Below are 57,671 nucleotides of genomic sequence, written 5' to 3'. Positions count from 1 at the left end.
TACGGCTGGAATACACCGCAACAACCCTGCAACTACTTACTGTTAAGCTATGAACCCGCCGGAGCGATTACTCTGGGAACCGCCTATACCGACCAGTACCTGTGTAAATACGCGCCAGTGAATCAAGCCTGTTATGCACTGCGCCACAATGGAAAAAGCAATGAGTTTGATCCGTTTGGCGTTATCCGAGCCTTGCAGGAGTTTGCTGAGCAAGGGCTGCCGGTGCGTATGCTAGGCTTTCCGGCATTCCTGTGGTTCGCATTGGAACGGATGCAAGAAATGGGCCTGCCGCCGATACAGTTACATCCTGAGTCACTGGTATTTTTAGGGGGTGGCTGGAAAACACACGTCGATAAAGCCATTCCAAGATCGTTGTTGTACCAGCGTTTAGGTGAACAACTGGGGATCCCTGACGAACGTTGCCGGGATGGTTATGGTTCGGTTGAACATCCGGTGCCTTATGTTGAGTGTCGGCATCACCATTTTCATGTACCAACTTATGCCCGCGCCTATATTCGTGATACGGCTAATATGGCGGTTCAACCCTATGGTAAACCTGGTTTTCTGCATCTGACATCGCCTTATATCACCTCTAGCCCGGCACACAGTATCGTGGTGAGCGATTTGGCAGTGCTGCATTCAGCCGTTGAATGCGGTTGTGGGTTGGCTACTGATTGGTTTGAGTTACTGGGTCGCGCCGGTACAAGTAAAAGCCGCAGCTGCGCGATTGCGGCCTCTGAGTTGATAAAGGAGTCCTGAAATGTATTTAGTTAATGGCAAGATAATATCTGACTTGGAGCCCGCCGCAGTATTAGCCGAACTTAAAAGCAGCCTTGCGGATACGCTGGCTTGTCCCCCAAGTGTACAACAAGTATTGAACTGTGCCGGGCGCTTTGCCGACAGTCTCGATACCATCGCTTCTGAGCTTGCGCTAGATACAGCGGCAATCGCCGCTTTACGCGGTTTTTGTCGTCGTGATTTGCTGGAGGCGAAGTTACGGCACGAGTTGGGTGAACAACCATTTTCCCTGCGTCGTTTTGACTATACACAGCCCCGTTTTGAAACCTGGCAACCTCTGGGGCTGGTGGTGCATATCACACCGGCTAATGCTCCGTTGCTGCCATTTATGGCTGTGCTGGAGAGTTTGCTGGTAGGTAATGTTAACTGGCTACGCCCCAGTAGCAGCGATCATGGCCTCAACGCACAGTTATTGGCGGAATTCCTGCGCCATGACCTGAGTGGCGAGTTGGTTCCTTATGTCTCCGTATTACCTTTACCGTCTGATCAACTGTCAACGTTGCTGGAGTGCGCTGATGCTGTGTCAGCCTGGGGAAGTCATACCGCATTGACAGCCATCCGTAGTCAATTGCGACCGGGTTGCCGCTGGATCGACTGGGGACATCGTATCAGCTTTACCTATCTGGATCCGAAGTCTGCCGACCATACTGATTACGATGCGTTGGCTGATGATGTTTGCCGGTTTGATCAACAAGCTTGCTCCAGCCCACAGTGTTTGTTGGTAGACAGTACCGACGAAAACATTTTGCGGGAGGTGGCGAGTGCCGTGGCTACTGCATTAGCACGACGGGCGCCGGTATGGCCGGCTTTACAGCCCGACATACAGGAAGCGGCTGAAATCAGCAGCCAAATGGCATTTTTGCAGTTAGATCACTCTTTTGCTGGTCTGACTGGTTCAGTAAAAGAAGGGGATGGATGGCGGGTAGCTTGGGTGCAACGTCAGGAGCTGGCGCCATCACCATTGTATCGTACCCTGCAAATTCGCCCGGCGCCACGTGCGCGACTGGTGGAAATTTTGTTGCCGTGGCGCCCCTATTTGCAAAGTTGTGCTTTGATCGCCGAAACAAATGAACTGCCGATGTTGAGCCGCCAGTTGCTGGCCGCCGGTGTCAGCCGGGTCTGTCAGGCCGGAGCGATGCACGATGGTTATGAAGGCGAGCCACATGATGGTGTTTATGCATTGACCCGGCTTGCACGACGTGTCTCAGTCAGCTTGAAATCTGAACAATTGCCGGGCCATGTCACACTGGATAAATTGGCGCTCAATCCTCCAGAACTGGCCGGGGTTCCAGTGATGGATAAAGAAAAATTTCAGCAAAATGGGGTGACGTCGAAAGCACAGGTGTTTTTCCGCAGCGGCGGCAGTAGCGGTACGCCAAAACTAGCGGGTTTTAGTCACAGAGATTATCACAGTCAGATGCAGGCTGCGGCGGATGGTCTGTTTTCCGCCGGTTTAGATCCGGCCCAGGACCGGGTAATGAATCTGCTGTATGGCAGCAACTTGTATGGTGGTTTGCTGAGTTTCTTCACTATTCTGGATAAATTATCCGTGCCGCATTACCCGATGGGAGGCCCGATCAACGATGATTTTAGCCAAATCAGGCATTTTATTGTTACACAAAGGGTTAATACACTGGTAGGGATGCCAAGCACGATATATCAGCTGTTTAAACGTGAAGAAACCGCATTACGTGCCTATGGTGGTGTGCGTAAAATTTTTGCTGGTGGTGAGCATATTAGTGAAGAGCGTCGTCAGTTTCTATCCAGCTTTGGTATCCAGGTGATCCGCTCGGCAATTTATGGCTCCGTTGATGCCGGTCCATTGGGCCATGCTTGCACCTGTTGTCACGATGGGGAATTCCATCTGTTATCTGATATTCAGTGGCTGGAAATATTGGCTCTGGATAGTGATCAGCCGATCCCGCCCGGCGAGACCGGTCGGTTAGTGTTCACGCCTTTGGCCCGGGAAGGGCAAGTGATTCAACGCTACGATTTGGGCGATTTGGGCTATTGGCTACCCTGTCTTTGTGCCTGCGGGTTGCCGGCGCCGCGTTTTAAATTGGCGGGTCGTCATGGGGTGTTGATACGGGTCGGTTCTATTTTTGTGAATCCAACCGAATTGTCAGCCGGTCTGGCGTTTCCGGTGCAGTGGTTGATAGGGAATCACGATAGCGGCGGCGAATACATCCATGTGTTAGCTGATGGTGATGTTAACCAGGTACGCGGGCATCTTATGCAATATAGAATGCTGAATCAGGTTGTCAGTGGTGGAATGCTTCAACTGGAAATTATCCCTACGCCAGCCGGACAGTTTCGCCGTCACCCGCAAAGCGGCAAAACGCCGCTGGTGCTGGATAGCCGAACCTGAGACCCATAATATTACTTTTTGAGTAAATCATGACATTATCATTACACGATTTGATTGAATATGCCCGCAATCATGCTCCTTTCTTTCGGGATCTTTATTGTAATCTGCCCCGCTCTGGCTGGACGTTGACTGATCTACCATTAATCGATCCTGCTGACTATTGGCAGCAGTCGCAACCACTGGAAAACTGGCCGGTATTGACTGGTCCTATCAATGGAGGTCATGTTTTCAAAACTGGCGGCTCGACCAGCGAAGGTAGGCTGTCGGTGTTCAGTTGCAATGAATGGCGTGCTTTCGTGCGCACATTTGGTCAAGGGTTGGCACAGCAGCTACAGCCTGATGACCGCGTTGCCAATCTATTTTTTGCCGGTGATCTGTATACCAGCCTGTTATTTATTCACGGTGCTTTGTCCTGTTCACCGGTGCCGGTGGTAGAGTTTCCGTTTACCTGTTCAGTTGATGATCGGGCGTTGGCTGACGCGATTGTCAGCCTGAGGATTAACGTTCTCGCCGGGGTGCCGGCGCAACTGTTACGTTTTGCCAGTACCTTACAGCAGAGCGGCCAGACCATGCCGGGTATTGAGCGCCTGTTGTACGGTGGCGAAAGCCTGTTTCCAGAGCAGTTGACACTATTGGGTCATATATTCCCCAATGCACGTATTGGCTCAATTGGCTGTGCCAGTGTTGATGCCGGTCTCATTGGCGCGGCTTCTCCTGATTGTGGTCACGGTGAACATCGGGTTTTTGATACGGATACGATTGTTGAAATCATTGATGAGTCCAGTGGTCAGCCGATTACCGCGTCCGGACAAAACGGCATATTGGTTGTTACCAACCTGCAACGGCGTCTGACGCCGGTTATCCGTTACCCTACTGGCGACCTTGCCTGTTGGTGTGAAGAACCTGAGCGGCCACGTCGCAAGTTCGCTTTGCAGGGGCGGGCGGGCAGTGCTCACCGGGTACGGGTTGGTACGTTATCCCTTTTCCCTGACCATATTGCTCATTTACTGCGACAGCAAGAGGGCATACTGGCCTGGCAGCTATTACTGAGCCGTCAGGATGGTATAGATAAAATAACCCTCTTGTTAGCCAGCGGCTCGTCACCGATGCCGCTTGCGACAGCAGTACATCAGACGTTGCTGGCGGCGCAACCCGCGATGGCGAATTTATGTTGTCAGGGATTACTGCATGTGGAAGTCACTTACTGCGCCCTGGAAAATATGGTCACGCATCCACGCTCCGGTAAGCTGATGCGGGTGGTTGATCATCGTGGTTATAGTGCTGAAGAGAAGGCAGCATGAGCATAAATTCAGTAACACCATTGATTCGATTATTCCGGGAAGAGGATTCTACCGGTGTCAGTACTTTGTTTCGGGTTGTTTACGGCGAAGATTATGTTTACCCGGAAGTCTATTTGCCAACCATGCTTGGCCGCTATAACGCGGCAAGACACTGGTATTCTGCTGTTGCGGTACAGGATGGCAAAGTGTTGGGGCATGCGGCGCTATGGCAGGATAAGCGCTGTTCGTTAAGCGCTGAACTGGCGCTTATCGCGGTGCACCCACAGGCGCGTGGTCAGGGGATTGCTACCGCACTGGGGAAATACTTGTGTGATCAGGCCAGGGAAATGGGGTTAAGCATACTCACTATTAAGCAGGTATCGTCACATAATCACAGCCAGCGTCTGGCTCAAAACCTGGGTTTTCACACCACAGGGTTGTTACCGGATTATGTCGCCTCGCCATTTGATCAGACACATCCGGAAAGCATCGTACTGGGTTGCTTGCCTCTGCAAAGCTGGCCCTTTCCAGAATTACACTGGCCTTCAGGTTGGCAAAATTGGCTGAACTCGGTGACTCAAGTGTTTGGTCAAGAACCTTTACAACCGGAAGAGTCGGTTGATGCCGATATCAGCATGACCAATCATGGACGCCGGCTGGAAGTGTGGGTGGAAAAGCAGACAATTGAGCGGGTAAAAGAGGTGGCGGAGTTACCCGCTCATAAACTGGTATATGTGAAACTCCCGGTAGGGGAAGGTACTCTCCAGGCTATGGAAATTTTGCAGCAAGCGGGATTTGCCTGTACGGGATTTGTGCCCGGTCATCATCATCGTTGGGAAGCTTTGCTGGTTCGGGGGCATAGCAAAAAAGAGCTGACCTTAAGCTGCCAGTTTGCCCACAACCTACACCAACAAAGTATGTATGCCTGTGCAGGCGGATAACTCTCCTGCAATGATTAGCAAAGCTCGTAGAGCCTGAATAACTTTGCCGATTAATGACAAAGTGTTGGTCTTTTGGTCAGCACTTTGAATGGATTGTGGGGTACGTAAAACCGATGTTGCCACTGATTTTAAATTCATTCGTGATGCCCACCCTTGATAAAAAATTGTATCCAATATGTTAATTAAAATGATGAATTACTAAAATCAATCAAGCTAATTTCTCCAATTTTCGGAATATTCCTATATCTTTTTAAGTAAAATTCATTGCACTATTGATCATCTATTAACCTATAAGTGGTAAGGATATGATGACCATTTTAGTTAGACCCACTCTTCGCACTGTAAACCAATGGGGAAGTCAATAGAATGGCGAAAGGCTATTATCTGCTCATTGGCGATAAAACGACCTGTGGTGGCGTTATCATCACCGGTGACCAGACCATCACATTTAACGGGCGAGCAACCGCGCGTGAAGGGGATCACGTCACCTGTGGTAAACATTCCGGTACTTACATGATTGTCGGGGGCGTAGCCAGCATGTTTAGCATGGGACGGCGATGGGCGGGCACATTAGATAGTGTCAGCACCTGCCCCTGTCAGGCCCGGCTGATCAATTCCGTAATGGACAGCTATGAAAAGCAGGATGAGACTGCTGAGCAGGTTGTCGCTCCCACAAATATGGTGGCGCAGAGTGTCTCTTCTCCGGCGAAAGCGGCGGGAAGCGTTCAGCCCGGTCCACCGCCTGTAACGCAGGCTCCCCCACCGCCGATAGCGGTGTTTACGAAATCTTGCCAGCGGGGTAAAGGCTGTACGGATGCCGGAACAGAAGCTGAACCCGCGGATAACTTCGGGCGAATGGGGATATATCAGGTGCCGTCATCTCCCGCTCCGGTAGCGGCGCAAAAGCCTGAACCGCCTCCTCAGGGCAAGAAACACCCACCTGAACCGGATAAGCCGCAGGATAAAAAATTACCGTGGTATAAACGCTGGTTTCGTGGTGGAAAAGCGAAGGCCGAAGCGGCTGCTACGGCAGTGGCGGCCACCACCCGCAGCGTGGCGGCGGATGGGGAAGCGCTGGTCATGCGTTACATTGGCGGTGGCGCTGCCAGTTCTGGGCGCTGGCTGGCGGCCCCAAATCCGTTGACGGTCGGGTTAATGGGATTGTTTTATTCACCGAAGCTGAATGAAGGCGAAGAAGACTACTTAAACCGCTATCGCCTGAGTGAGATTGCTGAACAGTTTGGCAAAGCCCCGACTCGTGTGCGTTTCCGCTGGATCAGAGATGAAAAAAGCGGCAGGATGACGGTTCAGGGGTATCACGTCAGCGCGGAAAGTGGTCTGGATAAAGTGCCGGTTCATATGATGAGGCTGAATCGGACCACGGGGAATTATGAATTTTGGGAACCGGGAGAACATCGGCCAACGATATTATGGACGCCGAACGAACAGGAATTTCAGGTTCCAGCCCATACCGGGAATGAAGAGCGGCCGTTTATTCCGTCGCAAATCACCGTATTGCCAATCCCGGAAAAAGTGGGCAGCGATATTGAATCGTTGCCGATGCCGGAAGAAAAGGATTTCCGCGATTATATTCTGATCTTCCCCATTCCCAGTATGCCGCCGGTGTATGTGTATTTGAGTAAACCGCCGGTGAAGCCGCTGGAAGTGGGGGAATATCATGATCTGGCCGGACGCAGTCGTAACGATGGGATGGATATTGATCATATTCCGTCTAAGGCGGCATTAAGAGAATATTTATCAGACAATCATCCTGAGTTGAAAAGGCATCATATAGATATAGCATTAAAAATGGGGGTCGCTATAGCAATCCCTAAACGAGTGCATCAAAAATATAGTGAAACCTATGGTGGCCGTAATTCTGTAGCTAAAAAGGTTCAAGATGCCTCTGACTTGGAAGTGGCAGTAGATAATAATTTTGATGCTCAAGCTCCAGGGCTAAAGGAAGAAGGTTATACTGATGAACAATTGAACAAGGCTCGTGAGGAATTACATCGCCTTAACAAAGAACAAGGGTGGTATAAATGATGTCTTATGTTGTGGAAATTGTTAAAAGTTTGGGACAAACAGCAGAGCAACTGATTGAAAAACACATTATTCCAGCTAATAAGTTTGAATATTTTTTTGAAGGAGACAAAGAGTTTTTTTGTAAACCAGAGCTCGGCCTAAGGTTAACTTTTCACAATGCTTCAAGACGATTGTGTTCAGTAGAATTTGTATTAATCAATATCTATGATAACAATGATTCATACAGTGGCGACATGCCTCCTCCATTTTTACACTTAATGGATAAGGTAACCGTTAGAGCACTCATTGGGGAACCTGATTCTAGTGGCGGCCCTAAAAAAGTTCCAGTAATCGGGCTTACTGGTGGATTTGATGCTTATACATGTAAATTCAGTGAACAATACCCTGATACAAATATTCATTTTTCATACTTACCTGATTTCCGGGTGGATGTATTAGCATTTGAACGAGCTGTATAACTATTTCTATGGAAAGGTCTTTAGGAACCTCTTCCATTTTCTGTCTTCATCGGATAGTGGCTAACAAACTGCTATCCGAATTCATCAGTAGGTAGTAACGAGCGAAATATCCAGATTTATAGACAGTTATAGAAAGAAAAAGAGAGATGAAATGCTTATTTTTTATAAAATCTTTCATTTTTTCAACATTCTTAGTGTAAATTTTGAACAGCCTATTGCTGACGAACCAACAGTAACTTTATGAATCTCAACATCATCAAGCTGATAACAAGAGAGCATTTTAATAATTAATTGACAGGTGAAATGTATTGCAGTATTCATTCCAATACACTTTTTCTCGCCTATACCAAATGAAAGTGGATGCCCTTCACGATCAAGCTGAAACACATAAGGGTGATTAAAAGCTTCAGCATCGAAATTCGCTAATCCGGTATAAAACAGTGCCCAGTCGCCCTCGTTAAAACAGGTATTTTTATATATCACCCTCTCTTTGAATACTCTGCCCACGGAAAGAACCGGACTAGATATACGATAGGTTTCAGTAACAATATTTCTGATATTATTTTCTGTAACAGTAATTTCGCTGGTTTTTATATAAAATAATGCAGCAACCATCAATTGCATCGTTGTTTCATGAGCGGCGATAAATGTTACCGACAGATCAGCCGCAAATTTTTCAATATTGATAAGATCTACAATTTCACTGCTAGTCGTTATTTTCCGTAAAACTTGCTGATATATGGCAATAAAAGATTCGGCAATAGAGACAAAGTCCTCTATTCCCCTAATCTGCCCATCAAAAAACATTCCTACATTCAGTGCGTGGGCAGAAAAAAATTCTGAAGCTTTCAATCCTACTAAAGAAGCAGCAAGTAAATTATTCATCCCTCTCAAATGCTTTTCAGTAATAATATTACACTCTTTTAGCGAAGATAGAAGATCGTCAGCCATTGCTCCAAAATTTATCTCCTTAAATTTTTTATGAACAAAATTCACTAAATCATTAGATTCTTCATCATTAAAAATGAGCGAATTATTAAGAAAAAAAACGAATCTAGAAATCTTACCTTTATCTGCTTCAGAAAATATTTCCAAAGGAACTCTCAACCTTTTTTTTGTTACATAATCTGAATTCAAAATGCAGGAGCAGATATCATACGAATAACAATGCCATATTTTTTTCTCATCATCGTAAAAAAAACCCTGTCCATTAGGATCACTTAATTTTGCATCATCCATTCTTTTCTTATACTCGTTTAGTAATATATTCATTATTATGCACCCATGTAAATTAACTCTTTTTTAGCGATAAATTTAACCAGCTTACTAAGCTGATCCGCCTCTGGCATCAGGTAATACATGATATTGGTATACCAATTATATTAGATTTCCTCTCATATTAACAATGTAATACAATAACGTAATATTTTCGTTACGTAATTGATATTATTTCTAGCTTAATATGACCATTTATGAGCATTATTAGAATAAGAATTGTGAATTACATCACAAAAAATTTTATTCAACCTCAGAGGTGCTAATTAAATTATCAATTAATATCAATAAGTTATCAATATATTTACTATACCGACGTATCTTGATGAGATTTATCTGCTGGTTAGCAACGCAAAAATCACTAACGCAATTTCCTGTGGCATTCAGATAAAACATAATGACGATATACTTTACATTTCGTATTTTTGCGCTACTATAAAAATATCTAATATATAATTTTCTATCCGTGTTCATAAATATAATTAAATTATAAACCACGAATTACCCAGAACGTTCATAAAATGTCGTGACGAATAGATTTTTTAAGGGAAACTTACCCAAGTTAAAATAATGAAGTATAAAAACATATTTACTTTGTATATATTTCCACTGTAACTATCGTCATGGCTATTAAATTTATAGCAGTAGAAATAGAAGTTCCAGAGAAACTATAGCTATCAGTAGCTTTATCTATTAGTTCAGGAGCCTAAGATGAAAGAAATTAAGAAAAAAGAAAAAGGTAAAATGCTTGGTGTTAATAGACATTCCTTCTTCGTTGTTAATCTAACCAATAAAATTTTAACAGGTGATGTGTTTTGGAGTAACTCTTCAAATACGAGCGCTCTAAACGTCAATGGATTATATCCAGCAACCGCTTCACTTCTTCAAGATTTCTATCCTGAAAGCGGGAAAACTGATTATTGGCGATGGACTGAAAAAGGAAGGAGATATCAATTAGATTGTTATGACAATGATATATATGTCGCCGTTGTCATTAGCGATTATGGAATTGGTGTATTACCTTCTGGAACCAGCCCAGACACATGGAAATGGTAGATTTTCCTCCATTGAATTATTTATAATTATATGGAGAATACGAGTTTTAGATTCTGTCTTAAACCATACACTGAAGCTGGTTCAATAAAAACCATGATTTTTATTGAACCAGCTTAAATATGGCAACCAAGGTCTAAAATATATAATTAACCTACGTTATCACCTTATATTTCTTTAAAAAACTGATACCTAAATCATAAAAAAACACTGTATTTTAGTCTACTATAAAATTCAATACTTTCTACGTACCATTTTAACAATACCCATAATTTCAAGACAATGCTCTTTTATCAATTACCCTAGATGACCAAATCGTGATTTATCCTGACATTCTCACTATCGGCTCTCCAGGGCTTGCTTTTCCAAAGAGTCGTTCTCGCTTCTGAACTTAAGAAAACAAAACCAACTTTCGGTAAATCTGATTAAAAAACTAAACTTTTTAAGCTTACAATTTAAATAAAAGCATAAAATTCAGATAATCATCAAAACCTACTAAAGTCATAAATATATATTTTCAACCAGATATTCAACAGAAATAACAATCATGCTTGTATTAAACAAATATCCATATTAATTGTTTAGTAATAATCGTTAATCAAGATAAATAACCCTCAGACAATCCTTCTTGCTCACCCCATTTTTTTAGCAATAATATTCGATCTTGTATATATTTTTCCGATAACACCTCTAATTTTTCTATTTTTTCTACTTGTAACTTGATAAATTTATGACTAAATTCACACCAAGAAACTAAAAAGAATTCATTATTGAAAAAAATCGACAATGGACAAGTCGTTTTCACTGTACGTACATTATTTAAATCAAAGAAGGTTATCACTATCTTTTCTTTATGATATATCGCTTTCCTAATATCAGATAATATCGAATTATTATTAGTAACTTTACTATAACCTTCCGTTTTTACAAACATTGGCGAACAGTATAGTTGAGCACGCTGTTCTTCGGGAAGTACTGCCGCGATCTTGGATATAAAACTATGAGCAGATTTAGCCAAAACAACATCATTTTGTTCAATAACCCATTTGCTACCTAAAACTAAAGCATCAATTTCATCCATTGTAAACATTAAAGGAGGCAACATAAAACCCGGTCTTAATGTATAACCTAATCCGGGTTCACCTTCTATATTTGCTCCCTGACTATTTAGCAAAGCAATATCTCGATAAAGGGTTCGCAAACTTACATTTAAATCGCCAGCCAGTAACTTACCGCTGACAGGATATCTTCTTTGTCTTAAGTATTGCAATAATACTATGAGTCTTTCGGTTCTTGACATTTCCTCACTCCTCATTTTAATAAAAAATCAAATAGGAAAATTTTATATTTAATATAGTTCTCAATTACCTGAGTTAACAAAAATAATATTTTCGCCTTTCATAATTACTCTACCCTAACAAGAGTGAATACTCGATACATTACATTGAAACATGGTAGAGGTAAGTGTTGAATCATAGAATAAATATTTAAGCAGAAGAAATATGAATTTATTATTCAGACATTCCTCTTCGTAATGTTTATAAAGATGACTTTATTTTATGACTTACAGTAAAGGGGCAGTGAAACTAAAAGACATAGCCAAAATAAGATTTATCTTCGCATCCATTGAGAAAAATCATTCAGATAAGGTAATTAGTATTTATTTAAATTTTATCTTGACATAAAATCCCTAACTTTGAAGGATAATATTATATAAAATAGACTATTTTATTTTCCATCCTTTATAATAAACAGCGAACCAAGACAGTGCTTAAGCTAAAGCGCTAACTTTTGAACTCACTTTAATACAACAGCCCAAAGGCAAAAAAATAAATCATCCTCATGTATTATATGTACGATGCGGATTTTGCACACTGTCTGTGTTCACTATACATTTATAAGAACGCTCTGCAACAATTACACTAACTAAAATAGGTGCTAAGTGTAAAATAAGTTAATTTTTCTTAGCGCTATTTAGTTTGAATTGTTCATTAACCCAATCTAAAACTTGTATCATGTACTCGTTTATTTTATTTAAACAAACATGAGCTTCTGATTCATAACATAATAATTTATGATCATCTCCCCATAAATGGTCTAACTCTCTAACTTTATCAATTAAAAATATATCATCCAATGATCCATGAACAGTAAAAACCTTTGTTTTACAAGTTAAAGACATGTCTAATTTCATTTCATCAAAAATAGATTGCATATGATTATCTTGCATAAAGGAAAACTGAAAATCTGCTTTAAGTCTTCTGGGTAATTTATCAAATTCGGCTATTTCAGGCCCACCAGATAAATTAACGATACAGCAAAATTTATCACCCATTTTTTGCGCAATACGTAAAGCAAAATAACCTCCGAAACTAATCCCTAAAAAACAGAGAAGGTTACTATTAATTCTAGCATCATTCTCTAATAATTTAAGTATAGAGGTAACATATAATTCCATATCAATAGCCAATGACGATTTTCCAAGATTTATTCCTTGCCCTGGTCCATCAAATATAGCTACCGCCATACCTTTTTCCAAGAAAAATTCCGCCAAAGATAATATTTCAATTTCAGTCATTGAATCCAATCCATTGGATAAAATAACACAAGGTAAAGGATTATTCTCTTCTTCTTTATATCCTTTAGGAAATATAAGGAAGAACGGCATATGAAATTTATCAACAACAATATACTGATGTTCAACCAGCAAATCACTATATTTTATACCGGATAAAAAACATGAGCGAATATACTCTCTGAGCTGGATCTTCCTGCTTTTATCACTGAAATACATAAATTCAGCCCAATGATAACAAGCAGCAGCACTCTTTAGAGCACGAACATAACTGACGTCATTTTTGGCAGAATTGGCGATGCTGATATAATTATCACCCACTCTTGACCAATTAATCATCCACTCATGCCAGAACTCTTCAGATGATAAGTCTAAGTTTTCCTCCTGAAAATGGCTCAATGCCTCCACCACATCTCCCCAATGAACCTGAGGCGCATATTGAGAATTTAGGAAAAATAGTCTCGGCATAAAATAACTACAAGTAGAAAAAAGTGCTGCCGAAATTCTATTTGGTTTATTCTTATTATTCATTTTATTTTCCTTTAATTTACTAAATACGATCGTCTAACCACTCTTTGCAGGCAAAAACCATTTTCTTACTATTTTCTGAAATAGCATTCTTCACTATTTCTTGCTGTCTTAATTTATCTTCTGTACCAAACTTGATTGCACATAAATTATGATCTAATTCAACATTATGATTAGAAAAAATGAACGAACCGCTTCCTCTGCTAAATATACGCCACGAACCGCTATGAGATCTTAATACTAATGGAGGTTCTGGTTGAAAATATTCAATCAATAAATTATCTCTATCACAGAATCGTATGCTACGGAAAGTCTCATTTCCATTTGGCGTTGACACCTCCATATTAAATTCTTGGTGCCTATCATCATTGTGAATTATTTTTACTGAATCACAATGAGGTAATATCTGGCTCCAATCATTGATATTTAAAAAGATATCGTAAACGTCATCAACTTGATGAGGAATATAATATCCTGTTGTAAAAGTTAATAAATCTGACTTTTTATTACTCTCCACTTTATTCTTTATACTATCCATCTCCATTTTAGTATTATCATTAATAAATGAGATAATAAAGAAATTAGCCTGATCATGATTATCAACATCATCAATAATACCGCTTACATCGTCTAATAAAGACCAATTCCTCTGTACTGTCAGAAGACAACGTTGATCATTAATAGGAATAACTTGCCATCTCCCATTCATTGCCTTTAATAACGGCATAGGTTTAGGTAGGACATAATCAATCCTATAAATAGAATCAGAATAATACCGTTTTGTTTGCCAGCTTACTGTTTTATTATTTTGTCTTGCTTTAATTTCAACAAGTTCTGAATCATCTATTCTATTTAATACTTCAGCACCTTCACAGAATGAGAAAATATCAGGCCAATAAGAGACATCTTTAACCAAAGTATATACATCCTTTGCCGATGCTTCACATATTATTGAATGAATCAGATTTCCATTTAATTTCTTTTCCGCCCTTTCATCTACTTCTACAATGCTCTTTATATTATTAAGTTCCTTAACTGAGTTAAGGTCAATTCCTTTACTAATAAATTCATGAGCTTGCTGTGTTGTTTCAACACCATCAACTAATCCTGTTATTTCCGGCTCAATATCATAATCATGCTCTAACATAAGCATACATTGTTGAGAATTGATTTCAATAACACGCCATGACGTCTCCATCTCTTTGACTAATGTCATTGGCTTAGTCAGTTTTGATCTTATGCTGAATGTTTCTACATGAAATTTACGCTCGGATACCCACTGCATGATGATGCCGTTAATTAATGCTTTAATTTCTATTTTTTCACTATCTTTATCTCTAAAGATAACCTTCACTTCCTGACAAGGCTCAAATATTTCTGGCCACTTTTCAGAATTGACAATAACCTGATATACCTTTTCTGCCTGTGTATTACAGATGATTGAATGTGATTCGTAATAATTCATTATTTATTCCTCAATTTAAATAGTTTTTTAGGATCGATTGATTTAATTAACTCTGATTTTAGTATCTTATCGTTATGGCTTCTCGGAAATGACTCACCAGTAACATAGAACCAATCAGGCCATTTTTCCTGATCTAATTTAGTATTCATAAATGATGAAAGAATATTTTCAATTTCAAGTAATGATTTCTTCGATATATCGCCACTCATGCAAGCAACAGGTTGGTTAATAGCCACACCATTTTCATGGAAAGAAAAACCAACAATAGTAGCAACATTCACATTGGGTATTCTTGATAAAATAGATTCAACTTCTTCAGGATAAATCCTATGTCCGGTAGAACTTATAAATATATTTTGCTTACGTCCCTTTAAAATTAAATAATCATCGTCATCGATATAACCCAGATCACCAGTAGCAAACCACTCATCAGGAGGAGTGACTTTCCCAGAAATAACATCGTAATACCCTTCCATTATATTTTTACCTCTTAGTATAATTTCTCCAATATTATCAAATGAGTCGGTTATGGGTTTAATAGCAACTTCCAATGTATTATCAGTCTTCCCAATACAATAAACTGGGTTGATATATCTTTTATCACGATGATCTTTCTCATCCATCCAGCAGAACGGTCCATAAGTTTCACTTAATCCGTATCCTTGAATCCATTCACAGCCTATTAATTTACGTCCTTTCTCTAGTACACTGGGCGGCATAGCCGCACCCCCATAAGCAATAACGTGTAAGCAAGTTAGATCAATATCCTGTTCTTCTACCGATTTAACAAATAATTTCATCGACTCTGGGCGTAACACAATATGCGTAATTTTATTGCGGGAAATATAAGCAGGCCATTTCTCTATGTTCCTATTTTCTGGTATAAAAATTATTGACTGATGTAATAATGCGCCGAAAGAGAAAATCACCCCGGTAGTATTATTAAATAAACCTGACATAAATATTTTAGCATCCTGAGTAAACTTTAATTTTTCTGTTATTGAGAAAATTCGCTGACATACTAAGGATTCTGAAATGCTAATTGCTTTCGGTTTGCCAGTACTCCCACTCGTGAAAAGCACAATAAAATTAGCAATGGATTGTGGTGAATAGGTAATAACTGGGATTTCTTCTATATCATTAGCGTTGATCTCATGAGCTAAAACATCAATAACATTAATGCCGTTTTCTTTTAATTTTTCGACAATATGTTTATCTTTTCTAAGATAAACAACAAAATCGTATTGAACTTCATTGGTAAAATTGATCCATTCATCGATTGTCGCTGATGATAAATTATAGGGCATTAACAAATGCAATCCCATAGCACTGGCCGCAGCTAAGAAGAAAATACCTAATTCATCATGTTCAAATATAACGATAATTTTATTATCTTTATGAATTCCTCTATTTCGTAAATCATCAATTAAATAGGAAACAGAAAGTATTACCTCTTTTCTTGTATAATGAGAGTCCTTAGTGATAATACAATCATCATTTAAATTATCACGTTCTGAATGTAATAACATAGAAATTAGTTTCATATCTGCTTCCCTTTGATCAACAGTTAATTTTTATCGCTTAAATTTTCTGAGACGAAATCAAGAACAGCTCTTCCTGTTTCCCAATTGCTAAATTGACTTTTGGTCACAGGAATACCAAACTCTTTGCCAATTTGTTTCGCTAAGTCAGCTAATTCCGTAGAATCCATATCATAAGCTTGAGCAAGATCTGCATCCATATTGAAATCATCAAAATTAATATTAACAAAAGATGATAAAATAGTTTTTATTTTTACTTCTGGATTGTTATTCATATATTTCACCTGAATATTTAAATATTTTAGAGATTAAATAGCTGAAAAACTCAACGCACACACATGACCTTTGTTACTGAGACGCTGAATGACTATTTGATTAATATTTGAAAGTTCATTTATTGTAATAGGCTGCTGTTCTCCATTATTTTCTGATAAGAATGACGAGGCCAGAACTGAATCAATCACGCCACTGACCGAAAATTGATTATTTAAATAAGGTCTCAGATTTACAAAAGATGTTTTTATATCTTTATCTGAGAATACTTTACTCGTTATTTCCTTTTCATCAGCATATATTCCATCCATCATAAATGCAGAATTCTCATTATGGCTGAATAGTTCAGCAGTATATTCCAAGGTGTCACTTCTTGTATTTTTATCAGGTGAAAAATAATCAATAAAGCCGGTTAATTCACACAATATCGAAGCGCCACGTTCTAAAGCATGTTGCATTTCTTCTATAACCAGAAATGCAGCCCCTTCCGAGAAATTTTCTGGTAATCTTTCGCCAAATATTTCAGAATTTCTCTGTGCTGATCTCTGCTCTAATAAATTTTTAACTAATGGGCTCGAAAGATGTTCTGACGCACCACATAACATAACTTCCGCTACACCATTAGAAATAGCGTCAGCCGCATAACCTATTGCTTGTATCCCTGCCACATCCGATGTAGAAAACGTTTTAGATTGTGCACTAAAACCATAAAGAAGTGATAACTGCCCCTGAAGTGCAGCAGGGAACCATGCCGTAGCAACATAAGGCCCCATTCCCTGAATTCCTTCAATATGTAGCGCCTTAACTTCGTCTTCAATATATTTCCATCCACCAAAGCAATTTCCAACATATATCCCGACGCGATTAGGATCAATCTTGTCTAAATCTAATTGACTCTCTTTTAATGCCATCTCAACGGCAACGATGCCATAAATAGAAAAATCATCAATTTTGCGCTTTAAGCGATTATTGATATATTTTTTTTCATCGGGATCGCTCAATGTCCTTATTACAGGGCTTGAAACCATATTATTTATTAAGTCTTGGCCCAATAGTTTATGAATCAAATTTGACTTGATGGATGTCACATCCTTGCCATCAGGATGTATTGCACCAACACCGGTAACAACGACTCTTCTACGCATTGTTAACTGCCCTCATAACAATAACACTGTGAATACCGGAAAAACCACTGGATAATTTTAATGCAGTGTCAATGGGATATACGAAACCTTGATTAGGAATATAATCTAAATCGCAACCAGGATCCGGGGTTTGATAATTAATTGTTGGATGAACATATTGCCTTTCTATTTCCAGACATAATGCAACAGATTCTATCGCATTAGCAGCAGCTAAAGCATGACCTGTCATTGACTTTAATGAGTTAATTGGAATATCAAATGCTTTTTCCCCCAAAATAAATTTAATTGCATTTGATTCATTAATATCATTTTGAGCCGTAGAACTTCCATGCGCACTAATATAATTTACTGCTGATGGGGCAACCTTGGCATCTTTCAATGCCATATCAATGCATCGTGCCATTGCCAATCCATCAGCGGGCAAATCCGTCATATGATAAGCATTATTGACTGATGCATACCCCACTAATTCAGCATAGATATGTGCTCCACGCTTCTTCGCATGTTCATAAGACTCTAAAACTAATATTCCACACCCTTCTGCAATAACAAATCCATCACGTTCAAGAGAAAAAGGACAGGTTGCCGATTGCTGATTTTCCAGCTCTCTTGATGATAACGCCCCTAAAGCCTCAAAAGAGCCAATAGACAGCGGACAAAGCGGAGCTTCACTTGCGCCAGCCAGCATGACATCCGCTCTTCCATAACGAATATGTTCAAAAGCAGTACCTAAAGCATCAAGCCCTGCCGCACATCCCGTTGAGATATTACTCACCGACATGGACGCACCATATTTTTTCGCCACAGAGGTTGCCGCAGAACTGAAATCAAAGCTATCGTAATCCTCTGGTTGAATTAAATCAGGGCTGATCTCTTCTTTACCTCCATGGGTAATTCTGAGCAAACACTCTTCCATTCCAGCAGCATCGGCAATAGCGGTTGCTATTGCAACACCAAAACGTTTAGTGTCAATTTCTGAAGGCATTAACTTTGCATCTTGCATTGCCATCTCGGACGCATCCAAAGCAAATTGCAGATATTTATGCTCACTTTTCAAAACAAATTCTTTGTTATTATTATCGACATCAGTATCGCAAACCTTCCCTATAGCTCCGCTTTTGAATCCGAATTTCTTTCTTCCCCATTCATATTCACTGATCCCCGATTTCCCGTTATGAATATTGTCCCAAAATTCATCAATGCCAATACCGGCTGGTGAAATAACACCTAACCCTGTCACCACCACTCTCTGTGTTTGAGATTCATTTCTGTTATTTATTATCACAATAGTTATCTCGATAAAAATAGAATACAAATTTATTGTCAGGTAAGTTTTATTCACATAAAATTTACCCATTTTCATTTAAGAAAATACCTATTTGAAAGTAGTTATCTCAAACTACTTTGATTATTTTTAAATTAATATTTGTCATATATGTATTTGATCTTTATCTCCTAACCAAAACTCTTGAGAATGAGCACCAGGCCCAACCATAACTCCATTCGATCTTTATAGGTAATAATTCAGCCTTTTTTTAATCGCTCAATTTACTCTTAAAAATCATTTAGAAAGGAGATGACAAATTTATTACAATAGAGATAATATAATTGCCCATAATAAAACACAACAAAGATAATCTATCTTTCGCTGCTTTATATAACCTTAACCATTGAAACTTATTTTATATTCACAATGTACTCAGTTTTATCAGTCAGTTATATATTATTATCAAATATTGCAACAACCCGACTCCATGAAGCATCCGCTTTCTCTAATTTTATTGGAAAACAACACACCTTAAATCCATAAGGTTTAGGAATACTGTTTAAATTACAAAGTCGTTCTATTTGCAAATAAGGATGATCCCGTCCGATAAAATGAGAAGGCCATAAGTAAGCTTTGTTCCCTGTTTTTTTATAATCGTTAATCATCTCTATAAATGGCCGATCAAAACTGAAGGCGTCTGTTCCAATAATCTTTATGCCTTGCTCTACTAACCATTGAACAGCGCTGATTTCAATCGCTCTATAGTGAGTAAAATAGGATTTTGAGCCTACTAACTTATCAGCACCAGTACTTATAAGAACAATATCATTTGCTTTTATTTTATAATTGATTTCCTTTAACTTGTTTTCTACCGCCTGTTTATCAATTAATTGATCATTTTGGCTAAAATCAAGTAATACACCATGACTATAAAACCAATCCAAAGGAATATCGGTAATTGTTGCCGGCTGCTCTTGCCCTTTATGCCACCCATAGTGATAAGGTGCATCAATATGCGTTCCGGTATGAGTTGTCAGTCGATAATGCATCAGTGATAATCCCATACCATCAGGGAAATCATTATGATCAATTATCCACTTTTTACGTTTGAAGAGTTTTATAAAAACTCGTTTCCACCATGAACTGGTATGGAAATACAAATAACTCTCACCTAATTTATTGGCACCTTCTTTATGATCGACTATTTCTCTCGTGACTTTTTCAGGCTCCCAAAAATCACTATCTATAGGAACACTTAAATCAATAATATTACTCATATTTGTTCCTTATAATTTCGGAATAGTTTCTTCTCTTAATATTCGGAGTGGAAATTATCTTCTTTTGAGACAAAGCACAAACAAATTCCTGATTATGAATTAGCAATGTACTTCCCTCCAGCTCTTGCATATTTTTCGCAGAAGCAGCGTTATTAACCAATAATTCTTCATGTAAGGTCGAAGCAAATAATTTAATATATGCTTCAAGTCTAACCCAATAATATAATGATATTAAACAATAATAACTCTTAAATCCCGGACTGATACCTAATGGTTGTTTTAACAGGATACCTTTTATATATTCCAGTTTTTCATCCTTAATAAAATACTCAATAATTTCTGAGATTTTTATCTTAGAAGGAGTGACTTCAATATCAACACCCATCTCTCTTGAACTAAGGCCAATAGCACAATAATTTCCTGAGGCACTCAGTGAAAAATGGTATTTGAAGTCTTTCCCCATAGATATATAAGGCTTTCCGTTATCATTCGTTATTATTTCATAATCAGATAGATATTGATTTAAAACATAACGCAATGCAACTCTTCTAAAAATAAACTTTTTTCTTCTATCCGCTAAACAGATCTGATTATGGCGAGTAATATCAGAATCATAAACTAACTGTCCAACAGACACTAAATCAATATCATCGATTTTTATAATCCAAAGATCAAAAAAATCAGATGATAAAGAAATATTTCCCATGATCAGTAATTACCTAATCCACCACACACATTAAGCGCCTGAGCGGTTACAGCCCCAGCGAGCGGAGATGCGAGATAAGAAACCATTTCAGCCACTTCATTAGGTTCAACATATCTCCCGATAGGAACACGTTCTTCTACTCTTCTTTTCGTTTCTTCTTTATCAGTACCCCAAATCTTGGCGTAATGTTCTCTGACACGCACGGCCATGTCACTTTCAACAAACCCAGGGCAAACTGCATTCACGGTGACGCCTGAACCATTACGCGCTAATTCAAGCCCCAAGGATTTGGTGAGACCGACAACACCATGTTTAGAGGCGGAATATGGCGTGCCATAAATAACACCTTGCTTGCCACCGGTTGACGCAATATTGATAATTCTTCCACCAGATAGCATGAGTTTTCTTGTCAGAACTTCATGTATGACAAAGTAAGTGCCATTTAAATTAACGTTTATTACATTTTGCCAAGTTTGAGGACTTATTTCAGCAGTAATTCCACCACCGGAAATACCTGCACAATTCACCAGTACAGATAACTTATTATTTTCAAGATCAAGTTGATCAAAAGCTTTGCTGACATCTTCATGATCAGAAACATCACACACTATTTTCTTTGCAAATTGATTACCATATTTATTACGTAGCTTATTAATTGCATTATCGAGACGATCAGAAGTGCGTGATAATAATATTGGCTCAAAACCATCCTCAGATAGTTTTTCTGTAATTGCGAAACCAATATCTCCTGTCGCACCGGTAATAAAGGCATATTTCATCTGAATTATTCCTATCGTTATTTGTATTATCTTTATTTACAAAAAACTACGGTTACCCTTCATAAGTATTATTCACAATTCAGTGTCAATTCCTGTCAGCATTAACAAAAAACATTCACAACTTCCGATTTGCCCCAATAATATATTAACGTTATATTTACAAAAACTCATAATATCATCATATTCCATCATGTAATTATATAAGCCCAGCATATTTTTTTAAAAAAATAGCCTGTTATAGTTATGCTTCACTATTGATTAATACTTATATGTATAGAAATATAACTATTTAATCTAAAAAACAGGCGATATAAACCAATATCCGGAATATCAATATTGGTTATAAAAAATAAGAAAATATAGGGGAGGAACTACTTAGATATGTTATTTAATCGATGATCAAATAAATGGTCAGTAATAATCACACTATTTAAGAAAGGTCGAAAATAAGGGATGAACACTACGGCCCCTTTAACTGTACATCTAAAAATTCAGCAATATCAGCATTAATTATTTGGTGAATAACGTGCCGATCAATACCTGGTGGATCCTGACACAATTTTGGCTCACTTTTGGTCCGATTAATAGAACATGGCGCAAGAAAGACAAAATGACCTGCCCCAGGAATCATTCTAAATTCAGGTGATAATGGCAGATCGCGGGTAAGCGCGATTGAATTATATTCATTATCAAGCTGATGATCTTTCTCTCCAGCATAAAGAAAAATTGGAGAATAAATATTTTTTACTGATTCAGTCGAAAAAAAGACACTTAATGGCGCCATCAAAACAAATGCACTGATTCGAGGATCAGACTGAGGCAAAATATCAGGACGATCATTTATGATCTTTCCTTCACTTTCACAAACATCGTCCTCTAATCTAGACGAGCAATATTCCTCAAGGCGTTGAAAGTCCGCTCGTGCGCCTGCAAGAAACAGCCCCGTTCCCCCACCTGCCGAGAATCCAATAAAACCAATTTGGTTACTGTTTATATAAGGTGCTAAGAATGGCTCTGTTAAAGCAGCGGTGATGGCAGCAGAGACTTGTAAAGGACGACCATAAATGGTATTGGTGGCCCCAATGCCGGATGCATCTTTATAATTATCTCCCGGGTGTGTGAGAGTCACAACAATGTAGCCTCTTTTAGCAAGATAACTGGCAAGGTCATGATGTCCCCACAAACTTCCTAAATTACCATGGGAAATAACAACAAGAGGGTATCGACCTGACGTCATTTTAGCCGAGCTAATTGCTAAAATATCGACAGGTCCAACAGAGCTTATTCCTTTTCCTTGTGCTGAACTGGGATAAAAGTAACTAACCTCCATCGGATGATGGTTCACTGGATCAAGAACGGCAAGCCGCTTAAATCCCGCATTTAAGTATTCCTCCGCACAAACGGAGATATTACATCCGCCAAAAATCAACAAAACAGACAAAGTAAGAGGTAACTTCATTTTTACTCCGGAAAAACCAAAGGTTAAGATAATAAGCACTATAACCAATCCTAGTATGGTTAATCCATGATTTTCAGCATCATCCATTTTGTGCTATTACAGAGCCTTTGATGTCTGTACCGCCGTCATCCTTCAGCCACAAATAAGCGGGGATCGCCATAATTTTACTCCTGTTTTGATTGTGTAATATCGCCTGCATCGGCGATGTTGATGAAGAACCTGCTTGATAATCAATAAATCTGGATCATAAGCAGGAAAATCAAAAATATTAAACAACACGCGGAGAAATATTTCCGTTCCAATGAATGTATATGGATACAACACGTTATCCGATATATTTAATATCTTATAATGCGATGCTATGTCATTTTCAGGTCAATATTATTATCATTAAATTCTAGAGTCAGTATTTTATTACCTCCACCTCGGTTATTGCCAGGGACCTCTAATGCATCATCATAACTGAATGCTCTATTTGAAGAATATTTAACAGCATTTTCATTCGGTGGATTCCAATAATCCTGAAATATCCAAATATCAATTTCAGATTTACATTCTCTTCCAGTATAGATATGAATTGCCTTATTGGTTTCATACTTATCACCTATCCAGGGAGCCCATAAATCACCACGCCATTCAGACATTTTATCCACAGTAAATTTTTTTCTGGCAATATACCCATGCTCAATTATAAATACACAAGGCGTTTTATTATAAATGGATTTAATATTTGTCACTCCCGCAATGATATTAACCGCTGGTCTATTCTTAGTGTCAATTAATTTCTCTTCCATTTTATTCACCTATGTCAATTAATAAGTTTAATAATAATCATGATAGGATTTCTAATAACGTCATCCTTTCGCACACTCTCACCCAGCATTGGCCCAAATTATTCTATAATAATAATTCCCTCCAGTGACATTATACTTTCAACAAAATTCCGTTTTTATTAATCACGCCAATGATCTTATATCCATGATTAGCCTTAAACTTAAATATAGCTCAAAACTGCTATTTTACCATTAAGGCTAGATCACATATTTATCGTTGTTTTCCTTTAACTGTTACTGTAAGAATTATTCATTAGACTCTTAGCATCTCTTTTCAACACTTGAGCTAATTTTCTTACATATATCGGTAATATTAGAGCACAAACCATAGACAATATGAAAATAGGCTGTACGCTTTCAGCAGTAATTGCTTTACCACTTAAAAAGATGGAAGAGAAGAAAAACACGACACCGGCGCCCAGATTGGATAACGCCATCTGAAGGGCGCCAAAACCTGCACGATTTTCAGGCGTCGAAGCATAAGAAGCCAGTACGTTGGCCGCCATAACCTGCACATAAGTCGCAAACATAAAAAGGGCAAAGAATACATATCCATTCATTTTCCCCATTAATCCCAGAAGAATATTAATAATAAATAAAGCCGCCGCCGCAATGGTAATTTTCTGCGGAGGATATTTATCACACAACTTTCCAGTTAAATAAGTCCCCAACCAGGAAGCCAGACCACCAATAAAAAATACCAGTGAAACCTGCTCTTCCGGAACATAAAACACATTTGTTAATAGCGGAACAAGTATCGGAATCAACATGAAAGGACTAAAGTTACTGACACCGCTTGCTAACCCAGCCAATGCTATTTTTTTGGTCAGTACAATTTTATTCTGGCTATTTTTTACCTTCTCTGTTCCTGGAATAAAGCAGAGGATCAAAGGCAAACTGACGATGCATAAAATAACGATCAATAAGAAAGGAATTTTCCAGGTGAAACTCGTCGCCAAATATAAACACAGCGGCATACCTAAAATACTCACGAATGAAAAAGATGAAAATGCAATCCCCAGAACCCTTCCCCGCATATTTTCCGGGGAGTTATTCAGTAGGATCCCAATCCCGACCCCCAATGTAACGCCACCAAACAGACCGGCAATCATACGCAGCAGAATAAGTTGATATGGCTCGGTGGAAAAAATTGTCAGGAAAGTAATCAAACCGAGAAGTAACGTGTTTACAATGAGAACCTTTCTTTTATTAAAGCGATCGAGAAAGAAAAAGGACGCCAGGCCAGAAAAGACTGAGGCGAGAACATAAGTACCGGCAATCACTCCCGCCATAGTCACAGGCATGTGAAAATCATCGCACATATACACAAAAAGCGGAGTCACCATCATGTACTCCAACGCATTAATAAACTGAACTAATGCAACAACCATCGCAATAATAACTATCTGATTACCTTCAATTAACTTTGACATTATAAATTCCAATTGACGTAAATTTCATCTATGTAATGAGCAATTTACCTCACGCACAGATTAAAAAAAAGCGCTGTGTATCATCATAGTGAACTCCCGGCAAAGAAACGACTACCCAATCCTATACATCAGGTACAGGAAAAATCTGTATTGAAATTGAAGGAGATAGCAAACCATGCAAACTCCGTTATGCCTATAACCCACTCGACGAAAAACCGGGAACCACCATTATCGGCGCCAGCAATGGAACCAATAACAATTACGACGATAGTGTGGTAGTGTTGAATTGGTCATTATCATAAGACAAAAATGTATTGCTGTTATATCTGAAAGCAGAAAAGTTAACAAATCACTAAAATAATGTTTAACTCAACTATTATTAAGGATACACACTAATGAATACCAGTACCTACTTCTTTCTTAATACAGAAAACATTAAATATTATGATGATCCTCAAATAAACAAAGGAGACACTCCTCAGCCTATCAGTAATGACTGGCCCAACCTGCCCATCGAGTTCCAAAAAGATATTGACGATGTGATTAACTTAAATGGCTCATTATATTTCTTCAAAGGATCGCAATATCTTAAATTCGACATTGCAAAAGCACAGATAATCGATGGACCAAAACCCATTGTAGATGGATGGCCTGGATTGAAAAGCACTGGATTTGAAAACGGTATAGATGCCGCCACAGAATTGTCAACAAATACCGTTTGTTTTTTTAAAGGTAAAGATTGCATTGATTATACAGTGAGTTCACATACAACCAATAAGAAAACCATCTCAGATCAATGGGGAACAACAGGGAAATATTCAGAATTCAGTGAAAATCTGGATGCGGTTATTTTATGGAAGAGTATTGCCGGCTCTATGATTTATCTTTTCAAAGGCAATTCTTATATCCGATATAACACGCAATCGAATGCTATTGATGGTAAACCTACCGCCATTCAAACTTATTGGCATGGAGTTATTTTCAACAAGATTCAAGCTGCGGTATCGTTTGATACCGATCTATTAGGCAGTAACAGCAGTGGAATCTGTGGCGGAATATGCGGCGCCAACAACACCGGTAAATACTGCATCCAGTTACCTCACAATATCAAGTTTGGCCTGTCTGCCTACGTTAATACCGATATCCATCAGCAAACGATAAAAGTGTATATTGACGACCAGCTGGCAGATACATTAACCGGTAAAGGCGTGAATAGTGTATTGGGCTTCAAAACCTATTCGTCAGGCACAGGCAAAGTCTGCATCGAAATTGCAGGAGATGGCAAACCATGCAAGTTGCGTTATGCCAATAATCCCCTTGATGCAAAACCAGGAACAACCATTATCGGTGCTGAAAATGGTACCGCCAATAAATATAACGATAGCGTCGTGGTGTTGATCTGGCCGCAGGCTTGAATCACCAAAAATAAAAATATATACCCAATAGATTTCAAGTTGCAGCGCGGCGGCAAGTGAACGCATCCCTAGGAGCATAGATAACGATGTGACTGGGGTAAGTGAACGCAGCCAACAAAGCAGCAACTTGAAAGATGAAGGGTATATCGTCCTGGCAAATCCAGCAATGCCAGTAGAGATGAAATTTATCCATCAATTGAAGCGGCATTATGTCGCTTTTTGTTGCTCTCCACGATAGATATATCAGCCAAAAGAGACTGCCTTTACGGCTATAGTGTACTGTGATAAACAGAAAAAATAATATTTCAACTTTTAGGTAACGTAATAACCGGAAAATAACCTGCAACCCACCAAATAGTTTCTCATTCGATAAAAATTAACTTTTTTATCTTTTCTTTCTCTATCTCCCATTGCTATGAATATTCAGTGATGCAGGAATTCGACCCTATTTCAGGCCCGCAAGGGATCACAAAAAAGGTGAGATAACCCGCTTGTTACGATAACCAAATCCTGAAATGACGCCAAGAATATATGCAAGAAATAGCAGTATCGAATGGAAAGTAATTTCAGGGAGGTATCAATTGTTCAGAGAAAAATAACATACTTGCCGAGGAAACGATGGAGAATGTACTTAAATATGGAGATACCGTGACAATATTAAACTGCTATAAGAACTGGAGCGGTGGATATCTCAGTGTATTTGGCAACGGTAATAGACCCGGAACCAAATATGCCGTTGTAACAGTAGATGCATCTTTAGCTATTTATGGCGGGGCATGGCGAATTGAGTCAGCAACAGAAAAACCGACCGGGAGTGAGATAATGAATAATGATATTATCTTACTTCACAACCTGTATTACTGTGATGGCGGTTACTTACGCTACTATGATGTGGTGGATCAATATGAGCAATCAACAGAGATACACCAAGTCTACACCTCAGATATCCGCAAAAAAGCAAGCTTGGAATGGGTTATTTATTGCGAAACTACGCTGCCAAATGGAAATATCAGAGAAAGCGATAATCTTTCTCTTTATAATCGATGGGGAAACAAAGGCTTCCTTGATACCCATAATCATGCCGGAGACACAGGTTCGTTATATCAAGTATTTATGTCCAATAATGCTACCCGTAAAAGCCATACCGGTTTGTGGAAAATGACAAAGGTGAATGATCCTTGCCCTCCCCCTGATGTATTAACCAATATCATGCCATTGTGGCGCAAGATGCGGTAACAACAAGCATTGTTGTAACTCAAGTTAAGCTGGCAAAAGCGAATAAAACCGGCTTTTGGACGTTTTAGCCAGCAAATAGACAAAGAGGATATTTATTCATTAATCGTCTGAAAATTATCAATAAATTAGCTGGCAGAAGATCAAAAACGCCCCGATAAATACAAGCCTGATTATTTTCAGGCTCAAACCGTTACGTGGTTTCTCCACTGCCATCATTAGATTAATTTTTTATTCCTGGATTAATAAAAAATGAGCTTAACATAATAAGCTCCCACACTATAAAGTCATCCCTCTATCAATTAGAAACACTTACCAAACAGTGAAGTAAATCTAATACCTAAGATGAATCATGGATTAGTCCATTATCATAAATTAACTTTTATAACACCTTTTGACATAAGCGTACTGGATAGAATTTCTCGTGCAGGTCATTTTATCCATCCATGTGCCACATTAAATGAATTAGCAATAAATAAGTAAAAATAAAAAGGAATACTTATGAATTGTCACACAAAGAAAGCTAGTTTGATCTTCGCAACTAACCTTCCAAGATGTCCTAATTCTAAGCCGTGTCATGGTGACTGTTATGCAAAATAAAACATCATTTTTATCAGGTACACCCGAACAACATCTTGTTAATGCCGGCTACCAAAACGTATTTGATATTGCATCAATCAACCGCGCCGCTTTCATTCAGTCTGTTCCTACTCTGCCCGCCAAACAGGAATCCGTCATTGTCTATCGCAGGTCCCGGTAAGGGGCCTGTCATAAGGAGTATTTTATGCAGGATTCATCAGAAGTATCGGTTACAACGCTGTCACTCCCTAGAGGCGGCGGCGCTATGTCAGTGACGACGGCGCACGCGATGACCTATTTGCCGATACTCACCTTTATGATCCATTGGGACGTGAATACAAAGTCATCACCGCGAAGAAATACCTGCGGGAAAAACAGTACACCCCGTGGTTTGTCATCAGTGAGGATGAAAACGACACCGCGTCAAGAAACCCATAATTTTACCCATTGCCCCGCAGTACATGGCGGGGCAGTATCTATCAACATGAGGAATAGTAATATGACATCCTTTTTTAATCCGGCAATCTTTGTCGGTACTCCCACTGTCAGCATTCGGGACAACCGTGGCCTGACTATCCGTGAAATCAGTTTTCACCGCACCACCGCAGGGGGTGATACCGATCTCCGTATCACCCGTCATCAGTACGATGCTTATGGATATCGGACCCAAAGTATTGATCCGCGCCTGTATGACGCCATGCAAACTGATAGTTCAGTGAAGCCCAATTTTACCTGGCAGTACAATCTGACCGGCAATATCCTGAGTACAGAGAGTGTTGATGCCGGCCACACCGTCACCCTCAATGATATTGAAGGCCGTCCGGTACTGACAAAAACCGCAACCAAAGTTATACAAACCCGGCAATATGAAGCCGCTTCTTTGCCGGGCCGCCTGTTGTCGGTCGCTGAACAAGTCTCTGGAGAAGCAACGGCACGCGTGACTGAACGCCTTATCTGGTCCCGGAATACACAGGAGGCAAAAGACCACAACCTTGTCGGCCAGTGTGTAAATCACTATGACACTGCGGGGCTAACCCAGTTAGAAAGCCGGTCACTAACCGGGACCGTCTTATCACAATCCCGTCAATTGCTGTCCGATAATCATCAGGCAGACTGGAAAGATGATAACCAAGCTACCAACCAGAGCCGCCTGGACAGCGAGGCCTACACCACACAAAGCGCCTTTGACGCTACTGGCGCGTTACTGATGCAGACAGATACGAAAGGCAATATACAGCGTCTGACCTACAATATTGCCGGGCAATTGAACAGCAGTAAGCTGACAGTAAAAGGCCAGAGTGAACAGATTATCGTTAAATCCCTGAGTTATTCAGCCGCTGGGCAGAAACTGCAAGAAATACATGGTAACGGTGTGGTGACTGAATATACTTATGAACCGGAAACACAACGTCTGATTAGCATCACCACCCTCCGCACCTTAGACAATAAAATGTTACAAGATTTACGCTATGAATATGATCCAGTGGGTAATGTCATTAATATTCGTAATAGTGCAGAAGCCACCCGCTTCTGGCGCAATCAGAAAGTGGTACCGAAGAATACCTATCGTTACGATTCTCTATACCAGTTAATCGAAGCAACTGGCCGGGAAATGGCGAATATCAGCCAGTGCGATAACTTACTACCCTCTCCTGTTCTGCCTTCTGAGAGCAATACTTACACCAAATATATCCGTACCTATACTTATGACCGTGGCGGCAATCTGACGCAAATCCAACACAGTTCACCCGCCATCCAAGGCAGCTATACCACAAAGATAACGGTTTCAAACCGCAGTAACCGCGCAGTGTGGAGCACATTGACCGATAATCCAATGCTTGTGGATGATTTGTTTGACGCCGGCGGCCACCAGAATACATTAGTACAGGGGCACTACCTGAGCTGGGACACTCGCGGTCAGTTGCAACAAGCGATACAAGCAACTCAGGAAAACAACATCAATAGTGGTAGAGAGTGGTATCGCTATGACAGCGATGGAATACGATTACTGAAAGTGAGTGAACAGCAAGCCCAGTCCCCCGCCTACCAACAGCGAGTCATTTATCTACCAGGATTGGAACTGCGAACAGCCCAAGACAGCGCTATCATCAAACAGGACTTACAAGTCATTACCGTGGGTGAAGCCGGTCGCGCGCAAGTACGGATACTGCACTGGGAAACCAAACCACCAGCAGATATCAAAAACAATCAAGTACGTTACAGCTACGATGATCTTACCGGCTCCAGCCAGCTTGAGCTGGATCACAAGGGGACAATTATCAGCCACGAAGAGTACTATCCATTCGGTGGTACGGCTGTGTGGGCAGCGAGAAACCAAACTGAAGCCCGTTACAAATTTATTCGCTACTCAGGCAAAGAACGGGATGCTACAGGGCTGTATTACTATGGTTATCGATATTATCAGCCGTGGGTAGGGCGATGGTTAAGTGCGGACCCTGCCGGAACAGCGGATGGGGTGAACCTTTACAGGATGGTTCGGAATAATCCGGTGACATTACATGATCCGGATGGATTAACACCGGCACAGTGGCATACCCGGGAAGCATTTAAGCAATTACCTTTTAGCGAGCATAGTTTGGGTACACGCGATGAACTTGCGCCAAAAATATCAGGCACGAATAGTTTATGGCATGAAGCTTATCGTGGGCCGACCAAGGAACGGGAAACATCGAGTCTCTTTAACGAATTGCCTTTCACAGAACCTAAGGTGGCAGCGGCTGAAGAAATTAACCTGCATGGTATAACAACTGAAAACGTCACTGTTTATCGTGTGGAAGTGGCGCAACAATCAGAGAAGTTTCTTTATACCGGGATTACCGGTACCGGAGGAGTGAAAATAGCGATTCCTAACAGGAATAACGAACATGGCGGCAAAGAAGACTACCTGAATAAAACCATGCCGGGCGAGGCGCAGAAGAGAGGTGGATGGTATCAATTCTCTAAAAATTATATTGCTGCCAATAAGGGTAAATCCAGCGGCAATCTTGCGTTCTATAATTTCGGCAACCCACGTCGGGCATTACAGTTTTACGAACAAAAAACTGAAAACCCCAAAGAAAAACTGCCGTTTGTTATAAAATCATTCGAGATACCTTCCGCGGTATTTAAAGCGATCGCAGAAGATGCCATTTTAGAAAAGGACTACAAAAAGTTCCCGACTGCGCCAATGAATGTCGATGTTGCAGCATTTAACCAACTTGGTCTACAGCCTCACCATGTTGATTTACTCGTTGGCTCTATCGTTCCTAAGAGTGGAAGAGTCTATTCGGAAAATGAGCATTGGAAGTTAATGGATAAACCATCTCAGGTCACCAGCCGACCACTGCTGCGTGGCAGACGATAACGAAATAGCCAGCTCATCCCAAAAAATTTGAGCTGGCATCGTTGCAAATATGAATTTTCAGCATTTCCGGTACGTTTTGCTGCCCTTATATAATCATGCAGGTCGCCTTCAAAGCAGGCCTGCATACGTTAAGAATTAAAAATGAAACATCAACCTTGATTTTTTCTCTTGGTAAAAGCCGGGACAGGCTCAGGTGTCGGGACAGAGCTATCACAATTATAATGCTCTCCTGTTAGTCCTATTTTTTTACAGGCAATAGACAAAACATCATTAGGTGTTGCCCACTCATCTCTCCAATTATTGCCGTCATAACGTTCCTTTTTAAACAGATCCCACATAATAAGGCCCGTTTTACCGTATTTGATCGTACCCTCTAATATGCTGTTGAGCTTGGCCTTAGTGAGCGGTAAATTACCGGTTGCAGGTTTACCCACTTCAAACCCCACTGTAATAGGCGGCAAAACCAATAATTTTTGCGGTTGAACGGATGCCTGAGCGTAATTACGCGCGCCTTTCAGTTTGACATGGAAAGCCACAACTTCATTACCTGACTTAAGCCAGTTAATATATTGACCATAATAATACTTAACTTGCCCGGGCAGATCACAAGGAATATAAGTTTCACCTCCTCCGATAAATCCGCAATCTTTTTCACTCAAATCATAGGTCATCACACCAATATAGCTGAGTCGGTTGATAATTTTGGGATAACTCAGCGCGGTATTATAAATCAAACCATAGAGATTTCCCCCCCACCAGGCACCACCATAAATATCACTGTTCCTCGCGTTGGTTCCCCAGTTAGCAGACATATTCGGGATACCGCCAGTTGCAGGACCGGCAGTACTTAACTGAAGCGATGGTTTAACTGCATTAATTGAGGTGTAAAAAGACGTTAAAATAGCAGCGAATTTATCCACGGTTGCAGGCATCGCGCGGGGAATTCTTTCTGCGCCAGGGACAATATTCATTGACGCATCATAAACATAACCACCTAGCCCCTTTGCTATTAACGTTGATGTCATAAGAGTTTCACTGTTATTAGAGGGAACCTTGATTGAGTCAGGCGTTAATTTCCAGCTTTTTGCATTAATATCAGCATGCCAGAACTCTTCATAATCCACATCAATCCCTGCTACATCTAAATCGGCAGCTAAATTAACAATGTTTCTATATGCGCCATCTGCTGCCTTACCCGTAATACTACTATCAAAACGAGGAATCTTAGTCATTGGATTGGGAAAAATATCATAGACCGCACCCGGTTCATTACCACAAGCGTCTTTTTTGTTGGCGGTTATATCATAAATTTTCGGATAACAGCTAAAGTTCCATCCGCCTACAGCAATATAAGTACTCACTCCATGAGATTTTAAATCAGCAATAATACCTTTTAATGTCAAAAAATCAGACCTGGCATTTTCAGCTTCTCTTGTGCTAATGATTTGGCTAGAGGTACAGGTATAGCCAAATAGCCCTGAACATTTCAGGCTGTTTTTCTCATAGTTAACAAAACCAGGCTGGATAAAAGACAATACCAGCGTATTAAAATTACTCTTATTTTTAGCAATATCTCTACTTAATTTTTTAAAATTATCCAGGCTGGCATAATATTCTTGAGTATCAACCTGTGCAGCAGGTCCACTCAGATAATATGCAGATATTTTAGGATTGGCGGCAATAACATTTCCTGACATGAAAGATAATAATATCGCACTTGCTAATACACATCGGTTTAATTTGTATTTAGACATACATCTATCTCCACTTGGTTAACATTATTCTTCCGACTATAGCCAATGATTTTTATGACGCCTCATTGCCTTTTCATCATGAATTGTATAAGTTTTTCCCTAATAGAGCGTTAATATATTCAGTATGTTATTATCGACTGTGATGTAGTTGCTGAACGGCTAAATTCGCATTAATTATTTCAATGCATCAATTTCATAATAGTATAGTTCTCACCGTTGTCCACAAAGAAAATAGAATTAGTTGTAATAATATTTCATCCTATCCAAATAAAAAACATTATTACAGGGAAACTCCACTAAATTATATATAACTCCCATAGTGTGCACGTAATAAGAGTCTGGCATTTTTCTTTGTAAGTATGGCAATGAATTATTCCTTCATAGACATGACTATTTTCTATAATTCACTAGCACAAGATACTAGGAGACAAGCCAATAGATTGGCCAATGACCAACAAACCATGCCACATTAGCTATGCCAATAAATGTCCGGCCATTAACCACATCACCTGAAACAATCGCTCATTAATTAACCACAAAAGGCCATTGCTATTAAATAAACGCTCTCTGCTGTCAGGCAAATCAGGCCAAAAAATTTCAACGATTCTTCAACAAATTATAAAAAACTATAAAAAGGTATTATCTTAAATTTGCTGAATTAACGATCACAAACGTATACTCACTGTGTATTAAAACAAATCTGGAATATCAAGTAGCTTGTTAGGCGCTAAAAATGTATCCCAGCAAATGAAACAACAAAGTTAAAACACAGGAAAATTATCATGAAACGTTTAGGCTTATCTATAACTGCATTATCACTGTTATTCTCTGGCGCAGTATTAGCCGCACCAACCACATCTGCAACCCAATCTTCGGATACCAAGGTTACATCTTCCCATATGGAGAAAACTAAATCAGGCAAAGCCACTGCTAAAGAAAGCAAACAACATCAGCATCATAAAGCGACAAAAGAAGCAAAGAAAACCCACTGAGTTCTCCCATCTTATCTGAGGCAACCGCGCGCTGTAGAGATGGTTCTTTCAGTTACAGCCAACATCGTAGAGGAACTTGTTCCCATCATGGCGGTGTCGATAAATGGTTATAACACGGGTTTGATAATGTAATAGTCGTAAATTCGGGGGGGACAAAGCCCCCCTCAACATATAAAAGTAAATGGCTTAACAAGCACCTTCTGTATCGTCGTCACCATAATATTTCACACCAATTCTGATAATATCCCGTCCCTGAGACTTACGATGTTTATTACTGTCACGCAATGAATAGATACAACCGCAATATTCCTGTTGATAAAATCTCTCCCGTTTACTGATTTCAATCATCCGGGCGGAGCCACCTTGCTTACGCCAGTTGTAATCCCAATATTTAACCCCCGGATACTGACTTGCAGCTCGTTTTCCACAATCATTTATCTGCTGCATATTTTTCCAACGGGAAATACCTAAAGAACTTGAGATCATGCTGAAATTGTTTTCATAAGCATACAAAGCAGTGCGCTCAAAACGCATATCAAAACACATCGTGCAGCGAACACCTCTTTCCGGTTCCCATTCCATGCCTTTAGCGCGTTCAAACCAGTTATCGCTGTCATAATCCGCATCCACAAATGGCACATTGTGTTGTTCTGCAAAGCGGATATTCTCTTCTTTGCGGATCAAATATTCCCGTTTTGGATGAATATTAGGGTTATAGAAAAAGACGGTGTAATCAATGCCAGAGGCATGCAACGCTTCCATCACTTCACCGGAGCAAGGAGCACAACAAGAGTGCAATAATAATCGCTCCGCACTATCCGGTAACGTTAAAACAGGACGAACAAAGTTTTCCATTAGGCAGGCTCCATAATAAGTATAAGGATTAATTATAAAAATAGTTATTTTAGTTGCAAATCTTTCAACAAGGAATTCATCCAATGGATTACTTGTCTCTACAGCGATAACTAACTAGATTATAGACAAATTAAGATTCTTTTAACCAAAATAATTTAATATGGAGACCACGATGCGCCATGCAATTTCCCTGCGTGACCTCTCTTTTCCGGCAATCATCGCCGGATTTGTCGCTGTTTTAGTTGGGTACACCAGCTCGGCGGCAATTATCTTTCAAGCTGCGGAAGCCGCTGGAGCCACAGCTATACAGATCGGTGGCTGGCTGAGTATGCTGGGAATTGGGATGGGTATCAGCTCACTGGGGCTCTCGCTTTATTACCGAACGCCGATCCTTACTGCATGGTCAACACCAGGCGCAGCGCTGCTGGCGACAACCCTGCCAGGAACATCAATCAATGAAGCCATTGGTATATTTATCTTTGCTTCTGCCCTGATCTTGTTATGTGGTATTACCGGCCTGTTTGCACGATTAATGAACTATATTCCACAGGCACTTTCCGCAGCAATGCTGGCCGGAATTCTGTTACGTTTTGGCCTTGATGCTTTTTCTTCGTTTTCTGTCAATTTTGTACTGACTGCGGGAATGTGTCTGACTTATCTGCTGGCACGCAGATATTTATCACGCTATGCCATTGTTTTAACCCTGTTATCAGGGCTAATTATCGCCTCTTTGCAGGGAGATATTCATTTTGAACAACAATCAGCTGTCGCCTTTGCTATCCCTGAATTTATTGCACCTAGTTTTACACTCTCTTCATTATTAAGTGTAGGCGTCCCATTTTTCATTGTCACGATGGCCTCTCAGAATGCGCCTGGCATCGCCACCCTGAAAGCCGCAGGATATCAAGTCTCGGTTTCATCACTGATAAGCTGGACGGCGTTAATCGCACTGATCTTGTCACCTTTTGGTGGCTTTTCCGTCTGTATTGCCGCCATTACAGCCGCTATTTGTATGAGTCCGGAAATCCATTCCGACCCTAATCGCCGTTATATGGCCGCTGCCGCTGCGGGTGTATTTTACCTGATCGCAGGCCTGTTCGGTGGTTCAATCAGCATGTTATTCAGCGCACTGCCCACTGCTCTTATTCATACCATCGCCGGATTAGCTTTACTTGGAACCATTTCCGGCAGCTTGCTCCAGGCATTGCAGAATGAAAAACAACGGGATGCCGCAGTAATCACATTTTTAATCACCGCTTCCGGCGTAACACTACTTGGCGTAGGCGCTGCATTCTGGGGATTAATCGGTGGTGTAATAACCATGATCCTTTTATCTTTGCCTGGAAAAAATAAGGCCGTTCATTAAACGTACAGTAAAATTATAATTTTCAGCACCTTATGATATTTATTATCCATAAAACTTGTGATAGTTTGCCGGTGCTTCTGTACTCTGAAAATTATGATAGGCCATCAACAACCTTAATCTATCTACTCGCAAACCGAGTTTTCTATTATGAAACTTTTTGATATTAGTAAGTTAGCTGTTATTTCATCATGTCTGGCAATCCCCTACAGCTATGCAGATGACCGCCCAATTCTTTCTCTTTCCGTCAGCCAGTCTGGTGGAAGTCAAACAACTGCTGATGGTAGTTTATCCAGAAAACCAAATAAGCAGGAATCACGTGTACTTCCTCTTTGGGGTGATGAGGCCAGAGACAGAGGTTATGACTTACCTGAGCCTTTTGGCGCTAGTTACGGTTATATGAATATGCGCCAAAATATCGTTGTAGACGATATTAAAATTATTATACCGAACACCCCTGGATTTGAAGACACACTGGGCATTCAAACAGGCAAAACCAGAGAAAAGAATGAATCGCATATGCTCAAGCTGGATACTTGGGTTCTGCCTTTTCTGAATGTTTATGGCGTTTATGGCTGGACAAAGGGCACATCAAAAACCAATATTGAGGGAATCAGCTTTCTTGGTTCTACTATTCCTGGAATGAAAGATATTCCCTTCGCACTGGATTTTAAAGGTAAAACCTATGGTGCCGGTTTTACTCTGGCAGGGGGTTATGATCAATTCTTTGGTACCCTTGATACCAACTATACCTACACCAATTTGGATATTTTGGATGGTAAAATCAGTGCCTTGGTTGTCACACCACGTATTGGTTATGAGTTTACATTCCGGCCAATCATCCCCGGACAGGGAAATACCAAATTGCAGGTATGGACCGGCGGTATGTACCAGAGAATTACTCAAGAATTTGAAGGCAATATCAGTAATCTGAATTTACCCCCTATGTTTGACCAATTGGTAAGTGCATTCGATGATTACGATAGTATGAAGTTCAAAGTAAAACAGCATGTTGCTTCCCGCTGGAATAATACTGTTGGGGCAAGGCTGGAAGTCACGCGCAATTTCAATTTACTGACTGAAGTTGGCTTTAACAAACGTAACAGCTTCTATATTTCAGGTGAGTTCCGTTTTTAATGAAAATCCGCTGTACTCTATATGGGCTGGCTTTAGCCAGCTTTTTTATTTCTGATTTCTCATATGGTCAATTGCCTCTTAGCAGGGAAAAAATCGACGGCTGGCTGGAAAAATTAGGCGGCAGTAATACCTATGACAACGGTAAAGCCATTGACTGGGGCATTTTGCCGGGTCCTTTTTATACCCCTGAATTAGGCGCTGGCGTCGGTGTTGCCGTCGTTGGGCTTTACCGGCCAGATTATCACGACCATACCAGCCAGATCTCTTCCCTTTCCCTAAATGGATTTGCCTCTTTAACAGGTGCTTTTGGGTTCACATTTGATAACTACAGTTTTTTTGCTGATGATCAATGGCGTTTTTTTCTTTCCGGCACACTGAATAACGTTCCCACCTATTACTGGGGAAGCGGATATGACGCAGGTAAGGTAGATGATAATAAAGAAAAATACCGATCACAGGAACTGCGCCTGCAACCCAGAATGCTCTATCGGGTTGCTGATTCCACCTATTTGGGCGCTGGCTGGGATTTTTCATCACTATATGCCAAAGATCCTGATAATGGCGCGAAAAAACTATTCGCCGCAGAAAAGGACGGACAATCCATATTAAGTTCAGGTGTCAGTGTTTATTTCAGTTATGATACTCGGGATTTTCTGCCTAACGCTCATCGGGGACAAGTTCTTGATCTTATTTACACCCATTTTTCCCCGGCATTAGGCAGTGACCGCCGGTTTAACACCGTTGATATGCAATACAGCGCCTATTACCAATTAAATGAAAAATCGGTACTGGCATTCGATAGTCATGGCCGTTTCACTGATGGTCAGGTACCGTGGAATATGCTGTCGATGCTGGGTAGCAGTAACCGGATGCGCGGATATTATGAAGGCAGATACCGGGACAAAAATGTTATCAGCACCCAACTGGAATATCGACATAAACTGGACTGGCGACACGGATTTGTCTTGTGGGCGGGAGCCGGCACCATGAGTCATTACGCCGAAGATATTGGCTCAGGAAACTGGCTTCCCACCGTTGGGGCAGGATATCGCTTTGAATTCAAACCTAAAATGAATGTAAGACTGGACTTTGGTATCGGTAAAAAAAGCAACGGATTTTATTTTCAGGTGGGAGAGGCTTTTTGAAATTGCGTTTATGGATTGCCGCTCTAACTTTAGTTGCAGGATGTCAGGGAACTTTTTCACCAATTGCACCAGTACAACCTGATCTAAAGAGCGAAACAACCGCCGAAGCAACCCGTGCATGGCCGGCTCTTGACCCAACCCGTTCTCCCGAAGGATTAAGAGCCTGCTGTGCTTTTGGTTATGATTTGAAAACACAATTATTGGCTATTCCAGTCCCTTTTTATCAAATAGCTAATGTGCTGGATGCCGATGATCTTGGCGAACATCATTATAACAATAGCTTTTTTGGCACCGTCGCTTCATTAACAGGAATCAGTAATGAAAAAGTAGGGATAATATATACTCGCAGAGGTGGATTCATTGATATTTCCCATGTGCGGGATACGGCTGATAATGCAGTTTTTCTATTCAGTCAAATTTGGCCTCGTCTTGGGGAAGAGTGGCAAATAGAATTAGGCAACGAATTAGCATCACGCCGCATCCAGTTTTATCAATTCACACCACCAGCTGCGATAGAACAACGTTATACCCTAAGTGCTTATCTGGCGGTAAAACTGGCTTTTGAACTCGCCGCATGGCATGAAATTGCCCAATGGTATGGTTACCAATCTATACCGGGGTTTTCTGAAAAAGTCTCTGCATTTTCTCCTGAAGATCTCTACTCTAATTTGCTGGGAGCGCGTCTTTCCCTTTCATTGATATTGGCAGGACAAGTACCTTCAATGAAGCAATACCGCTTATCAATGCAAGCTATTCTGCCGCCTGCGCTGCATGAACTGAAAGCCCTCTCCTCTGATGAAACCCGGAAAATGTTTGAACAGATCGATGGTATCTGGTGGGACAGTAAACGTCGTGTACCTGATAAGCGCTTGGTTCTTCAACGTGATTATCACACTCACAGCGATCGTACACCGAATATGGTACCGTCAGAGCAGCAATATCCACTCAGGCTTACTTTGCCACAACAATATTCTGGCTACATATTATCTGAATTGGCCGAATTACAATTGTGGCCCAGCCACCAAATGAAAGAGCTTCCAGTGCCAGAACGCTACTGGACTGTTCTTGATTTCCCACAATTAGCAGAAAAAGCGAAAGAGCAGCAAGAGAATCATTGACCTCTATATTTCTACTGACTGCTCCTCTTCACAAAGAGAAAAAAATCTTAGATTACTATTTCTCAAATAATAATCCCATTTTACTATAATTGATTATTAATCATCATTCTCATAATGTCACATCACAATATAAAATTAACATCATCTATAATAAAAAAACTATGCCAATCACAGTTAACAAAGAAAACTCGCATTAACAAGACATTATTTCACAGGATAAAAAAATCGTATTGAAATATTTACAAAGATAAAAAACCAATAACCAGCTGATATAAAATAATTAATATTAAACAACATTTAAAAAATAAATAGAAAAATCACAAAAACATTAACCAACAAAACAAATGCAAAAAGAAATAAAATCCAATAATATAAAAATAAATAGATTTTAATTCCAAAATATATTCAAAAACAGAGTATTTTTGTTATTTTTTCGATGTTAAAAGAGGTTTACTCTTAATTTAACTTAGATAATGCAAATATCTTCTTAAATAAATCCAACCTGTCTATAATGTATATTTCCAAGTTATAAATATGTATGAACAATATCAGCTTCATCTAAGTAGATAAAATAAGAACTTACATTAGAAAAAATTAAATTTATTCAAGCTGGCTTAAGTTGCCAGATTATTTTCAACCATATAATATATTGATTTTCATTTTAAACTTATAAAATCAAACTCATTCTATAGATAGATACAGGCATTATTTTTAAATCTTTCTAATGTATTAGGGGATTCAGGGCCCCTATCTTCACCCCCTGATAAGATCAATTAAAGATGTCCCTACTCCTGGAGAGGAAAAATGAATAAACTAGCATTATCCACTGCCGCCGCTCTTATTTTTACCGGTTCTGCCGTTGCGGCTGATAATTCTGCCGGCGGTACATTACATTTCTCAGGTGCAGTTACTGACGCCACTTGTACTATTAACGGCGGCGCCTCAGCTAATTTGACCATAGTATTGGCGCCTATCTCAGTCACTCAAGCCGGACAAAAGGAAGGCTTGATTGATTTTGGTAAAAAAGCGTTTTCACTCGAATTTTCTAACTGCCAATCCAATGCAGTTGGTTTCGACCCAGCAACCTCCATGTTAAAAATCCACTTCTCATCAGCACATGCCATTGCTAACGATGGCAAGTACCTGATGAACCAAGAACTGAATGCAAGTGGCAAACCTAAAAACGTCGGTATCGCTATTGTTAAATATGCAGAAGAAAATACCCCGATCATGCTGAATAAAGCTTTGGATACGGGAATCAAGGGCTCTACTCCAGCGCCTGAAGTTGTCGATTTCTATGCCAAATATTATAAAGTAGGCACTGCTGATGCGGAACCCGGTAAAGTAATAACAACGGTGACTTATCACGTTGCTTACTTATAATCATTTACTACAACAAATAAAGCCTATTTATCCAAATAGGCTTATTTACTTTGACAAAAATAACGTTATGAAGAAATTATTTCTAGCTATATTATTCTCGGCAACAGCTTTATCTGCACAGGCCAATATCGTTATTAATACAACCCGGGTTATTTATCCGGCCGGTAATAAAGAGGTATCTGTTCAATTATTAAATACAGGCGATCAACCCTCTCTGGTACAATCCTGGATAGATGATGGCGATCCTAATTCAACACCAGAAACAGCTAAAGTTCCTTTTCTGCTCACACCCCCAGTAGTCAAAGTTGATGGCAATAACGGCCAGCAATTGAGAATAAAGCACACTAATAGCAACCTACCTACTGATCGTGAATCGCTATTTTATTTAAATGTTCTGGATATTCCACCCATTGCAGAAAACATTGCCGATAAAAATGTCATGCAGATTGCTATTCGTACCCGGATAAAATTTCTCTACCGGCCCGAAAAGCTCTCTATTTCACCTAAGCAGATCGAACAGCATGTTGCATTAAAACGCGATGGCAACCAACTAAAATTGGAAAATTCATCACCCTATATCCTGAATATCGTCGGCCTTAAATCTTCCAATGCGCAACCTAACTTATTAAATGAAGGAACCATCATCAAACCGTTCTCTTCTCATTCATTCAGTACCAATGAAAAAGTAAAAGCGGGAGACAAATTAACTCTAGCTATTGTTGATGATTTTGGTGCTATAAATAAATTAACTTTACCACTTAAACAGTGATATTAATGGCATAGCATAAAACATGATACGAAAAAAAGTTAGTCCGTTAATTCTGATAATCACCACTATCCTATATACAGATTGCTTATGTTATGCCGCAACATTTAATACTGATTTTCTGGCCGGCGAATCTGCAAAAGCGGATTTATCCCGATTTTCTTCTGCTTCAGAACTACCCGCCGGCCACTACGGTATTGATATATACCTAAATAATGACTGGAAAGGGCGATTTGATATTAATATCCAGAACGACGGCAAAGATATCTACTTATTAAGTGAAGATCTGCCAAGATTGGGGATAAAAATTGATACAAGTCAATTACCAGAATCAAACTCATCCAAAGGTGAAATTCTTCTTACTAAAGTAATATATGAAGGAACCGCTAATCTTGATGTTCCTAAACTCAGCCTGCATCTGGTCGTTCCTCAAGCTTATATTAAGAATGAACTGAAGGGCTATATCGATCCTGCCTTCTGGGACAGAGGAATTCCAGGCGCTATGCTTTCCTATAATGCCAACTATTACCATACTCAAAACAGGAATAAACAGAACAGTAACTATGAGAATGAAGATAATGCTTACGTGTCACTTAATAGCGGTTTGAACTTGTTTGGCTGGCAATTACGTGATCAATCCTCTTATTACTATACACGTTCAAGTGGCAATAAATGGAGTAATAATACCCGTTATCTGCAACGAGGTATTTCATCAATTAACGCAGAACTTCGCATTGGCGATAGCTATACATCAAGTGATCTGTTCGATTCTTTCCGTTTCCGGGGTATCAACCTGAAAACAGATATGCGCATGTACCCCGATGCCTGGCAAGGGTTTTCCCCTATCGTCCGGGGAGTTGCGCAAACTAATGCTCTGGTAAAAATCTCCCAGAATAATGTTGTTATTTATCAGGGTAATGTACCACCGGGACCTTTTGCCATTGATACTATTTTACCAACAGGTTCGGGTGGAGATTTATTTGTCGAAGTCACAGAAGCGACAGGGCGTACCAACAGTTTTACCGTTCCCTTTTCATCTGTTCCTAATATGATGAAACAAGGTCTCGGCAAATACGATATCAGTGCAGGTAAAACACAAATTGCCAACAGTCGTTATAAACCAAACTTTTTCCAAGCCAGCTATCAATATGGCTTTAATAATGTCCTGACGGGTTATACCGGCGCCATCATCAGTAAAGATTATTACTCATTATTGTTAGGCAGTGGCTTTAACCTACCGATTGGCGCTATCTCACTGGATATTTCACAATCCAGCGCCAAATTTGATAATAGCCCAACGATGAAAGGCCAGAGCTACAAAGTGTCTTATAGCCGCTATATTCCACAAACAGGAACGAACTTCTCTCTGGCGGCTTATCGCTATTCAACTAAAAACTACCTAAACCTGATCGATGCTATTAATCTACGTGACTGGATAAGCAACGGATATAACCAACAATACTATTCTCACCAGAAAAACACCTTCAATATCAATTTGAACCAAAATCTTGGTAACGGTGCGGGTTCACTTTTTATTTCAGGGACATTCCGTGATTATTGGGGAACAAAGAACAAAAACAGAGAGTATCAAATGGGGTATTCCAACAGTCTGGGTAAAATCAATTATACCCTGACGGCAAGCCGTGTCCGATATAATATCAATGATACAGAAAATAAAGAGGAGCAGCGCTATTATCTGACACTGTCTGTTCCTTTTGAACTGTTTGACTCGCCAGCCTATCTGACGAGTAATATCTCAATCAATGACAAACATTACAACAACAGTGATTTGGGATTGAGTGGCAGCGCAGGCCAGAACAACCGCCTGAATTACCACTTCAATATTTCAGATCAAAAAAGTGGCTCCACAACAACCAGTGCAAACCTGACCTATAAAACATCCGTTTCCACACTGAATAGTTCTTATAGCCAGTCCAAGGATTATCGCCAGATGGGGCTGGGTACAACAGGCAGTTTAGTCGCTTACCGAGGTGGAATTCTGGCCGCTAACCAAGTAGGGGAAACCTTTGCAATCATTGACGCACCAGGCACAGTTAACGCTTCTGTGAATGGAGATAAAAGCATGGTAACCAATAATAGCGGTAAATTGCTGATACCTTATCTTTCTCCTTACCGTAAAAACGCCATTATGCTGGATACCAGTGAAGTGCCGGAAGGGGCGGCTGAACTTATCGGTAACATCAGAGACGTTGCGCCCTATTCCGGCGCCATTACCCATCTCGGATTTAAAACAGACCAGCGGAAAACTTTTATTTTCTACGCCACTCAAGCCAATGGTAAACCTCTGCCTTTTGGTACTGAAATTGTCGATTCAGAAGATCACAGCCTGGGATATATTGGTCAGGGCAGTATGGTTTTCCTGCGAGTAGAGAAATTACCACAGCAAATTTATATCCGTATCGGTCAGTCAGGCGAAAAGAGCTGCATAATAAACAATCCACAGCCTGAAATGGACTCAACCGCCAATATTTGCCGTTAAGGAGAAAATAATGAAACTTAAGCTATTGTATCTGGCGGCTTTAATCACTCTGGGTGGCAGCAGTATCGCTTATGCGGACTGTAAACCCAATCATGCGATAACCGCACCGGCAATCACAATTGATATGACAGATAATCTCTATCTGAACAGTAATGAAACTTGGCTATTGCACACCCGGTATTCCGGCTATTTTACATGCACCAGAAACGCATTGTGGAAACAAAACTCTGTGGCTAATGGCTCTCCTTTTACCAGAAACAAGGTTGTTTTGGGGTTCAATGGCGGTAAAGATTATGTCGAAGTGGCTATCACAGATCTTTCTCCTAGCGGCACGATTAGTCTGGGAAACAGTAATACAACCTATCCGGCCAGCAAATTACAGGCCCAATTTACGCTTAATGTTAAGCTACTGAATGGCAGACCCGGAGGTAATAACATTCACGTCTTTTCCGGCAATAATGCAACACTAAAAACAGCTGTTATTGCGATGGACACCACTAATCTAGGGATCCTTGACGCCATTGTTCGTTTTGCTACAGATTTCCTGACTTTTATTCTCACCTGGGTGTGGCCAACTCATTCTGAAGATATCTATTACCAACCTATCACTATGACTTTTGATCGTAAAGAGACAACTTGTAACTTCTCAAACGCGGGATTAACAGTGAATCTGCCAAAAGTTAACCGCGCTACACTGCTTAACGGAACAAATAGAGGAGAAACACCTTTTGCACTCAATTTTGCATGCGATTATCTCAAAAACGGTAAAACTTCACGTTCAGTTAAAGCCTACCTAAGCAGTAATAATTTACTACCAAACGACAACCAAACGTTAATTGATAGCAAAGCAGGAGCCGCTAAAGGCGTTGGTATCCGTGTCTCTCAACAAGGTAATTCAACACCCATAATTTTCAGCGCTTCGCAATCTTCCTCTCGCGGAGCAACAGAGCTATTCAGCAAAAAGGCCGGCAACGTTATCGATAAACACTTTACAATCAATTTTAATGCTTACTACCACGTTTATGATCCCAAAAACATCATATCAGGGGAATTGAAAGCAACTTCTGTTCTGAACTTTGAATACAATTAACCAGGAGGCAAGGGAAATGTCCTCTATATCTCTCGGCCTAACCAAAAATTTATGTTTCAATAAGTAACAATGTGTAACAAAGTGTTTCTGCAAAAAAATCCATTTACATTTACAACTCACTCGAAACTTATGTAAGACAATGATAATCCTAATATTAAATAATCACGCATACTGGCTTAATTTCATAATAAAATGGTATGATTATATTAAAAATAGAGAAAAACATATTGTTAATTATCAACAACGAAAAAAACAACACAAAAAATATATTTTAAATTTTTATTAAAAATATAAATAAAACCATAAAAACCATGACACAGAAATATATAAAACAGATGATAATCAAGCGTGAAACAATATAGACATCAATAAAGAATATAAAATAAACATTCGATTTAATATATTGAGAAATAAAATAACAAATTAAAAATCAACAACATAAAGAAAAAACCCAAAAAGATAAAGAACAAATCATTAGATAAAAATATATTTATATCCAATTGAAAAATATAACAAACATAACTTATTTAATAAAAAGTAAAATACGAATTACATTCAAAAAATACTATTGATATAAAAACAAATAAAAAAATATTTATATTCCAAACAAACAAATCATTAAAGAGTTATTATTCTTATATATGCCTGTATTATTGTGTTATTATAATATTTATCCAAAATAGATAATTGTAACACATTGTTACTTATTTTAACTTAACATTTAGAACCATATAGAATATCCTGCACCACGCCAATGGTAATGAGTATATTATAAAATCAACTCAAGTCTGACAGATACAGCTCAATTTTAACTCACAGAGAAAAATCCATATCGGTAACAGGTTACCTTTTTATGAAAATGATAATTATTCTTATAGCGGCAATATTAATATCAATTAGTTTATTACTCGCTGCGGTGTTTTTACGATTGGCAATACTATAAATAAATGGGATCGAACTGAGTTCAATAATTTTGGATACTCTACCCACTGGTTTACAGATCATTTTTCTTTTAGAAAAAACCTCTCAGGCATGAAATGAACAAAACAATCATTATTATACCTGATGAATAGCCCAGCCCAGAAAAGCAACATTTTGTACAAAAATGACAGATAACCATCTATAAATTAATAAAAAACTATAGAATAAATTAGCAAAATAACAATTTTTATTACAGAAAATATATTTATGAATTACTAAAAACTCTGGCTATGCTGGATTTATTTTGCTAGCATTAGATTGTTTTTTATTCAGAGCAAACGAGGAAAAGCAATGCCCTCTCAAACGATGAGGACAACTGCCATCTTCGCTTTCTTTATTTCACTATTGTTTTCCGCTTTTAGTCACGCATCAACCAGCACCGCTAAAAGCATGGAGTATTCTCACAATGACGCACAAAGCAATTTGCCGGATTTGCGAAAATACCCTTCGGGCATCCCACGTAAGAAAGCGTTTTTAAATGTAGTTGTCCCTGTAATTGATAAACACAATCAACGAATTATGCAGGAACGGAAATGGTTACTGGAACACCAGAAAGCCAAACGTTGGTCCACTCAGGATATCAGGTTCTTGCAACGTATTTGCAAAAACTACAACGTGAGCTGTAGCAGCTCGCCTAAAAAAGTTAACTGGAACAAGCTACTGAGCCGTGTTGACATCATCCCAACCCATTTTGTCGCAACTCAGGCTGCAACAGAATCTGGTTGGGGAACATCTAAACTTGCACAACGAAATAACAACTTGTTTGGTATGCGTTGCGGTAACAGCTGTAAGAAGACCCAAGGTAAGATAAAAGGTTATTCCGCTTATCCGACTATCAATGATTCTGTCGAAGCCTATATGAGAAATATGAATACCCATAACGCTTATGAATCATTACGTGTTTCACGCGCTAAACAGAGGAATAGCCAGGAATCACTGAATACCAGCAAACTGATTGATAATCTTGAAGGATATTCACAATTAGGTTCTACTTACAACAGCTACCTGCATAAAGTGTTTAACAACAACAAAGGGCTTATTACCCAAGCACAAGAGTTCGCTAAAAACGACCCTGCCGAAAGTGCTAAATAAGTATGAACCCACATATATAGCCCCAGAAACTAAAGTTATCCGTTTCATAACAAAGGCATGAAGCGGATGATTTTTTACGTTCACCAGCATGTTTTTCTCATTGATAGAATATTTAGATTAAATATTATAATATTGCTCATTATTACCCTTGTATTGCGACAGAATGATTAGCCAGAGTTTAATATGAATTTCTTTTCGTTTGAGTTTCTTGGGTCCTTTGTTGCCCTTTTTCTCTTGTATTGGATGCTACAAAAAAGCGCGAAAGTACAAAACTACTTGTTGATAATCGCAAGTTATCTGTTTGTCTTTTCTTTTAATCCACTTTTCGCCGGCATCTTATTTGGCTATACGCTATTTATCTATTTTTTAACAAACATAGCTGGCAAATTTCTATCCAACCGCATCACATTTACCATTCTGACAATAGGTATTCTGGGATGCTTCACTGCATTCAAATATTACTCTTTCTTTCAGGAAAGCCTGCAACAAGCGTTCGCCAAATTTGGTTTATCCATAGATTTACCCATACTGACATTACTCCTGCCTTTAGGTTTATCTTTCTATGCATTTCACTCCGTCAGCTATGTCGTTTCTGTCACAAGAAAAGAAATGCCCCAGGCATCATTCCCTGATACCATTTTATACCTCTGCTTTTTTCCCAGTATTGTTGCCGGACCAATAAACCGGGCTAAAGATTTCTTACCTCAAATCCAGATTTCATCAAGAGTGATCATTGAACCATCAAGAGCAATATTGCTGATTGCATTGGCAATAACCAAACTATTCCTGTTCAGCTCTTATCTATCCGAAAATTATGTAAACCCAATTTTTGATGACCCTGCCAGCTACAATGCCGGGCAAATCCTGGTTGGTATTTATGCCTATGCCTGGCATATCTATTTTAATTTTTCCGGCTATACCAATCTTGTTACCGGATTAGCGCTACTCCTCGGATTCAGGGTACCTGAAAACTTTAATGCTCCTTATCTGGCGGAAAACTTACAATCTTTCTGGCGCCGTTGGCATATTAGTTTATCTGAATTTATCCGTGATTATGTCTATATTTCTTTTGGCGGTAATAAGCAGGGATTTGTACGTAAAAATCTTAATTTATTTGCCGCTATGGTCATCTCCGGTTTATGGCATGGTGCCGGAATTAACTTCATTATCTGGGGAGCTATTCATGGGTTAGGATTAATCATCCTCAATGTTAAATATCAGTTATTTTCCTCAAAAAACAAAAAAAACGAAAATACGCCTAAAAATCCAGTAACCTCATTTTTATCCAAAGTGATCACCTTCCACTTTGTCTGTCTGGCATGGGTTTTCTTCCGTTGCCCTACTCTGGATGATGCACTGACATTATTAAATCAATTGATATCAACAGATTTATTTCACTCAATAATAGCCAACGGTGGGTTGTTACTGATGTTCTGGGGACTCTTTATTATTTATCCGCAGCTGATTAATCTAAAAATAGCCGTTGGGAAAATTCATTCTCGGATTTCATGGAGATACTACCCAATACCATTAGCGATTATTCTGACTTTAGTATTTATGCTTTCACCACAAGGAATGCCAGGATTCATCTATGCTAATTTCTGAATTCAAATCCAATTTAAAAACTGCCGGGCAAGTCATTTTTATCGTGGTATTAACCAGTCTGCTGTTAATCTGGCTGAATCACCGTTCACTGGATAGATTCTGGCAACAGAAATACCACCAGCAAAGCCTGTGGGCAGCCTTACAAGGTAATCCACTCTGGGATTTAGGGGATAATCTGGAACAAAGCCTACTCGCTGCGGGAGAAGCGTTCATCTTACATACTACCGGCAATAACAGTGACAATTATCAGCCAACTCCCCTAGAAGCGAATATCACCCTTCCTGCGGGTTTTCAGATCGGGCTGAGACTTTTAGGTGGTTATACCTCTCCTATGGCAAATCTTCCGGCAACTTTCCCTGAATTATTACAAAAATCCCCTCATACTACTCATTCTGTCGGTTCATCGGTGCCCCACAATTCAGGCCATAATGTTCATTCCAATCATTCCAGTATAGTTATCACCAAAACCAATGTGACGCTGACAGCCAAGGATAAAGTGCTTTTTGCCGGAGACTCAATGATGCAGGGCATTGCCCCCCATCTGAAACGTCAGCTCTATCAGGATTACGGTATTTCAAGTATTAATCTCAGCAAACAAAGTACCGGGCTTGCGTACCCCAGCTTTTTTAACTGGCCGGAAACTATCAATAAGGCACTGGAAGCTAACCACGATATCAAGCTGGTTGTTATCTTTCTGGGGCCAAATGACCCCTGGGATATGCCGCCAAAACATGGAAGCACCTACCTGAAATTCGCAAGTCCTGATTGGGAAGACCTCTATCGCCAACGTATCGACATGATCCTTACCGAAACACATAACCACGGCGCTGATGTTATCTGGATTGGCCCTCCCAATATGCGACAGAAAAAACTCTCTGCTAATATGGAATATCTAAGATCACTGTATCAATCAGAAGTAGTGAAAGCCGGGGAAATATACGTTTCTGTTAACGACATTTTTAAATACCATACGGATGATTATTCTGATTATATTGGCGACAATAGTAACAAAATTAAACTCAGAAGCGGCGATGGTATACATTTTAGCTTGAAAGGCCAGCAAACTATCTCGGACAATATATTCTCATTGATTGAATTTATTCAGGAACCCGCTAAACAAAATGGAAAGACTTAAACAACTCCGCCGGCGATATCACTCTATCGGCCTTGGTCTGGTCATCATGCTCTCTTTAAGTCTGATATCATGCCATAAGCAAAGACCAGAGCCATTGCTAATACAACAGCCGGCAAAAGCAAACCAGCAGTTAATAGACTTTGGTGAACCCAATCTCACCTTACTGACAGATAAACTTCACAACAGCCGCCATAATCAACTGCATTTTGTTCAGATAGGTGATTCCCATACTGCCGCAGACTTTTTTACCGGCAAACTCCGTTCTCTATTACAACAACGTTTTGGTGATGCAGGTATTGGCTTTATCAGCCCAATAAATGTGCCCGGCCAACGTAACGCGATAATCAGCATAACAGGCAATAAACAACAATGGGAACTGACGACCAGTCGCAAAGATAATCAGCCTGATTTCCCGCTCGGTGGTGCAATTGCAGAACCCGATAACCAAACGAGTCAATTAACTTTAAAACTGTTTTCACCATCTCGTGATCGCTATCAACTTACAACGTTATACCAAGCAACGGGCGATTCTCAAATTCTGGTTCAGTCTGCAATCAAGAGAATACTTAAATTACCGGCAACTCACGGTCAATGGCAATTTTCCACAGAAGAATCGGTCACATTCCCGGTTAATATTATGGCAATACAAAATAATCAGTTAGAATTAGGTGGCTGGTTTATCAAACGTAAACAACCAGGTGTTATGTTGTCCGCTTTAGGTATTAATGGTGCAACCATTAATATGATCGATAAGTGGCAGCCACAATGGATTAATACATTAGCGCAAATGCACCCCGATATGGTGATCCTCGCTTATGGCGCCAATGAAGCATTTAATGATTCGCTAGACTTATCAAGTTATCACCAGCAACTGGAAACCAAGGTAAAACAAATTCGTAATCATTTACCACAAGCAGTTATCCTTATTATCGGGCCAGGCGATTCCTTGAAAAACAGTCAAGCAGCAAGTTGTACATCACAACAACCAGCAATGTTGAATGACGTCATCCGTATTCAGCAGGAAGTCGCACAAGAGCAGCACACACTATTCTGGAATTGGCGTGAATATATGGGTGGTGAATGTTCAATTAGAGGCTGGGCTCAGCAAGATCTTGCGCGCCCAGATTATGTTCACCTTTCAGCTATAGGCTATGAACGCAGTGCTGAAGCTTTATATCAGCAATTAATAAATATTCTCGATCAATAAGCAACAACGACGCTTCATTGGGAATCGTACTAAATACTAACATTGCATTTAGTGCAACAAAATCTTAGAGTTATGAACTACAATATGAACAAGTTCACAAGGTATCAATTTAATCATCTTTTTACCTACATTTAATACAATGAAAAATAAGTTTATACCATCTGTAACACATAGCGCTAAAAAGAGTATTTAAAATATGACTTTTTCAAAAAAGTATCCCAGAGGCTCTATAAGAAGATTCATTTCCGGCTGGAAAGAATGTAGTATTGAACGTTACCAACAAGCCTATTCTCTTTATGGCGGTGGAATATCTACTCATCCCAATATTGTAAATTTTTTAAACAAAAAATTTGGGAATAGTTTTATCTTTTACGTTAAAGAAAACCCAGAAACAAAAAACGTTATCGAAGGTGCGTACTTTACATGCAAAGATCATCATCTGGCAGCAAGTTATCAAAAAAACTACCACTTCGTCACTTATGATGAAATTATCTTTCCTATCGCCAAACACCTAAAAACCCTAATCCCAGGGAAATCTAAAGCCATATCGCTCCTGCACAAAGAAAATTTTATCAACGTTTGTTATGGGCGGTTAAACAAACGAACAGTCTGTCTTGCTAAAGAGAATTTTTCTTATAAAACAAAAAGAAATCGAAGTAATGAAATTAACAAATTTAAACGTTCTGGCGGGGAAATACATCAAATTAACGATTTTACCTGTCAAGAGTTTGTCGATATTTACACTACACTGTACGAAAAACGCTGGACATATAAAACGCACAATCAAGAAGAGAAAGAAAAATTAATTGAATTATATACCGAACTCAAGCAACATCTGTACGGGAATGTATTAACTATCAATGGTGCCCCGGTAGCCTACGATCTCGTCATAAAAGCAGACAGTCCCCAGTGGATTTCATTTGACGCAGTCGACGGTGGACTCGATCCTGAATATTCCAATCTCAGTGTTGGCAGTGTTTTAATGTGGTTAAATATTCAGAATGCTTCAGAACTCTGCCAGCAACATCAAAAGACTATGCGTTACTCTATTGGCAGACCTTCTCTTGCCTATAAAGATCGCTGGTGCAATCGTCATCCATTAGTCAGGAGCTTATTCTAGCTTCATCAATATCTTTACATAAGTGACTTATATGGCCGTTTTTATAGGAAACGGCATTACATCATGGCAAAGAAAGCCATCCCAACCGCCGCCCCCGTTATTCCAAGAATAGTTTCCATAATCGACCAGGTTTTCAGTGTTTGAGATTCCGTCGCACCAGTAAATTTACCGAACAACCAAAAACCGGAATCATTAACATGACTCAATACCAGAGACCCCCCGGCAATACAGATTGAAAGGGCTGCAAGTTGGGCCCCAGAATATTCTAATACATCAACAACCGGCAGGATAAGACCAACGGTTGTCAGGCAGGCAACGGTCGCAGACCCTTGAATAACACGCACTGTACCAGCAAGGATAAAACACGCTAATGCAATTGGCAGGCCTGAGCCAATCAATGCATTCCCCAACGCAGGACCAACCCCGGAATCCACCAACACTTGTTTGAATACACCACCGGCCCCGGTAACCAACAAAATAATTCCAGCAGGCTGAATAGCCGAAGAGCAAATATCCATCACTTTTTCTTTACTCATCCCACGACGAATTGCCAGACCATAAATGGCAATCAGACAAGCAACCAAAATCGCAGAGAATGGATGACCGATGAATTCAAGCCACAAATACAATTCAGAATCTTGTTCAACAAAACTCTCACCAATAGCCTTTAATCCAACCAAAGCTAAAGGAAACAAAACCAGCGACAAGCTCAAACCAAAAGATGGCATCTTACCCTGACCAAGACTGGGTTCACTCATATCAACGGGTAAATCCAACGTAACATACTTACTGACGAAACTACCAAAAATTGGCCCAGCCAGTAACATCCCCGGAATCGCTGCACTGATACCAATCAGGATCATCCAGCCAAAATCAGCATTCATCTGTGAAGCCAACAACATCGGAACTGGGCCGGGTAACAGAAACGCTGCGGCTGCCGCAACACCGGCAAACAAAGGAATAACCAGTTTCACTACGTTACCACCAGTACGGCGCGCAACTGCAAACGCCACGCCAATCAATAAAACAATCGCTACATCAAAAAACAGCGGTAAAGCACAAACCAGACCAGCGATCCCCAATGAATAATGAGCACGGTTTTCACCAAAACTATTTAGTAATTTAATCGCAATCTGATCCAGAGCACCTGTTTCATGCAGGACCTTACCAAACATCGCTCCCAGTGCGACAACAATCGCCAGAAAGCCTAATGTTCCGCCCATTCCTTCTTGCATTGTTTCGGTAATTTTATCCAATGGCATACCAGAAAAAACACCCGCCCCCATAGATACCAGTATTAACGCAACAAAAGCATGTATTCTGGCCTTCATCACCAGAAATAGCAGTAAAAGAACAGAGCCAACTGCTGTCAGCACTAAGGTTAAAGTACTCATTATTTTTCCCCTGAAATGACACTATTAATTATTTTTATTGAGTGATTAATCACTTCATCAAGAGACGATCTAATATCAATCAGATAAACATCTTTTTCATCTCTACCCGGTTCTTCTAATGCCTCAAATTGAGACACCAACATTTGAGGTTTAAAGAAATGATCTTTACGTGCTTTCAACCGATTTTCAATTAAATCAAAGTCACCTTTCATATAAAGAAATGACAGATTTTTATTATTATCACGCAGCATATCCCGGTAATGCTTTTTTAAAGCAGAACAAACAATCAGGGAAACTGGATTTGTGCGTTGCATGGCAAAAACTGCATCATTTAGTGATTTCAACCAAGGCTTGCGATCTTCATCATTCAGTGCATAACCTTTAGACATCTTATTAATGTTAGATCTTGGGTGTAAGAAATCACCATCCAAAAAAGCGGAGTCCAATTTATAAGCCACAGCATTGGCAACAGCAGATTTACCACTGCCTGATACCCCCATAAGCACAAAAACATGATTCGACTGCTGGGTATCTCTCATATAAATTCCTTAGCGTAGATATTTCACTTACAAAATGTTACCGGTAACTGTTATCGGTAACATTATCAGAAGTAGAAGTAAACTTCGCAACAACACGGAATATTCAAGAAATGGAAATGTGATATTTATCACAAATGAGCTCAAAGAATGTGAATCCAGTTGACCGATTAAATACTTTCTCCTAAAGATAACTGAAAACCGATATCGATCATTTTTTGTGGTAAATGTTCACCTTTCAGCCGTGTCATCAATAATCCAGCAGCCTTCCGTCCCATTAAGTCACGAGGTGTCAACACACTGGCAAGTTTTGGTGTCATCACCTGACCAACATCGTGACCATGAAAACCCGCTATCGCAATATCATGCGGTACAGCTATCCCCTGACGTTGACACTCAAAAATTGCTCCGATAGCAAGGTCATCATTGGTACAAAACAGACCATCCACATCAGGATACTTTGTTCTCGCTTCATTCAGTAGTTTTCCCCCTAAGGTGTAAGAAGAGCTGTCAGGTGTCATTACCTTACCTGGCTTTAAACCCACGCTTTTCATTGCAGCTTCATAACCTTCCAGGCGAATAATGGTCCTTTCATCCTGCCTTGCGCCAAGATAAATCACCCGCTGACAACCACGCTCAACCATTGCCATTGTCATCTGTCGGGCTGCTTCAAAGTTATCAATACCGACTGCCGTATCGAAACAAGGAGAAACACAGTCCATCAGCTCAACGACAGGGATACCGGCCGTTTCCAGCATCTTCAAAGTTCGCGGTGTGTGAGTACGTTCAGAAAGAATCAAGCCATCAATATTGTAGGAAAGCAGGGAAATTAAACGTTCCTCTTCCTTCTCTGAATGGTAACCATAATGAGCCAGCATGGTTTGATAACCATTACGATCTGTCACATATTCAATACCACGGATAACTTCCGCAAAAACCTGGTTAGTCAAAGAAGGCAACAAAACACCGATAGCATGACTAGTAGAATTAGAAAGAATATCTGGAACTCGGTTCGGGATATAACCTAATTCATCCAAAGCATCCGCTATTTTCTTTCGCAATTGCTCAGAAACTTGATCGGGGTTACGTAAGAAACGACTTACTGTCATTTTTGTAACACCAACACGATCAGCCACATCTTGTAAAATAGGACGTTTTTTCTTCATATTTCAATACAATACAAAATTAGTAAAAAATTTTAGGGTAATAAACACAGCGCTATAACATATTTATACACTATCAGAGAACGCTTTTTTTGAGTTTAGTCTGGTAGTGGAACAGTGATCCCGATTTATTATCTATTCAGACTCTGTAGGATAATTTTCAGTCAAAATATAATGTAAAATACAACGATAACACTTACCTACAATTCCAGCAAAAATGTAAAATTTAACAGGCAATGTTTTCTATAGTATTTGTCGGTTAACCTCAGATAAGGTTAAAGCACTAAGCTACTGGTTAATCTGCTGCTACTAATATTATCTCCCAGAAAAGAACCATTATGGGTACTAACTAATACGAGAGGTAACAGCATAAAATACAAGAGAAACGATACAGCCATTTACTGCAATGATCAGTATGCTTTAACCGGCAAATATAATTAAATAGTGACGGACTCCTATTTTCTATGCCTAATTACCGTCATTTACCAGAATTAAAAAGAGCATTCAACCCCAAATATTGGTCAGTACTAATACAACTGTATTTCTAAATACTATTCTAACTAATCATACTAATGATAATATTTTACATAACCAAAATAATGATAAGGCTGATCATTCCAGTTTTAGTTGTGATGTAAATGGAAAAATAAGTAATCAATTATCGCCTGGGGCTGATTGTAGTTATATTCATAACGATATAAAGATAGAGCGTTATTAGATTATATAAACATAACGCATGCCAAGCAGCTAACGAAAGAGGTTCAGCGCAAAAGTCATCACTGTAATAATGAAGAGGTAAAAATTTCTGGTCATTCTAAAGCAGATATTCGGACCCATCATTTTAACATAATATATTCTTATGAATATGTTGGAAGATTTCCATCATAACAAGCTGAACTTAAAATATCGTGACTCATCTTCTTTTCTATCCACTTTAAGAAGCTGTTGAATTTATTTTTTATGTCTGCTACTTACTATAGCGTATTTTGATTATTCACAGATTGATGAACAAACAGTTTGTTTCTTAAAGTAAATAGGTATCAGACGAAGCAGGCAAATAGGTCAATCAGCCGATAAAATCATTCCCCAAAACGCAAAAACCCCCAGCTTACGCTGAGGGTATTCACTTAATATAAAGCCTGGCAGTTCCCTACTCTCACATGGGGAGACCCCACACTACCATCGGCGCTACGGCGTTTCACTGCTGAGTTCGGCATGGGGTCAGGTGGGACCACCGCGCTATC

45 protein-coding genes, 1 rRNA gene and 2 pseudogenes (1 of these 48 running past the window's edge) are annotated in these 57,671 nt (G+C 39.7%); 28 read left to right on the top strand and 20 right to left on the bottom strand.

Going from position 1 to position 57,671, the window contains the following annotated elements; translation table 11 throughout:
- The 6 genes from ABR397_RS15640 to ABR397_RS15615 form a co-directional block, all read left to right on the top strand.
- Positions 1–759, top strand: the 3' portion of a protein-coding gene (locus tag ABR397_RS15640) for a LuxE/PaaK family acyltransferase (RefSeq protein WP_350306562.1). The gene continues 372 nt to the left of window position 1, outside the view; 759 of the gene's 1,131 nt are visible here — the last part of the coding sequence; its start codon lies beyond the left edge, outside the window; it ends in the stop codon at positions 757–759.
- Position 760: 1 nt separating this feature from the next.
- Entirely contained in the window at positions 761–3,166 is a 2,406-nt protein-coding gene (locus ABR397_RS15635; protein WP_350306561.1) for an acyl-CoA reductase, read from the top strand.
- 29 nt (positions 3,167–3,195) lie between these two features.
- Positions 3,196–4,467 carry a phenylacetate--CoA ligase family protein gene (locus ABR397_RS15630; protein ID WP_350306560.1) on the top strand — a complete coding sequence of 424 codons (1,272 nt, stop codon included), beginning with the start codon at positions 3,196–3,198 and terminating at the stop codon, positions 4,465–4,467.
- On the top strand, positions 4,464–5,387 hold the full coding sequence (locus ABR397_RS15625; RefSeq protein ID WP_350306559.1) for a GNAT family N-acetyltransferase: 924 nt from the start codon (positions 4,464–4,466) through the stop codon (positions 5,385–5,387). Before ABR397_RS15630 ends, ABR397_RS15625 begins: the two co-directional genes overlap by 4 nt.
- 366 nt (positions 5,388–5,753) lie before the next feature.
- Positions 5,754–7,433 (top strand): S-type pyocin domain-containing protein, encoded by a 1,680-nt coding sequence (locus tag ABR397_RS15620; RefSeq protein ID WP_350306558.1) that lies wholly within the window; start codon positions 5,754–5,756, stop codon positions 7,431–7,433.
- The gene (locus tag ABR397_RS15615) at positions 7,430–7,891 is read left to right on the top strand and encodes a DUF6392 family protein (RefSeq protein WP_350306557.1); all 462 of its coding nucleotides are present in this window, start codon (positions 7,430–7,432) and stop codon (positions 7,889–7,891) included. The genes ABR397_RS15620 and ABR397_RS15615 overlap by 4 nt, the downstream gene beginning before the upstream one ends.
- Positions 7,892–8,065: 174 nt before the next feature.
- Here the strand turns inward: ABR397_RS15615 and ABR397_RS15610 are convergent, their stop codons facing one another.
- On the bottom strand, positions 8,066–9,163 hold the full coding sequence (locus ABR397_RS15610) for a cytochrome P450 family protein (protein WP_350306556.1): 1,098 nt from the start codon (positions 9,161–9,163) through the stop codon (positions 8,066–8,068).
- Positions 9,164–9,877: 714 nt separating this feature from the next.
- On the opposite strand from ABR397_RS15610, the gene ABR397_RS15605 reads away from it, so the two are divergent.
- Positions 9,878–10,222 carry a hypothetical protein gene (locus tag ABR397_RS15605; RefSeq protein WP_023043710.1) on the top strand — a complete coding sequence of 115 codons (345 nt, stop codon included), beginning with the start codon at positions 9,878–9,880 and terminating at the stop codon, positions 10,220–10,222.
- A gap of 595 nt (positions 10,223–10,817) precedes the next feature.
- Here ABR397_RS15605 and ABR397_RS15600 read toward each other — a convergent pair.
- The 13 genes from ABR397_RS15600 to ABR397_RS15540 all read right to left on the bottom strand — a co-directional run bounded on the left by ABR397_RS15600 (position 10,818) and on the right by ABR397_RS15540 (position 25,500).
- Entirely contained in the window at positions 10,818–11,519 is a 702-nt protein-coding gene (locus ABR397_RS15600) for a helix-turn-helix transcriptional regulator (protein WP_350306555.1), read from the bottom strand.
- Between the two features lie 654 nt (positions 11,520–12,173).
- Entirely contained in the window at positions 12,174–13,325 is a 1,152-nt protein-coding gene (locus tag ABR397_RS15595; RefSeq protein ID WP_350306554.1) for an alpha/beta hydrolase family protein, read from the bottom strand.
- Positions 13,326–13,344: 19 nt separating this feature from the next.
- Positions 13,345–14,787 carry an SRPBCC family protein gene (locus ABR397_RS15590; protein ID WP_350306553.1) on the bottom strand — a complete coding sequence of 481 codons (1,443 nt, stop codon included), beginning with the start codon at positions 14,785–14,787 and terminating at the stop codon, positions 13,345–13,347.
- Positions 14,787–16,331 (bottom strand): class I adenylate-forming enzyme family protein, encoded by a 1,545-nt coding sequence (locus ABR397_RS15585; protein ID WP_350306552.1) that lies wholly within the window; start codon positions 16,329–16,331, stop codon positions 14,787–14,789. The genes ABR397_RS15590 and ABR397_RS15585 overlap by 1 nt, the downstream gene beginning before the upstream one ends.
- Positions 16,332–16,354: 23 nt before the next feature.
- On the bottom strand, positions 16,355–16,603 hold the full coding sequence (locus tag ABR397_RS15580; RefSeq protein ID WP_350306551.1) for an acyl carrier protein: 249 nt from the start codon (positions 16,601–16,603) through the stop codon (positions 16,355–16,357).
- Positions 16,604–16,636: 33 nt separating this feature from the next.
- Positions 16,637–17,746, bottom strand: coding sequence for a beta-ketoacyl synthase N-terminal-like domain-containing protein (locus tag ABR397_RS15575; RefSeq protein ID WP_350306550.1), 1,110 nt, complete (start codon positions 17,744–17,746; stop codon positions 16,637–16,639).
- Positions 17,739–19,109, bottom strand: coding sequence for a beta-ketoacyl-[acyl-carrier-protein] synthase family protein (locus tag ABR397_RS15570; RefSeq protein ID WP_350306549.1), 1,371 nt, complete (start codon positions 19,107–19,109; stop codon positions 17,739–17,741). Before ABR397_RS15570 ends, ABR397_RS15575 begins: the two co-directional genes overlap by 8 nt.
- A gap of 353 nt (positions 19,110–19,462) precedes the next feature.
- Positions 19,463–20,290, bottom strand: coding sequence for a cyclase family protein (locus ABR397_RS15565; RefSeq protein ID WP_350306548.1), 828 nt, complete (start codon positions 20,288–20,290; stop codon positions 19,463–19,465).
- The gene (locus ABR397_RS15560; RefSeq protein ID WP_350306547.1) at positions 20,283–20,996 is read right to left on the bottom strand and encodes a 4'-phosphopantetheinyl transferase family protein; all 714 of its coding nucleotides are present in this window, start codon (positions 20,994–20,996) and stop codon (positions 20,283–20,285) included. The genes ABR397_RS15565 and ABR397_RS15560 overlap by 8 nt, the downstream gene beginning before the upstream one ends.
- Before the next feature lie 2 nt (positions 20,997–20,998).
- Positions 20,999–21,775: an SDR family oxidoreductase gene (locus ABR397_RS15555; RefSeq protein ID WP_350306546.1), complete on the bottom strand. Its 777-nt coding sequence runs from the start codon at positions 21,773–21,775 to the stop codon at positions 20,999–21,001.
- A gap of 460 nt (positions 21,776–22,235) precedes the next feature.
- Positions 22,236–23,321, bottom strand: coding sequence for an alpha/beta hydrolase family protein (locus tag ABR397_RS15550; RefSeq protein WP_350306545.1), 1,086 nt, complete (start codon positions 23,319–23,321; stop codon positions 22,236–22,238).
- Positions 23,322–23,593: 272 nt separating this feature from the next.
- Positions 23,594–24,028, bottom strand: coding sequence for a hypothetical protein (locus ABR397_RS15545; RefSeq protein WP_350306544.1), 435 nt, complete (start codon positions 24,026–24,028; stop codon positions 23,594–23,596).
- A gap of 266 nt (positions 24,029–24,294) precedes the next feature.
- Entirely contained in the window at positions 24,295–25,500 is a 1,206-nt protein-coding gene (locus tag ABR397_RS15540) for an MFS transporter (protein ID WP_350306543.1), read from the bottom strand.
- A 116-nt stretch (positions 25,501–25,616) separates the two neighbouring features.
- Between ABR397_RS15540 and ABR397_RS15535 the strand changes: the two are divergent.
- The 6 genes and pseudogenes from ABR397_RS15535 to ABR397_RS15515 form a co-directional block, all read left to right on the top strand.
- Positions 25,617–25,802, top strand: a pseudogene (locus ABR397_RS15535) (fucose-binding lectin II); the annotation flags it as partial.
- Between the two features lie 93 nt (positions 25,803–25,895).
- Complete coding sequence (locus tag ABR397_RS15530) at positions 25,896–26,915, top strand: fucose-binding lectin II (RefSeq protein ID WP_350306542.1); 1,020 nt, start codon at positions 25,896–25,898, stop codon at positions 26,913–26,915.
- 648 nt (positions 26,916–27,563) lie between these two features.
- Complete coding sequence (locus ABR397_RS15525) at positions 27,564–28,151, top strand: hypothetical protein (protein WP_350306541.1); 588 nt, start codon at positions 27,564–27,566, stop codon at positions 28,149–28,151.
- Positions 28,152–28,737: 586 nt separating this feature from the next.
- Positions 28,738–28,908: a hypothetical protein gene (locus ABR397_RS15520; RefSeq protein ID WP_350306540.1), complete on the top strand. Its 171-nt coding sequence runs from the start codon at positions 28,738–28,740 to the stop codon at positions 28,906–28,908.
- 80 nt (positions 28,909–28,988) lie between these two features.
- Positions 28,989–29,165, top strand: a pseudogene (locus tag ABR397_RS25060) (insecticidal toxin complex protein); the annotation flags it as partial.
- A 61-nt stretch (positions 29,166–29,226) separates the two neighbouring features.
- Complete coding sequence (locus ABR397_RS15515; protein WP_350306563.1) at positions 29,227–32,091, top strand: RHS repeat protein; 2,865 nt, start codon at positions 29,227–29,229, stop codon at positions 32,089–32,091.
- Between the two features lie 149 nt (positions 32,092–32,240).
- On the opposite strand, the gene ABR397_RS15510 is transcribed toward ABR397_RS15515, so the two are convergent.
- A complete protein-coding gene (locus ABR397_RS15510) occupies positions 32,241–33,845 on the bottom strand; it encodes a toxin (protein WP_350306539.1) in 1,605 nt (534 codons plus the stop codon).
- Positions 33,846–34,627: 782 nt separating this feature from the next.
- Here ABR397_RS15510 and ABR397_RS15505 point away from each other — a divergent pair.
- Positions 34,628–34,837, top strand: coding sequence for a hypothetical protein (locus ABR397_RS15505; protein WP_350306538.1), 210 nt, complete (start codon positions 34,628–34,630; stop codon positions 34,835–34,837).
- Positions 34,834–34,950 (top strand): DUF3761 domain-containing protein, encoded by a 117-nt coding sequence (locus tag ABR397_RS15500; protein WP_081704206.1) that lies wholly within the window; start codon positions 34,834–34,836, stop codon positions 34,948–34,950. Before ABR397_RS15505 ends, ABR397_RS15500 begins: the two co-directional genes overlap by 4 nt.
- A gap of 73 nt (positions 34,951–35,023) precedes the next feature.
- On the opposite strand, the gene ABR397_RS15495 is transcribed toward ABR397_RS15500, so the two are convergent.
- Positions 35,024–35,692: an epoxyqueuosine reductase QueH gene (locus tag ABR397_RS15495; RefSeq protein ID WP_036844679.1), complete on the bottom strand. Its 669-nt coding sequence runs from the start codon at positions 35,690–35,692 to the stop codon at positions 35,024–35,026.
- A 172-nt stretch (positions 35,693–35,864) separates the two neighbouring features.
- Here ABR397_RS15495 and ABR397_RS15490 point away from each other — a divergent pair, with 172 nt between their 5' ends.
- From ABR397_RS15490 to ABR397_RS15430, 13 genes are all read left to right on the top strand, one after another.
- Positions 35,865–37,058: a benzoate/H(+) symporter BenE family transporter gene (locus ABR397_RS15490; RefSeq protein ID WP_350306537.1), complete on the top strand. Its 1,194-nt coding sequence runs from the start codon at positions 35,865–35,867 to the stop codon at positions 37,056–37,058.
- Between the two features lie 147 nt (positions 37,059–37,205).
- Positions 37,206–38,192 (top strand): hypothetical protein, encoded by a 987-nt coding sequence (locus tag ABR397_RS15485; RefSeq protein WP_350306536.1) that lies wholly within the window; start codon positions 37,206–37,208, stop codon positions 38,190–38,192.
- Positions 38,192–39,337, top strand: coding sequence for a BamA/TamA family outer membrane protein (locus tag ABR397_RS15480; protein ID WP_350306535.1), 1,146 nt, complete (start codon positions 38,192–38,194; stop codon positions 39,335–39,337). Before ABR397_RS15485 ends, ABR397_RS15480 begins: the two co-directional genes overlap by 1 nt.
- On the top strand, positions 39,334–40,455 hold the full coding sequence (locus tag ABR397_RS15475) for a DUF4056 domain-containing protein (RefSeq protein ID WP_350306534.1): 1,122 nt from the start codon (positions 39,334–39,336) through the stop codon (positions 40,453–40,455). Before ABR397_RS15480 ends, ABR397_RS15475 begins: the two co-directional genes overlap by 4 nt.
- An 804-nt stretch (positions 40,456–41,259) precedes the next feature.
- Complete coding sequence (locus tag ABR397_RS15470; RefSeq protein ID WP_350306533.1) at positions 41,260–41,838, top strand: fimbrial protein; 579 nt, start codon at positions 41,260–41,262, stop codon at positions 41,836–41,838.
- Between the two features lie 67 nt (positions 41,839–41,905).
- On the top strand, positions 41,906–42,607 hold the full coding sequence (locus ABR397_RS15465) for a fimbrial biogenesis chaperone (RefSeq protein WP_350306532.1): 702 nt from the start codon (positions 41,906–41,908) through the stop codon (positions 42,605–42,607).
- Between the two features lie 22 nt (positions 42,608–42,629).
- A complete protein-coding gene (locus tag ABR397_RS15460) occupies positions 42,630–45,104 on the top strand; it encodes a fimbria/pilus outer membrane usher protein (RefSeq protein WP_350306531.1) in 2,475 nt (824 codons plus the stop codon).
- Between the two features lie 10 nt (positions 45,105–45,114).
- Positions 45,115–46,194 carry a fimbrial protein gene (locus ABR397_RS15455; RefSeq protein WP_350306530.1) on the top strand — a complete coding sequence of 360 codons (1,080 nt, stop codon included), beginning with the start codon at positions 45,115–45,117 and terminating at the stop codon, positions 46,192–46,194.
- A 1,272-nt stretch (positions 46,195–47,466) separates the two neighbouring features.
- Positions 47,467–48,267: a protein bax gene (locus ABR397_RS15450; protein WP_350306529.1), complete on the top strand. Its 801-nt coding sequence runs from the start codon at positions 47,467–47,469 to the stop codon at positions 48,265–48,267.
- A 183-nt stretch (positions 48,268–48,450) separates the two neighbouring features.
- Complete coding sequence (locus tag ABR397_RS15445; protein ID WP_350306528.1) at positions 48,451–49,872, top strand: MBOAT family O-acyltransferase; 1,422 nt, start codon at positions 48,451–48,453, stop codon at positions 49,870–49,872.
- Positions 49,859–51,007 carry an SGNH/GDSL hydrolase family protein gene (locus ABR397_RS15440; RefSeq protein WP_350306527.1) on the top strand — a complete coding sequence of 383 codons (1,149 nt, stop codon included), beginning with the start codon at positions 49,859–49,861 and terminating at the stop codon, positions 51,005–51,007. The genes ABR397_RS15445 and ABR397_RS15440 overlap by 14 nt, the downstream gene beginning before the upstream one ends.
- Positions 50,994–52,214, top strand: coding sequence for an SGNH/GDSL hydrolase family protein (locus ABR397_RS15435; RefSeq protein ID WP_350306526.1), 1,221 nt, complete (start codon positions 50,994–50,996; stop codon positions 52,212–52,214). Before ABR397_RS15440 ends, ABR397_RS15435 begins: the two co-directional genes overlap by 14 nt.
- A 196-nt stretch (positions 52,215–52,410) precedes the next feature.
- Positions 52,411–53,334, top strand: a complete 924-nt coding sequence (locus tag ABR397_RS15430; RefSeq protein WP_350306525.1) for a GNAT family N-acetyltransferase — start codon at positions 52,411–52,413, stop codon at positions 53,332–53,334.
- Between the two features lie 56 nt (positions 53,335–53,390).
- Here ABR397_RS15430 and gntU read toward each other — a convergent pair whose 3' ends face one another.
- The 4 genes from gntU to rrf form a co-directional block, all read right to left on the bottom strand.
- Complete coding sequence (gntU, locus tag ABR397_RS15425; protein WP_350306524.1) at positions 53,391–54,728, bottom strand: gluconate transporter; 1,338 nt, start codon at positions 54,726–54,728, stop codon at positions 53,391–53,393.
- Complete coding sequence (gene gntK / locus ABR397_RS15420) at positions 54,728–55,267, bottom strand: gluconokinase (RefSeq protein WP_350306523.1); 540 nt, start codon at positions 55,265–55,267, stop codon at positions 54,728–54,730. The genes gntU and gntK overlap by 1 nt, the downstream gene beginning before the upstream one ends.
- Before the next feature lie 167 nt (positions 55,268–55,434).
- Positions 55,435–56,430, bottom strand: a complete 996-nt coding sequence (gene gntR / locus ABR397_RS15415; protein ID WP_350306522.1) for a gluconate operon transcriptional repressor GntR — start codon at positions 56,428–56,430, stop codon at positions 55,435–55,437.
- A gap of 1,134 nt (positions 56,431–57,564) precedes the next feature.
- A 5S ribosomal RNA gene (rrf, locus tag ABR397_RS15410) occupies positions 57,565–57,671 on the bottom strand; the annotation flags it as partial.

This window comes from Photorhabdus viridis, assembly GCF_040256935.1.
Lineage (GTDB): Bacteria > Pseudomonadota > Gammaproteobacteria > Enterobacterales > Enterobacteriaceae > Photorhabdus > Photorhabdus viridis.
Note: the sequence above shows the minus strand (reverse complement) of the source record. Positions and strands in the feature narration are given on the sequence as shown.

Bases quoted from the DNA above. Each gene is read 5' to 3' on its own strand.
- ABR397_RS15490 (WP_350306537.1), top strand. From the start codon at position 35,865: ATGCGCCATGCAATTTCCCTGCGTGACCTCTCTTTTCCGGCAATCATC.
- ABR397_RS15630 (WP_350306560.1), top strand. From the start codon at position 3,196: ATGACATTATCATTACACGATTTGATTGAATATGCCCGCAATCATGCT.
- ABR397_RS15445 (WP_350306528.1), top strand. From the start codon at position 48,451: ATGAATTTCTTTTCGTTTGAGTTTCTTGGGTCCTTTGTTGCCCTTTTT.
- ABR397_RS15615 (WP_350306557.1), top strand. From the start codon at position 7,430: ATGATGTCTTATGTTGTGGAAATTGTTAAAAGTTTGGGACAAACAGCA.
- ABR397_RS15565 (WP_350306548.1), bottom strand. From the start codon at position 20,290: ATGAGTAATATTATTGATTTAAGTGTTCCTATAGATAGTGATTTTTGG.
- ABR397_RS15580 (WP_350306551.1), bottom strand. From the start codon at position 16,603: ATGAATAACAATCCAGAAGTAAAAATAAAAACTATTTTATCATCTTTT.
- ABR397_RS15605 (WP_023043710.1), top strand. From the start codon at position 9,878: ATGAAAGAAATTAAGAAAAAAGAAAAAGGTAAAATGCTTGGTGTTAAT.
- ABR397_RS15515 (WP_350306563.1), top strand. From the start codon at position 29,227: ATGACATCCTTTTTTAATCCGGCAATCTTTGTCGGTACTCCCACTGTC.
- ABR397_RS15555 (WP_350306546.1), bottom strand. From the start codon at position 21,775: ATGAAATATGCCTTTATTACCGGTGCGACAGGAGATATTGGTTTCGCA.
- ABR397_RS15610 (WP_350306556.1), bottom strand. From the start codon at position 9,163: ATGAATATATTACTAAACGAGTATAAGAAAAGAATGGATGATGCAAAA.
- ABR397_RS15495 (WP_036844679.1), bottom strand. From the start codon at position 35,692: ATGGAAAACTTTGTTCGTCCTGTTTTAACGTTACCGGATAGTGCGGAG.
- ABR397_RS15595 (WP_350306554.1), bottom strand. From the start codon at position 13,325: ATGAATAATAAGAATAAACCAAATAGAATTTCGGCAGCACTTTTTTCT.
- ABR397_RS15585 (WP_350306552.1), bottom strand. From the start codon at position 16,331: ATGAAACTAATTTCTATGTTATTACATTCAGAACGTGATAATTTAAAT.
- ABR397_RS15455 (WP_350306530.1), top strand. From the start codon at position 45,115: ATGAAACTTAAGCTATTGTATCTGGCGGCTTTAATCACTCTGGGTGGC.
- ABR397_RS15470 (WP_350306533.1), top strand. From the start codon at position 41,260: ATGAATAAACTAGCATTATCCACTGCCGCCGCTCTTATTTTTACCGGT.
- gntR (WP_350306522.1), bottom strand. From the start codon at position 56,430: ATGAAGAAAAAACGTCCTATTTTACAAGATGTGGCTGATCGTGTTGGT.
- gntK (WP_350306523.1), bottom strand. From the start codon at position 55,267: ATGAGAGATACCCAGCAGTCGAATCATGTTTTTGTGCTTATGGGGGTA.
- ABR397_RS15530 (WP_350306542.1), top strand. From the start codon at position 25,896: ATGAATACCAGTACCTACTTCTTTCTTAATACAGAAAACATTAAATAT.
- ABR397_RS15575 (WP_350306550.1), bottom strand. From the start codon at position 17,746: ATGCGTAGAAGAGTCGTTGTTACCGGTGTTGGTGCAATACATCCTGAT.
- ABR397_RS15520 (WP_350306540.1), top strand. From the start codon at position 28,738: ATGCAAAATAAAACATCATTTTTATCAGGTACACCCGAACAACATCTT.
- ABR397_RS15540 (WP_350306543.1), bottom strand. From the start codon at position 25,500: ATGTCAAAGTTAATTGAAGGTAATCAGATAGTTATTATTGCGATGGTT.
- ABR397_RS15625 (WP_350306559.1), top strand. From the start codon at position 4,464: ATGAGCATAAATTCAGTAACACCATTGATTCGATTATTCCGGGAAGAG.
- ABR397_RS15635 (WP_350306561.1), top strand. From the start codon at position 761: ATGTATTTAGTTAATGGCAAGATAATATCTGACTTGGAGCCCGCCGCA.
- ABR397_RS15560 (WP_350306547.1), bottom strand. From the start codon at position 20,996: ATGGGAAATATTTCTTTATCATCTGATTTTTTTGATCTTTGGATTATA.
- ABR397_RS15570 (WP_350306549.1), bottom strand. From the start codon at position 19,109: ATGAAAATGGGTAAATTTTATGTGAATAAAACTTACCTGACAATAAAT.
- ABR397_RS15465 (WP_350306532.1), top strand. From the start codon at position 41,906: ATGAAGAAATTATTTCTAGCTATATTATTCTCGGCAACAGCTTTATCT.
- ABR397_RS15485 (WP_350306536.1), top strand. From the start codon at position 37,206: ATGAAACTTTTTGATATTAGTAAGTTAGCTGTTATTTCATCATGTCTG.
- ABR397_RS15450 (WP_350306529.1), top strand. From the start codon at position 47,467: ATGCCCTCTCAAACGATGAGGACAACTGCCATCTTCGCTTTCTTTATT.
- ABR397_RS15510 (WP_350306539.1), bottom strand. From the start codon at position 33,845: ATGTCTAAATACAAATTAAACCGATGTGTATTAGCAAGTGCGATATTA.
- ABR397_RS15435 (WP_350306526.1), top strand. From the start codon at position 50,994: ATGGAAAGACTTAAACAACTCCGCCGGCGATATCACTCTATCGGCCTT.
- ABR397_RS15430 (WP_350306525.1), top strand. From the start codon at position 52,411: ATGACTTTTTCAAAAAAGTATCCCAGAGGCTCTATAAGAAGATTCATT.
- ABR397_RS15480 (WP_350306535.1), top strand. From the start codon at position 38,192: ATGAAAATCCGCTGTACTCTATATGGGCTGGCTTTAGCCAGCTTTTTT.
- ABR397_RS15545 (WP_350306544.1), bottom strand. From the start codon at position 24,028: ATGGAAGAGAAATTAATTGACACTAAGAATAGACCAGCGGTTAATATC.
- ABR397_RS15590 (WP_350306553.1), bottom strand. From the start codon at position 14,787: ATGAATTATTACGAATCACATTCAATCATCTGTAATACACAGGCAGAA.
- ABR397_RS15460 (WP_350306531.1), top strand. From the start codon at position 42,630: ATGATACGAAAAAAAGTTAGTCCGTTAATTCTGATAATCACCACTATC.
- gntU (WP_350306524.1), bottom strand. From the start codon at position 54,728: ATGAGTACTTTAACCTTAGTGCTGACAGCAGTTGGCTCTGTTCTTTTA.
- ABR397_RS15505 (WP_350306538.1), top strand. From the start codon at position 34,628: ATGAAACGTTTAGGCTTATCTATAACTGCATTATCACTGTTATTCTCT.
- ABR397_RS15600 (WP_350306555.1), bottom strand. From the start codon at position 11,519: ATGTCAAGAACCGAAAGACTCATAGTATTATTGCAATACTTAAGACAA.
- ABR397_RS15550 (WP_350306545.1), bottom strand. From the start codon at position 23,321: ATGGATGATGCTGAAAATCATGGATTAACCATACTAGGATTGGTTATA.
- ABR397_RS15440 (WP_350306527.1), top strand. From the start codon at position 49,859: ATGCTAATTTCTGAATTCAAATCCAATTTAAAAACTGCCGGGCAAGTC.
- ABR397_RS15620 (WP_350306558.1), top strand. From the start codon at position 5,754: ATGGCGAAAGGCTATTATCTGCTCATTGGCGATAAAACGACCTGTGGT.